This window comes from Bordetella genomosp. 13, from assembly GCF_002119665.1.
GTDB lineage: Bacteria > Pseudomonadota > Gammaproteobacteria > Burkholderiales > Burkholderiaceae_B > Bordetella.
In genome coordinates this window covers 1531238-1588908 of record NZ_CP021111.1, presented here as the reverse complement: position 1 = coordinate 1588908, position 57671 = coordinate 1531238, and the positions used below count along the sequence as shown (strand labels likewise).

Here is a 57671-nt window from a genome sequence, read left to right as displayed (position 1 = left end):
CGGGCAGGTTGACGTCCAGCAGGATGCCGCTGGGCTGCTGGCTGCGCGCCAGCGCCAGGGCTTCTTCGCCGGTGACGGCATGGATGCAGTCGAAATCGAGTTCGTGCGCGACCTCGTACAGCACCGCGGCAAAGCGTTCGTCGTCCTCGATGACCAGCACCAGGCGGGCGCGCTGGCGGCGCTCGCGGTCGTCGTCCAGGCGGCGCGGCAAGGGGATGGCGGGCTTGCCCGGCGCCGGCGGCGAGCCGGCGCCCGTGGCGCCGGCAAAGGCCGGACGGTGCGCGGCGGCGCTGGCCGCGGCGATGGCCGCCATCTCGGCCTCCGCGGCCGCCTTGGCCGCGGGCGCGGCGGCGGTCTCGCCGATGGGGTCGTCACCGCGCGCGTAGGTGCCGGTCTCGAGTTCGGTGGCGACCTCGAGCGTGAAGGTGCTGCCCTTGCCCGGCTCGCTGCTGACGCGGATCTCGCCGCCCAGCAGTCGGGCCAGCTCGCGAGAGATGGACAGGCCCAGGCCAGTGCCGCCGTACTTGCGGCTGGTGGTGCCGTCGGCCTGGCGGAAGGCCTCGAAAATGATGTCCTGCTGTTCGCGCGGGATGCCGATGCCAGTGTCCTGCACCTGGAAGGCCAGCCGTTCCGCGCCCGCGCCCAGCACGCGCAGCGTGACGCTGCCGCGCTCGGTGAACTTGAAGGCATTGGACAGCAGATTCTTCAGCACCTGCTGCAGGCGGTTGGAGTCGGTGGTGAAGGCCGCGGGCGCGTCGGCATCGACCTCGACGTTCAGCGCCACGCCGCGATCGCGCGCCACCGGCTCGAAGACCGCGCGCAGCGGACGCAGCACGCTGGCCACCGAGACGGGCTCGGCCACGATGTCCACGTGGCCCGCCTCGATCTTGGACAGATCGAGGATGTCGTTGATCAGCGTCAGCAGGTCCTGGTTGGACGCGTGGATGGTCTGGGCGTAGCGGCGCACCTCGTCGGTGCTGAGAGCGTCCGAGCCCGGGCCGGACAGGATCTGGGCCAGGATCAGCGAACTGTTCAGCGGCGTGCGCAGCTCGTGCGACATGTTCGCCAGGAATTCGGACTTGTACCGGTTGGCGCGCGCCAGTTCGTCGGCGTTCGATTCGAGCGTGCGCTGGGCGCGCAGCAGGTCTTGCTTCTGGCGCTCGAGGCGGCTGGCCTGCTCTTCCAGCCGCACATTGGTCTGCTCGAGTTCGGTCTGCTGGTTTTCCAGGCGCGACTGCGAATCGCGCAGCGCGCGGCTCTGCTCCTCGAGTTCCTCGTTGGACGCCCGCAGTTCCTCTTGCTGCGTCTGCAGCGTCTCGCGCTGGCGCTCGGTCTCTTCCAGCGCGTCCTTCAGGCGCTGGCGATACATGGCCGCGCTCAGCGCCTGGCCCATGTCTTCCGCCAGCAGGCCCAGCAATTCGGTGATCCGCTCCATGTCGGCATCGGGGCTGGTGAAGCCCAGCTCGACCACGCCCACGATACGGCCCTCGGCAGTGATCGGCGAGATCACCAGCTTGCGGGGCGGGGCGCTGACGAGACCCGTATTGACGCGCGCGTGCTCCGTCGGCACATCGTGCACCACGAGCGGCTTGCCGTCCCGCGCCACCTCGCGCGCCAGCCCCAGCGTGGCGGCGTCGCTGTTGGCGGCATCGAACGCATAGCCCGACACGAAGGCCATGCGGCCCGGTTCGTTGGTGTACAGCGCGGCCATCTGAGCGCCGACGTATCGGCTTAGCACCTGCAGCATATTGCGCCCGATGCCCGCCAGATCCATCTCGCCCAGCATGCTGGCGGCCAGGTCGGCCTGGCCGCGCTGCAGCCACAGCAGCCGGTCGGTCCGCTCGCGCGCCGTGATCACCTGGTGCGCAAGGTAGGCCGTGCTGACCACGGCGATCATGCCGATGCAGCGGTTGACGGCGCGCAGCTCCAGAAGGACATCGGACAGCGGAAAGAAACCGGCCACCATCAGGCCGGCCTGCACGATCGCCACCATCACGGGCAGGTTTCGACTGCGCTGCTTGACGCACAGCAGTTGTGCGATCACATAGAACACCCATACCGTCAGGCCTGTCAGCGCCATCAGATCGACGACGAAGATCAAGGCGGTCAATGTCCAGACGGCGGCGACGACGAAGGTTTCTTCCTGGTTGCGTGTGTTGGGCATGGGAATCTGAGGCGACGGACAGGCGGGAGCCGGCGGGCGCATGGCGTCCGCCGGCCGATGCGCGATAGTAGCCGATGCCCGGCGGAGACGGCGACGGCGTCGGCGTGGCGATGGCGGCCCGATCTACAAACAATTCTTGTGATCCCGGCCATACGCGCGCAACATACAAACTGACCCACGCGGGCCCGCGAGAGCCCGCAGCCAAGGGGAACGCGATGCCGACCGCAGACCAAGGCGCCATGGTGGTCCAGCAACTGGGCCAGACATACCGCGTGATCCAGAACGCCTTCAGCGACCGGGTCGGCCATCCGGTGCCGCGTTGGCGCATTCTGTATGCCCTGCACGAAATGGGCATCACCTCGCAGAAAGCCCTGGCCGAACGCTGCCGGCTCGATCCCGCCTCGCTGACGCGCCAGCTGCAGGCAATGGAGAAACAGGGCTGGGTCAGGCGCTCCACCGACGTCGCCGACAACCGCCTGACCAACGCGACGCTGACCGCGGGCGGGCGTTCGGTGGTCGAAGAAACCCTGCCGCGCCGATCCCTCTTCCTGGTCGGCATGCTCGATGGACTGAGCGACGAGCAGATCGCCGCATTGGGCGAACTGCTGAAGGCGCTGGAGCGCAATGTCGGCTCGGGCGCCGCCGAGGAATCCGGGCCGGTGATCGAGCCCTAGGCTTGCGCTGCGCGCATGCCCCGCCCGCGGCGCACGGTGGGACGAGACTGTAATAACTACCCTGCTCGGGCGTCTCCCGACGAGATCCGCGACGGGGGTCGTTCGCCTATGACGAAGAGTCAGGCACACAACTTGCTGAGCCATTCCCCAGTCAGGTCGCGGAGCGCTCATGCCAGAACAACACATCCCGCCGGAACCCCTCGCCGACTCCCCGCAGAGGTTGCGGGTGTTGACCGTCAACATCCACAAGGGTTTCACCTTCTTCAATCGCCGTTTCATGCTGCCCGAACTACGCGAAGCCATCAGGCAGGTCGGCGCCGACATCGTCTTTCTCCAGGAGGTCACCGGCGAGCATCAGCAGCACGCCATGCGGCTGACGGAATGGCCCAAGACCTCGCACTACGAGTTCCTGGCCGACACCATCTGGACCGCGCACGCCTACGGCCGCAACGCGGTGTATCCCGACGGCCATCACGGCAACGCCGTGCTGTCCAAGTTCCCCATCGTCTCGTTCGAGAACCACGACATCAGCGTGGGCCGCCACGAGGCGCGCGGGCTGCTGCATTGCGTGGTCCGGCCCCAGCCGGACGGGCCAGACCTGCACCTGTTGTGCGTGCACCTGGGGCTGCTGGAATCGCATCGCCAGAAACAGCTGGGCAGGCTGTGCGAGTTCATGTCGACACACCTGCCGCCGGACGAACCCGTGATCCTGGCGGGCGACTTCAATGACTGGCGCCTGCGCGCCGACGAGGTCCTGCGCCGCTGCGGCGCCCGCGAGATCCATCACGGAAACCACGCGCGGCCGGCCCGCACCTTCCCTGCCCGCTGGCCGCTGCTGCGGCTGGACCGCATCTACGTGAAGAACGTCAGGCACTGCAAGCCGGTGCCCCTGGCGGCGCAGCCCTGGTCGCGGCTGTCCGATCATGTACCCATCGCAGCGGAGGTGTCGGCATGAATCCCCAATGGCGTACGGATACGTCGTTCAACCTGCTGGAGAACGGCGAAGCCTATTTCCCGCGCGTGATCGAGGCCATCGGCCAGGCGCGCGAGGAAGTACTGATCGAGACCTTCATCCTGTTCGAGGATGAGGTGGGCAACGCGCTGCGCGAAGCGTTGATCGCCGCCGCGCGGCGCGGCGTCTCGGTGGACGTGACCGTCGACGGCTACGGCAGCGACGGCCTTTCCGCCGAGTTCCTGCAGGGCCTGGTCGACAGCGGCGTCCGTTTCCACCTGTTCGATCCCAAGCCGCGGCTGATGGGCGTGCGCACGAATCTGTTCCGGCGGCTGCATCGCAAGATCGTGGCCATCGACGACACGCTGGCCTTCATCGGCGGCATCAACTTCTCGGTGGACCACCTGCTGGACTCGGGGCCGCAGGCCAAGCAGGACTATGCCGTGGAGATCCGCGGCAAGCTGGCCTCGGACATTGCGCGCTATGCGCGCGCCGCGCTGGCCACGCCGACGCGCTGGCCGTCGGGCCGGCGCCACGTGCCGCCGGTGGGCCGCTGCCGCGTCAAGGAAGGCACGGCGGCCCTGGTGGTGCGCGACAACGACCGGCATCGGGACGACATCGAACGCCATTACCGCGCCGCGATCCGCGCGGCGCGGCGCGACATCCTGATCGCCAACGCCTACTTCTTCCCCGGCTACGGCCTGCTGCGGGAACTGAAGCAGGCCGCGCGGCGAGGCGTGCGCGTGCGCTTGATCCTGCAGGGCGAGCCTGACATGCCGGTGGCCAAGATGGCGGCCAGCATGCTGTACGACTACCTGACCGACGGCGGCGTGGAGATCCACGAATACTGCACCCGCCCGCTGCACGGCAAGGTGGCATGCATCGACGACAGCTGGGTCACGGTGGGCTCGAGCAATCTGGATCCGTTCAGCCTCGCGCTGAACCTGGAAGCCAATGTGTTCGCATGCGACACCGGGCTGAATGCCGCCCTGCGCGAGCGCCTGGACCATCTGCTGCAGCAGCACTGCCAGCTGGCCCCGCGGTCGTCCAGGCCGGCACGGAACCTGCGCCGGCTGTGGGTCGGCGTGTTCGTCTTCCACTTCCTGCGGCGCTTCCCGGCCTGGGCGGGCGCGCTGCCGGCGCACAAGCCGAAGCTGCAATCGGTGGACGCCGCCGTGATCGAGGCCCTGCCGCAACATAACGAGTCCACTACATGACCACGGCCGACGCCATGAAAGATACCATCCACCCAGGAGAAGGCCGCGCCGACGCATCCCCCAGGAAGGGACGCGAGGACCGGCGCAAACGCCGCTGGTCCAAGGTGTTCAAGGTCTTCATCTGGCTGGTGGCGGTCTTCGCCATCGTCGTGGTGTTCAACCTCGCGCGCAACGTGGACTGGCGCGCGGTGATGCAGGCGGTGCGCTCGATCCCGTCCGGGACGCTGCTGGTGGCCGCCGGCCTGGTGGTGGTCGGCTACGTGGCATATGGCAGCTTCGACCTGCTGGCGCGCCGCTACATCGCGCAGCGGCTGCCGGCGGGGCGCGTGCTGGGCATCGCGACCATCAGTTATGCGCTGAACCTGAACCTGGGCGTGCTGATCGGCGGCCTGGCGGTGCGGCTGCGGCTGTATGCCCACCTGCTGGGCCTGAGGCGGTCGGCCATCCTGCGCCTGACCGGATTCAGCGTGACGACGAACTGGGTCGGGTACTGCTGGATCGCCGGGGCGGTGTTCGCCAGCGGCGTCACCCCGATTCCCCAGTCCTGGCACATCGGCGGGATGGCGCTGCGTCTGGTCGGCGTGCTGATGCTGATGGCCGGCGTGGCGTACGTCGCGGTGTGCTGGCGCTCGCGCCGCCGCAGCTGGACCGTACGCGGCCACCGCATCGCCCTGCCCTCCGGGCGACTGGCCCTGGCCCAATGCGCAATGTCCATCGTGTCCTGGGGCACGATGGGCGCCATCATGTACGTGCTGCTGCAGCAGCGGATTCCGTATCCCGTGGTGCTGGGCGTCTTGCTGTGCACCAGCATGGCGACCATCATCGTGCGCATCCCCGGCGGGCTGGGCACGACCGAGGCGATCTTCGTGGGCGCGCTGGCGGGCCAGGTGCCGTCCGTGCAGGTGCTTGGCGCCGCCCTCGTGTACCGCGCCCTGTACGCCCTGCTGCCGCTCTGCCTGGGCGGCACGGCGTACCTGATGCTGGAGGCCAGGCGCGGTGTGCGCGCGCTCCAGCGCAGCCGTTCGACGTAGCGGCCGAACGGGCGCGGCGCATATCGGTTCACTACTACGGCAGGCGAGCATGACAACAACCATTTCCTTGAACGAGCGCGACGCGGTCCACGTCGCCGTGGCCCATCCGCGGCGTCCCACCGCCTCCGAGCACGAGATCGCAAGCCACTGCGCCCTGGCGCGCCGCCTGGCCGCTTTGCTGGATGCGGACTACGCCGATTACGACGCCGCCAGGCTGGCCGGCCGGCGCATTTACTACGTGCCGGCGCTGACGCTGGTAGGCGGCGGCCAGGCGGAGGCCCTCGGCATCACGGCGGACCACCAGCTTTACGGCGGCGTGGTGCCGCATGCCTATGTCGCGACCAAGGCGATCTCGCACGGCGTATACGGGGCCCACTCCGCTCGCCCCAAGGGGTGGGCGGACAGCCTGGGGAGCGAACTGGGCGAGGCCGTGCTGCCGGGATACACCGCATTTTCGCTGCAGGACGCGGAGGCCGCCGGCGTGGCGCTGCTGCGCGACGGGGCGATACGGCTGAAGCTGCCCGAGGCCACGGCGGGCCGCGGGCAGACCGTGGTCCGCAATGCGGCGCAGCTGCGCGCCGCGCTGGCGGGCTACGACGCGGCCGACGTGCGCGCGCACGGCCTGGTGCTCGAATCGAACCTGGAAGGCGAGGTGCGGACCTACAGCGTCGGGACGGTGAGGATTCCCGGGCTGCAGGCCGCCTACGTGGGCACGCAGGAACTGACCAGGGACAACGGCGGCGCGTCGGTGTACGGCGGCTCGACGCTGAGGGTGGTGCGCGGCGGCTACGACGATCTGCTGGCCGCGAAGCTGTCGGACGACGAACGGGAGGCGGTGCGGCTGGCCCGGCATTACGACGCCTGCGTCCAGCGGCACTACCCCGGCCTGCTGGCGTCGCGCCGCAACTACGACGTGGCACTGGGCAGCCACGCAGACAACGTCCGCCGCATGGGCGTGCTGGAGCAATCGTGGCGCGCCGGCGGCGCCAGCATCGCCGAGATCGCGGCGCTCGAGGCCTTCAAGAGCGATCCCGCCCTGCGCAGCGTCACGGCGCAGACGTGCGAACGCTATGGCTCCGAGCATCCCTGCCCGCCCGACGAGGCCCTCGTCTTCCATGGCCGCGACAGCGCCGTGGGCTTCATTTCCAAATCCGGGAGGATTACCGAGTATGGCGGCGCAGAGTGAAGAGATCCGCATCCCCGTCGACAACCAGGAACTCGACGGCACCCTGCTGGCACCGGCCGCGAAGATCCCCGGCGTGCTTTTCGTGCACGGCTGGGGCGGCAGCCAGCGCTTCGACCTGAAGCGCGCCCGCGGCGTGGCGGGGCTGGGCTGCGTGTGCCTGACGTTCGACCTGCGTGGGCACGGCGCGACCGAGGCGCAGCAGAAAGAGGTTTCGCCGGAAGACAATCTGAAGGATGTGCTGCAGGCCTACGAGCGGCTGGTCGCCTATCCGGAGGTGGACCCCTCCGCAATCGCCGTGGTGGGCAGCAGCTACGGCGGCTATCTGGCCGCCATCCTGACCGCCATGCGGCCGGTGCGCTGGCTGGCGCTGCACGTGCCGGCGCTGTACCAGGACGACACCTGGGGCCTGCCCAAGGCGGGATTCGACCGCGGCAGGCTGCAGGCTTTCCGGCAGGGGCCTGTCCTGCCTTCCGACAACCGGGCGCTGAGCGCCTGCGAGGCCTTTCGCGGCGACGTGCTCGTCGTGGAGGCCGAACACGACGACTTCATCCCGCATGCCACGATCATGAGCTACCGCAACGCCTTCATGGCCGCGCGCTCCATGACTCATCGGCGGCTGGACGGAGCCGATCATGGCCTGACCGACAAGACCGCGCAGCAGGCCTATACCTCGATTCTCAATGGCTGGATCACCGAGATGGTGATCGGCGCACGGGTGGGTGGCCATGAAAGCTGAAAACACATTGACGTCCGTCGAACTGGAAGACCTCCAGGCATTGGCGGGGTATCTCCGCGAGCACGACCTGATGCTGGCCACGGCCGAGTCGTGTACGGCCGGCATGATCGCCAGCCTGCTGGCCGACATCCCCGGCGCGGGGCAACTGCTGGACTGCGCCTTCACGACCTATTCGGTGGAAGCCAAGAAACGTTGCCTGGACGTGCCCGACGACGTGCTGGAGCAGAACAATCTGACGAGCGAACCGGTGGCGCGCGCCATGGCGGAAGGCGCCGCGCGGCACAGCCGGGCCAACGTCGTCGTGTCCAACACGGGAGTCGCCGACAGCGGCGGCACCGGCGTGGAGCCCGGGACTCAATGCTACGCATGGCTGTTCAAGCTGGGCGGCGATGGCGAGCAAGCCAGGCAGGTGCTGCATACCGAGACGCGGCGTTTTCCGGGCAACCGCGCGGCGGTGCGCCGCGCCAGTGCGCTGTACGCCCTGTCGCGCATCGCGCACTATCACGCGATGCACGCGGACGCCGAACCGCCGCCCACGACGGCGTAGCCGCGCAAGGCGCCCGCGGCTACGCTTGGGCTACCGCGGCCAGCTGCTCCAGCACGGTGGGCGGCACCACACTGCGCCGGACGAGTGCCCGCGGCAGGCCGGGCAGTATCTGCGCCAGCAATATCAGCCTGGCCCGGCCCGAATGAGCGGACAGCACCTCGCGCGTGCGCTGCCACGCCGCGCCCGCGGGCAAACGCATCCAAGCCAGCCACACCGCGTTGCGCGCCAGCAGGCTGCGGCGCCTGGGCGCGTCGCGCAGGGCCGACGGCCAATGCCAGGTAACGACGTCCGCGGCGTAGACGATGCGCCAGCCGGAACGCAGCAGGTCCAGCGCCAGCAGGCCCTCTTCGCCGCCGATGAACAGCGGCGGCCAGTAGCCGCCGGCCTGCCGGAACGCCTCGCGCCGCACTACGCACGCGCCCGCCATGAAACCGACCAGGCCCGGACCCACGCCCGGCAGCCCAGGCAGCGGGCTGGCCGCCATCAGTTCGCAGGTGGGATCGACGCGTCCAGCTTCTCCGACGCGGACCCGCCCGCTGACCAGTCCCAGCTCGGGCCATGCGTCGAAGGCCTGCTCCGCGCGCTCCAGGGCGCCGGCTTCCCAGCACGTGTCGTCGTCGCAGAACGCCACGTAGGGCGTGCGCGCCGCAAGACAGCCGCGATTGCGGCCGGCGGCGCCCTCGTTGACCGGGGCGCGCAGCACCTGCACGTCGGGGAAGCGCCGGGCCACCGCGTCCGCGGTGCCGTCCGTGCTGGCGTTGTCCACGACGATGAGGGGATGAGCCGGATAGCGGGCGCGCAGGCGCTCTAGCGTGCGCAGGACCTCGGCGCAGCGGTTGTACGTGAGCACGACGATGGAGACCCGCGGCGCGGCGGGCCGGATCGGCCCGGGTTGCTCAGGCATCACGACCGGGCTCCGTCGGCGCGCGGCAGGCGTTCCAGCAGCCAATAGCGCTCGGGCCGCGCCGGATCGCCCCCGCCGTCGGCCAGGCCCAGCGGCCGCAACTGGCTGGCGTAGGCGCGCACGGCCTCGGCCTTGCGCTCGCCCGCGCCAGGCGGGCCCGGTTGTGGCGTGGCCTGCACCCCGCTGTCGAGCAGCCGGGCCAGTCGCTTCTGCAGCAGGCCCGGCTTGCAGCGATACAGCGCTTCCTCATAGGCGTGCCACGCCGCGCCGTCCTGCTGGCCGGCATACAGATCGAGCAGCGCATCGGAGATCCGGATGTGGTCGTCGTGGAACAGGCCCAGGGGGATGTAGACCTGGCGCGGCCTCAGTTGCGCCAAGGCGCCTGCCAGCAGATGCCGCAACTCGGCGACGTCCAGCGGGCCGCCATACTGGCTGTCCAGCACGCCCAGGCGCAAGGCATGGGCGTTCAGCGCCGCGAGGGCCAGACTGTCTTCGCGCTCGCGCGCCAGCATGGCCTCGTGCGGCCGGCGGTATCCGCATTCGCGGTCCCACTGCGGCAGCGGCGCGTCCGCGGGCGGCACGCCGGAACACACCGTAAGCACCGTGGCGCCGGGCGTGGCCGCCAGCAGATCGCCGCAACCCAGCACGGCATCGTCGTAATGCGGAGAGATCACCAACAGGCGGGCGGTATGGTCCATGGCGTGAATTCGTCAGGCGGCGATGGGCGGGACCGGCAACAAGACAGGCATCGGGCATGCGGCTTGCTGCCAGGGATTGCGCCGGCAGAGCCGGCGACATGCAAAGACTAAGGAGCAGCCATGAATCCCTTCCTGGAACCCGATCTCTCGTCGCTGCGCTACGGCGCCGTCCGCCCCAACGTCGGCCCCAGCGATTCTTCCGATTCGGCCAGCGACCTTCCCCCGGACATGGATAGCGACAGCGACGCCCAGGGCACGGGCGAACGCGAAAGCGTGAACCGGCGCCACGGCGGACGCCCGGCGGACATCGCGCCGGACGACATCGTCGACGAGGAAGAGGCCGGCGTGTCCCACAGCCGGCCGGACCCGGTCCGCAATGGAGGGGACCCGGCCTGACCTGGCATTGCGCGGCGGCTCGCCACGGGCCGCCGTCCGGCACGACTTGCGCATCATCCGCGCACCGCGCCGGCATGGGGTGCGGCCAATCCATAGCGTCCGCGCCCCAGTTCTTCCGCGAAGTAGCGCACGGTGCGCGTCAAGCCTTCGGCGGGGTCGACGCGCGGCTGCCACTGCAGCAGGCGGCGCGCCAGCGCGATGTCGGGCCGCCGGCGCGTGGGGTCGTCTCCGGGCAGCGGGCGGAACACCAGTTGGGGCGGCTTGCCCACCGCGTCGCTGATGCGCTCGGCGATCTCCAGCATGGTCATCTCGTGCGGATTACCCAGGTTGACCGGTCCGGCGTCCTCGTGCGGACTTTCCATCAGGCGCACCAGCCCGTCGATCAGGTCGTCCACATAACAGAACGACCGCGTCTGGCGCCCGTCGCCATAGATGGTCAACGGCTCGCCCTGCAGCGCCTGCACGATGAAGTTGGACACGACCCGGCCGTCGTTGGGCGCCATGCGCGGGCCATAGGTATTGAAGATGCGGGCGATGCGCACCGAGACTCCCGCGCGCTGGTACAGCGTGAACAGGGTCTCCGCGCAGCGCTTGCCCTCGTCGTAGCAGGCACGCGGCCCGATCGGATTGACGTTGCCGTGGTAGGTCTCGCGCTGCGGATGTTCCAGCGGATCGCCGTACACCTCGCTGGTGGAGGCCTGCAGCACGCGGGCGCCGGTGCGCTGGGCCAGTTCCAGCACCTGCATCGCGCCCAGCACACAAGTGCGCGTGGTGCCGATCGCGTCGGCCTGGTAGTGAACGGGCGACGCCGGGCAGGCCAGGTTGTAGATGCGATCCACCTGCAGCGCCATGCCGTCGGTCACGTCCTGGCGCAGCAGCGTGAAGCCCGGCCTGCCCATCAGTCCGCGCACGTTGCGCAGCGCGCCGGTCTGCAGATTGTCCAGGCACAGCACCTCGTGGCCCTCGTCCAGCAGGCGCTCGCACAGGTGCGATCCCAGGAATCCCGCTCCGCCGGTCACCAGCACGCGCCTGCGGTCCCGCCCATTCTGTCGACTCATCGTCCGTCTCCCGTCAGATCATCGAACAGCTCGCACCAGTCGGCCGAGAATCGTTCGATGGAAAAGCGCTGCAAGGCCGTACGGCGGGCCTCCACGCCCCAGCTGCGCGCGACTTCGGGCTGCTCGATCAGCATGCGGGCCGCATCGGCGAGGCGCTTCGGACTGCTGTCGACGTAGCCATTGACGCCGCTGGAAATCACCGAGGGCAGTTCGGTCGTCGCAAAGCCGATGACCGGTATGCCGCACAACATGGCCTCCACCAACGACAGGCTCAGGCTGCCGTAGCGGATAGGGCTGAAATAGAAGCGGTAGCGCGCCATGAAGGCCGCCACCTCCATATTGGCCACCTCGCCAAGGCCGCCGCAGGCCTCGGACTCCATGCCGATCAGGTCCAGCGGCACCTCGGCCGCCATCTGCGCATACAGGTCCGCGCCCAGCCGGCGGCCGCGGCGCGCCAGATGGTTCACCACCGCGATGCCGCGGTCCAGTTCGCCGCGATACCGCACGTCGGGGGGAGGCAGCACGCCATGCTCGATGACGCGCACCGGCACGCCCGAACGGTCCCACATCTGCGCGTTGTGATGCGTAACGTGGACCAGGACTCCGCGCGGATGGCAGAACGGGTGGACGGTGTCGGTAGGATGCGGCTCGGGCGGATTGTGCTCGATGTACGCGCACGGCAGGCCCTGCTGCGCCGGGGTCAGCAGCGACCATGCGTCGCGCAGGTTCTGCCTAGACTGGTACACCACGCAGTCCAGCTGCAGTTCGCGCACGTGCTCGGCGGGTACGGGGTGTACGTTGGCGCCCCACGGTATGCGCGGACCCGGCGCGCCGTAGCCGGGACGGCCGTCCTCGCGCACCGGCACGTAGAAATCGTGCGGCGCCTGCGTCAGCGCGTACAGGTAGTTGCCGTGCACGTGCCAGGTCAGCACGCGCAGGCGTCTGCCGGAAGTCCGCAATGCCGGGGATGAAGCGCTCATGCGCCCTCCTCGCCCAGCCGCCGCCGCGCCGCTGCCAGCACCTGATCCACTTCCACCCCCAGCGCGCAGGGATGGCCGATGGGGCAGTCCTCATAGGCGCACGGCCTGCATGGCACAGCCTTCCACAGCACGTTGTGGCGGTCCGCATCCAGCGGCGCCCATCGCCGCACGTCGCTGCCCGAGGCCACCACCACGCTGGGCGCGCCCACGGCCGCACATACGTGCGACATGCCCGTGTCGTTGCAGACCACCAGCCTGCATTGCGCCGCCAGCGCGGCCAGCCCGCCCAACGATGTGCGGCTGCACAGGTCGACGGCGTCGATACCCGAGGCGGCAATGGTAGTGCGCACGATGTCGGCCTCGTCGCGCGTGCCCGTCACGGCCACCTGCCATCCCTCGTTCGCCAGTGCCGCCGCCACGGCGCCGAACCGCTCCACCGGCCAGCGGCGCGAACGCAGGCGCGCGCCGGGATGGACCAGCACGGTGCGGGCCGGCGCCAGCCGGTGCTCGCGGCACAGCGCGCGCGACTCCGCGTAGTCGTCCCCGGTCAGGGGTAGTTCGAGCGCCGGGTCGTCTGCCGGCACGCCCAGGGCCTCCACCAGCTTCAGGTACCGCAAAGGCTCCGGAAGCTCGTCGGGCCACGCGACACGCGCGCCCTCCTCGGGAATGCCGCCAGCCGGCATGAAGCCTATCCATTGCCGCGCGCCCAGCCTGCGCACCACGCCGTTGGACAGCTGCCCGCTGCCATGCATCTGCAGCGCCAGATCGAAGCGCCGCGCGCGCGCGTGCTCATAAAAGGCCGGCAGTGCGGCTTCGTCGGCGCGCTGCTCGGGAAAGGCGTCCAACCCCGGGAAGCGCATCCAGTCATCGATGTAGCGGCTGAAGCGGCGCCGGAAATCGCCGCCGTCGCCCAGCCCGATCAGCGTGATCTCGGCGTGCGGCCAGGCGTTCCTCAGCGCGCGCAGCGCGGGAACGGCGCACAGCATGTCGCCCAGCTGCAGCGCCCTGAACACCGCGATGCGGCGCACCGGCGGCTTTGCCGCTGGCGCACGCCCCGCGACGCGGACAGGTGCGGCCTTCGGCAGCCCGGCATCGGCCATCGCGCCCGTCATGGAAACCTCCTGCCGTAGCGAAACATGCCGACGATGCGCCAGCCGATGGACAAAGGAGGAATCGCCACGGACGTCAGCGCCAGTTCGGCAACGTGGGACGGCGCGCGCGACAGCCCCTCCAGACGCCGCGCGAAGAAGCTCGCGGTCAACGCGAGCCAGATCACGCCCGCCACCGCCGCCACCCACCACGCGCCCGCCGCCGCGGCGGCCAGGCACACCACCAGCGCGCCCGTCACCGACAGATAGAACCAGGGCGGCCCCTGGCGCACCCGGGCGCGGTACAGGCGCGGGTGCTTCGCATAGAGCAGCGTGTCGTACATCACCTTGCGCTGCATGCGCAGGCCCACGCCGAAGGGCGCCGGCCGGATGGGATGCACCACCACGGCGTCGGGCGCGTTCTCCACCACGAAGCCATGCTCGAGCAGCGAGAAATGCAGGTCGGAATCCTCGCGCCAAGCCATCTCGAAGCGGGTATCGAATCCGCCCACGGCCTGCAGGGCCGCGCGCCGCACGAAGCAGTTCGCCGTGGCGAACTCGGCGCGGGAGAGCCCGCTGGCATCGCGCTCGTAATCGGTGGGCCGCTGAGGCAGCGGCATCTCGATGCGGCCGGCCACGGCATGCACGCCCGGCTTCAGGGCATGCACGCCTTGCGTCAGCCAGTCCGGCGCGGGCTCGGTATCGTCGTCGGTAAAGGCGATGATCTCGCCGCGCGCCGCCTGCCAGCCCTGATTGCGCGCCGCGGCCGGGCCTTGCGTGGCGGAGATGGCCAGATAGCGCAGGGTCGGGCCGCCCTTGCGGCAGCGGCCCGCCAGGCTGGCCACCAGCGCTTCGGTGCGCGCGCCGGGCTCGTCGTCGCAGACGACGATCTCATAGGCGCCCGTGAAATCCTGCGTCAGCAGGGCCTCCAGGCACCTGGCCAGCATGTCCGGACGCCGGTAGGTCGGCACGACGACGGATACGGGGAACTCGACGAAGGCCGCGCCCAGCGAGGTGGCCAGACTCATACGGGTTTCTCCACCAGGAAAGAACCGATCACCAATGCGTCCAGCGGCGAGGTCCAGAAGGACTCGAGCGCATCGCGTGGGGTGCAGACCACCGGCTCGCCGCGGGTGTTGAACGAGGTATTCACCAGCACCGGCACCCCGGTCAGGCGCTCGAAGGCGGCCAGCGTGTCGTAGTAGCGCTCGTTCTGGTCGCGGCGCACGGTCTGCACGCGCGCCGTGCCGTCGGTGTGGCGCACGGCGGGTATGCGCGCCGCGCGCTCCGGCAGCACGTCGAACACGAACAGCATGTACGGCGCGCAGATGCCCGGCTTGCCCCTGGCGTCGAACCATTCGTGGGCGCGTTCTTCCATCACCGCGGGGGCGACCGGCCGGAAGTCCTCCCGGTCCTTCAGCGCGTTCAGCCGGGACTGCATGTCGGCATTGATCGGCGAAGCCAGGATGGAGCGCGCGCCCAGCGCCCGCGGGCCGAACTCCATGCGCCCCTGGAACCAGCCCAGGATCTTGTCCTGCGCCAGCAGCTCGGCCGCGGCCTGCGCCACGTTGTCCAGTCTGCGATACGGCACGCGCGAACTGCGCAGGAAGGCCTCGATCGTGTCGTCGTCATAGGCGGGGCCGAGATACGCGTGGTGCATGTGCCAGCGTCGGCCACGGCCCTGCCCGCCCTCGCCGTCGCGCATGTAGTCGGCATACAGCGCCGCGCCCAGGGCCGTGCCGGCGTCGCCGGCGGCCGGCTGCACCCACACGTCGTCGAAGGGCCCGTCCCTGGCCACGCGGGCATTCATCACACAGTTCAGCGCGACACCGCCCGCCATGCAGAGGTTCTTCGCGCCGGTCTTGCGGTGCAGCCATTGCGTCATGTGCAGCACGGTTTCCTCCAGCACGAACTGCAGCGACCGGGCGATCTCCTGATGCCGTTTCTCGAACGGCGCGCCGCGCTCGCGCGCCGGCCCGAAGCGCTCCACCAGGCGCGCCGGCGCCAGCGTGTAGCCGCCCTCTTCGTCCAACCGCACGATTTCGCGGAACGCGCCGCGATGCACGGGCTCGCCGAACGAGGCGAGCGCCATCACCTTGTACTCATCCGAGGAGCGCAGGAATCCGAGGTAGTCGGTCACCTCTTCGTACAGCAAGCCCAGCGAGTGCGGCAGGCTGATCTGCTTGATCCGTTCGTAGCGCCCGCCCGAGAAATGCCCGTAGCTCGTGGTCGCGGCCTCGCCGCGGCCGTCCATGGTCAGGACCGCCGTGTCGTCGAACGGACTGGCCAGGAACGCGCTGGCCTCGTGCGCCAGATGGTGCTCGACGTACTGCCAGCGTTGCAGGATGTGATCCAGCGTCAGTCCGGAGAAGCGGGCGCGCAGATGATGGGGTGCGCCGTCCAGCAGCTGCCGCGGCGCATTCACGATATAGGACAGGAACAACGGATCCCACGGCGAGCCTTCGTGCTCGGGACGCCGCGCGCCGGACGGCTCCAGCGGCAGCGTGATGACGCCATCCCGGGCGCCCGGCACATCGAGCAGTCTGGGATCGAACGCGTAGACGATGCGGTCCACGTCGCGCAGCACCAGCCCCTCCTCCCGCAGGCAGTAGTCGATGGCGTGGTAAGGCAACTGCCAGGTCGTGAACGGCACTGGCCGCTTGCCGTGCTTGATGCGGGTGAAGCGTTCTTCCTCTGCGGCGGCCAGCACCTCGCCATCTCGCACCAGGGCGGCAGCGCAATCGTGGAAGGCGGCATTGATTCCTAGCGTGTACATGCGAGTCTCCCTTACATATGCGCTGTCGCGCCGTGTGTCGCGGTCGGCATGGCCAGCAGCTCGCGCGCCGCGTCCGCCACCTGCCGGGGCGGCACGCCGGCCAGGCAGGCGTGATGCCCTTCCGGACACGTGCTGCGGTAGCAATTGCGGCACGGCACGTCCCGATACAGCACGCGGTGCGCGGTGTTCCATGGCGTGTGCTGCGGGTTGGTCAGCGCATACAGATCCACCACCGGCGTGTGCAGCGCCGCGGCGATATGGGCCGGGCCGCTGTTGTTGCAGACCAGCACGGCCGCCCGTTCGATGGCGGCGCCCAACTCCCCCAGCGTCAACTGCCCGGACAGGTCCACCAGGCCCGGCAGGTGCACGCGCCGACGCGCTAGCTCCGGAGCGAGTCCGCCATCCTCGGGACTGCCGAGCAGCAACAGGCGGCGGCCCTCGCCGCGCAGGCTGTCGATGGCCTGTGCCAGCAGCGCGCTGGGATAGCGCCTCGACGGCGCAGTCGCGCCGCCATGAATCGCGATCCAGTCCTCCTCGTCGGCCACGCCGTGGGCGCGCACCTTGGCGCGCAGCGACTCGCGGTCTTCGTCACGCACGCGAAACGACAGCGACTCGTCGCTGGCTACGGCCCCCACGGCCGCCACCAGGTCCAGCTGCCTGCGCACTTCATGGCGCATCGACGCATCGGTGTCCGTCTCGCGCTGCCAGTCGCTGATCAGCCGATAAGGGTTCTCGCGGCAATGCGCCAGCACGCGGGGCACGCCGGCCAGGTGGCAGAGCATCGCGGCGGGCAGCGGACTCTGGCTGTAGACGGTGAAGATCACCGCGGCGTCGGGGCGCCACGCCCGGATGCGCGCGATCGCGTCGAGGTCGGCCGCGTTGCCGCGCGTATCGTTGCGCACCCACCCGCAATCGTGGCGCAGCACGGTGTCGACCTCTGGCAGGAAGGGCTGCAGCGCCGCGCCGGCGGACGAGGTCAGCAAGGCCAGCGAGCGGCCCGGCGCCGACTGCTTCAACGCCCGCATGGCGGGCGTGCTCATCAGCACGTCGCCCATGCCGTCCAGCCGCACGCACAGGATGCGCCGGGCCTCGCGCCAGGCGTCCACTGCCGGGCCTTCCCGTTTCCCGTCCTGGTATTCGTCCTTGGAGCGCGCGGCCAGTCTCATGCCACCTCCAGGCAAGTGGAAGACAGTCCGGCCATCACGACGCGCGCCGCGGCCGCGAAGTCGGGCAAGCGATGGTGCGGCTCGCGGTGCGGACCATCGAGCCATTCGGTCTCGTTGCCCACGTCCAGCAGCACGGAGCGGCAGCCCGCGCGATTGCCGGCCTCCACGTCGTCGAGGATGTCGCCGATCATCCAGGACCGCTGGAGATCGACGTCGTGATCGCGCGCCGCGCGCAGCAGCATGCCGCAGCCGGGCTTGCGGCACGGGCATCCAGGCTTCGCGCCGCGCGCCGCAGGCAAGTGCGGGCAGTAGTAGAAGCCGGCGAGCTCCGCGCCCGCGGCGCGGAACATCTCGGCCAGCCGCTCCTGCACGCCGTGCAGCGCGGCCTCGGGAAAACAGCCCAGCGCCACGCCCGGCTGGTTGCTGACCACGATCAACGGCACGCCCATGGCGCCCAGGGCGCACAGTCCCGCATACGCGCCGGGGGCGAATGCCATGCGCGCCGGGTCGACGTTGTAGGGCTCGTCCACCAGCAGCGTACCGTCCTTGTCCATGAATACCGCCGGCGTCAGGGCCATGACGTTTCCCGCATGGGCAGCACCATGACCTCGGGCACCACCGTTTCGGCGGGCTGGGTCAGCACGAAGCGCACAGCGCGCGCGACGTGCCTGGGGTCCTGCAGATTCTGCACGTCGATGTCGGGGAACCGGTCCAGCAGGAACGGCGTGCGCATGCCGCCGGCGATCACCGCGCTCACCTTCAACCCGGCCGAGCGCAGTTCAGCATGCAGCGCGTGCGACAGGCCCAGCAGGCCCCACTTGCTGGCGTGGTAGGCGCTGGCATTCGGCCACGCACGGCGCGACGCCGTCGATGCGATGTTCACGATGTGGCCGCCGGGCGACAGGACATTGCGCGCCAGCTTCGCCAACAGGAACGGGCCGGTGAGATTCGTGCGCAGCACGCGCTCCCAGTCGTCGATCTCCAGTTCGTCGATCGAGGCGGTGACGTCCACGGCCGCGCTGTTGATCACGGCGTCCAGGCGGCCGAAGCGTTCGGCCGTGCGCTCCAGGCCGGCGCGCACCTCATCCGCCCTGCCCACGTCCATGACGATCGGAATGGCGTTGCCGCCGTTCTCGGCCAGTTGGCCGGCCACCTGCTCCGCGCGCTGGGCATTGAGGTCCGCGACCGCGACGCTGGCGCCCTCTTCCGCCAGCATCGTGCACAGCGCCGTACCCAGGCCGCTTGCTCCACCCGTCACCAGCACCACGCGGCCGGCCAGCGTTTCCAGATCCTGCATCGAATTCTCCTGTCAGTGTGAATGTGCGGCGATCGCGATCGCGGGCTGCGTCGTGATCGTGGGCCGCGACACGCGGCGGTAAATGCCCAGCAGCGCATGCGCGACGCGGTCCCACGTGTACAGCCGGTGCGCGCGGCGCTGCCCTGCTGCGCCCATGCGCTGGCACAGGCCCGGGTCGCGCGCCAGCGCGGCGAGCCGAACCGCCAGCACGCCCGGATCGCGCGGCGGCACCAGGAAACCGGTCTGGCCGTGAACGACCGTGCTGCGGATACCGCCGGTGTCCGATCCCACGACGGGCCGCCCGCAGGCCATGGCCTCGACCGGCGTGATGCCGAAAGGCTCGTACCAGGGCGTGGTCACGAACACGTCGCTGGCGCAGTAGTAGTCGCGCAGCGCCATGCGGTCGCGCCGACCGGTGAACTCGACCCACGGCAGCACGCCCTCGTCGCGCGCGATGCCGCGCAGACGGCCCAGTTCGGGCGTGCTCTGTTCGCAAGGTTCCACGCTGTTGCCGCCCACCACGCACAGGCGCGCGTCGATGCCATGATGGCCGCGCAGGCGGCCCAGCGCGCGTATCACGTTGTCCACCCCTTTGCGCGGCACCATGCGGCCCAGCTGCAGGATCGTGAACTCGCCTTCGCGCCAGCCCAGCGCCGCGCGCGCCGTCGCCATGTCCACGGGCTGCATCTCTGTCGGATCGAAGCCGCACGGCGCGATCGCGATGCGCCGCGGATCCGCGCCATACAGATCCAGCAGGTCCTGACGGTCCTGCGGACACTCGGCGACGATCAGGTCGGCATGGCGCACGACCTCGTCCTCGATCTCGAAGCGCAGATCCGAGAACCCATCGCTATCGCCCTGGTGCTGACGACGCACGCGGCCCAGGGCATGGAATGTGACGACCAACGGAATCCCGTGCCGGCGCGCGGCCGTCAACGACGCGAGCGCCGACATGAAGAAGTTGGCGTGGATCACGTCATACGAGGCCTCCATCGCGCCGATGCGCTGCGACAGGTACTCGCCGAAGGCGTCCATATAAGGAAGCATTTCCTCCTTGGGAAGGAAACGCGCCGGGCCCGCGGGCACGTGCACGACACGCACGCCGGGCTGCCATTGCACGGTCTCCGGAGCAAACGGGTCGTCGCGACGCGTATACACGTCCACTTCGCATCCCGTCGCCGCGAGCTGGCTGGCAACCTGCGCCACGTACACGTTCTGCCCGCCGCAGTCGACACTGCCGGGCTCCGCCAACGGCGACGCATGCTCGCTGACCAGGGCGATTCTCTTCATGGATTTCTCCGACGTAGGGGATGGGGACACGGCGATGCGCGCGCCCACTTTCATCGACGTGTGCGTCGCGCCGCCACCACTATGCGTGCGTACAGCGTCACGCAAACTGCATGCCTGTCGACGGAGAGTCGAAACATCCTTTGCCGCTTGCAACCGTGGGCGCGGTTCTTACAAGGCCCGGTAAATAGCGGACGCCGAGGCCTCGAAAATCACGGTTGTTCAGGTTCGCGTCAGACCGGCAGGGGCCGTCTCTCATTGCGGTGCGGATGCGCGCTGCCGACTCCGTCAGCGTGGCGCACCCGCATGCCTCAGGCGCCGGGCGACGCCGGACCGTCGGGGACCTGCGTCGGCACGGGAGGACGGGCCATGACGCGCACCGTCGCGGCAAGCTCGCGGGGGTCCGCGGGTTTGCCCAGGTGGCCCTGGAATCCGGCCAGCAGCGCGCGCAGGCGGTCGTCGGGCGTCGCGAGGCCGGACAGCGCGATGGCAGGCAGGCGGCGCGCCAGCGGTATGCCGCGCTCGGCTTCGACGGCGCGCACGTTTCTTATCAACTCATAGCCGTCCATCTCTCCCAAGGAGATGTCGCTTACCAGTACGCCGGGCCACGTCGCGGTCTCGCGCTGCCGCAGTTCCGCCAGCACGGTCGGCCCATCGGCATAGGCCGTCACGGCGGCGCCATACTCCTGCAGCAACTCGGCCACCAGCTCGCGCGCCTCGACCTGATCGTCCACCAGCATCACGCTGATGCCATGCAGGTCGACCGCGTTGGTCGAGCTGGCGGCCGGCAGCTCCACCACGGCGCGCAAAGGGAAGGACATGGTGTCGCTGCACTCGCCCGAGGGTTCGCGCCGGTGCTCGAAGCGCGCGCCCAGGCGCTGGGCCTCCGCGGCGACCTCCTCGGGGTCCAGCGCCGCGGCCTCGCGCAGGCCGTCGGGCACGCCGTCGATATGCGCGTACGCCACGGCCGAGGCAGTCGGCGGCCGTCCATCCGTGATGGTCAGCTGTGCATCGGGCCCGTTGCGATGCAGGCGCAGCGCGATCCGCCCGCCCGTCGGCGTCACGGCCACCGCATGCGTGCAGAGGTTCCATATGAGCTGCTGCAACGCGCTGGGGTCGCCGGTGATGCGCGCCGCCTCGCGCTCGATGGCGGTGTACACGTTCACGCCCTTCGCATCGCTGATCTCGCGCACCGAATCCAGGACCCCGGCGACCAGCGCCGCGAGGTTCACGGGCTGGCGGCTCAGCACCGCGCCCGCCTGCTCGAGCTCCTGCTGTTGCCGTTGCAGCGACCACATCTGCGCGTACATGCCGCCGGCGTCCAGCAGTTCGCGGTGTGTGCCCTGCTCCACGATGCGACCATGATCCAGGACGAGGATGCGGTCCGCGTTGACGATCGTCGACAGCCGATGCGCGATGATCATCGTCGTGCGGCCCTGCGCGATGCGGTCCAGTTCGGCCTGGATGGCCCGCTCGGTGCGTGTGTCCAGCGCCGAGGTCGCCTCGTCGAACACCATGATGGGCGGGTTCTTCAGCAAGGCCCGCGCGATCGCGATGCGCTGCCGCTCGCCGCCCGACAGCTTGACGCCGCGCTCGCCCACGGGCGTTTCGTACGCAGCAGGCAGGCTGGCGATGAACTCGTGCACCCGCGCGCCGCTGGCGGCCTCCTCCACTTGTCCCGCGTCGGCATCCGGCCGGCTGTAGGCGATGTTGTAGGCGATGGTGTCGTTGAACAGCAGCGTGTCCTGCGGCACGATGCCCAACGAGCGCCGCAGGCTGGCGCGGCCCACGTTGCGCAGGTCCTGCCCGTCGATCAGCACGCGGCCCTCGTCAGGGTCATAGAAGCGGAACAATAGCCGCGCCACGGTCGACTTCCCGGATCCGCTGCCGCCCACGATCGCCACCGTCGCGCCCGCCGGCACGGTGAAGCTGACGTCCCAGAGAATGTTGCGGCCTGGCTCGTAGCCGAAGCTGACGTGCTCGAACGTGATCTCGCCGCCCTGCACGCGCAGATCCGGCATGCGTTCGCCGTCGCCCGATTCGGCGGGCACCAGCAGCAGTTCGCAGACGCGCTCGGCGTTGATCAGCGCTTCCTTCGCCTGGCGGAAGATCAGGCCCAGCGTATTCAACGGAAGGCAGATCTGGATGATGTACGCGTTCACCAGGACCAGGTCGCCCACCGTCATGCGCATCTGCACCACCTGCTGGCCGGCCAGCAGCATCACGAGGCCGACCCCCGCCGCGATGATGGCGCTTTGCCCGATGTGCAGGCGCGACAGCGAACGCTGGTTCAGCACGCCCACGCCTATCCATTCGTCCAGCACGCCGTTCAGCCGGCGCGACTCGATCGCTTCGTTGGCATTGAGCTTGACCGCTTCATAGTTCAGCAGGCTGTCGACGATGCGGCCGCTGGCCCGCGAATCGAGTTCGTTCAACTCGCGCTGCAGGATCGCGCGGCGCTCGGTCAGCACATAGGTATAGCTGAAATAGGCAATGAAGGTCACGGCGACGATCAAGGCGAACCACAGGCTGTAGCCCAGCACCAGGATGACTACGACGGTGACGATCTCCACCAGCGTGGGCAGCAGCGTGAACAGCGCCGTGCCCAGCAGGTAGCCCACACCGGCGGTGCCGCGCTCCATGTCGCGCGCCAGCGCGCCGGTCTGGCGCGAGGAATGGAAGCGCGCGCCCAGGCGCTGCATGTGCTCGAACATGCGCACCGTGAAGTCCGCCACGGTCGACTGCGCCACGCGCGTGAAGACCAGGTCGCGCAGTTCGGTGAACAGGCTGCCCGCGAATCGCACCGCCGCATATCCCAGCAGCAGGAACACGGGAACGGTGAGCAGGGCGGCCGGCTCGCTGAGGGCGTCGACGATGCGCTTGAGCAGCGCGGGCACGGTCACCATCAAGAGCTTGGCCGCCACCAGCAGCACCATTGCCAACGCGGTGCGGCCGCGATTGCGCCACAGCGCCATGCCTATCGTACGGAATACCTCGCGGCGCGCGTGATCCGCGCTGTCCGGTTTCGCCATGGTCCTGCCTCCCCGAATGCGGTGCCACGGCCGGGCGCAACTTTCGTGCCCCGCGGGGCCGGCGCCGGGCATGCCGCTTGCGCGGCGGCCGGCAAAAGGAGAACTCGCCATGGAAGACCCGGCCGTCGGGATACTGCTCTACTTCATCATGCCGCTATGGCTGCTGGCCGGGATAGCAGACTGGGCCTGCCACCGCGCCACCGACATCGCGCGCACCGCCGGGCCCAAGGAGTCGATGCTGCACCTGCTGATGTTCGGCGAGATCGCCGTGGCGCTGCTGGCGTGCCTGTTCCTGGAAATCAACGCGCTCGTGTTCGCGGTGATGCTGGCTGCCTTCGTGCTGCACGAGGCCACGGCGCTGTGGGACGTGTCGTACGCGCACACGCGGCGCTACATCAGCCCCTTCGAACAGCACGTGCACAGCTTTCTCGAGCTGCTGCCGCTGGCCGCCGGCATCCTGGTGGCGATACTGCACTGGGACGCCTTCCTCTCGCTGTTCGGGCTGTCCGCCACGCCCGCCGACTGGACCGTGCGCTGGAAGCAGACGCCGCTGCCCGCGGGATACGTAGCCGCCCTGCTGGCCGCCGCCGTGCTGCTGGAGGCGCTGCCCTTTCTGGAAGAACTCTGGCGCGGCGTGAGAGCCAGCCGCGATGCGGAGGGCGGCCCGGGCGAGGAACTGGGGTCCGCCGCCTCGGGACGAGCGGACCTCGCGGGCAAGGTGGATTGAACTCGAACGGCGCCCGCGGCCGCGCCGCCTCAGGCGGCGGGCCGCAGCCGGTAGTCCTTCAGCACGGCCTTGAATGCATGGGCGACGGCGCCGGCGAACGCCTCGTCGTACCAGGGCTGGGCGCCGCTGACGCCCACGATGATGCCTTCATGCCAGACGCTGCCCCACAGGGCGGTGTCTTCCGGCCGCAGCAGGTGCGCGACGGTCGTGCATACGGCGTGGCTGTTCTGGCCGGTGCGCCAGCTCAACGCCGCCTTGCCGCGCGCGAAGGCCGCGTAGTCCGCGTCCCACTTCGCTCGGTCCCCCACGCTCTGTTCATATAGCACCGACTCTTCGAAGGTCGAGTTCGCCGGCGTCTTCAGCGGATGCATGACGACGACGTGCAGGCAGTGGCTCTCGCCGATACGGTCATCCTCGACCGCCGATCTCAGCATGGGCATCACGATTTCGACCGCGCGCGCGGCCGCGCCGCGATGGTAGGCGGTGGTCTCTTCCGAACCCCCCAGCACGGTCTCGTCGCGGACGGAAGACGGGAGGCTCTCTGGCGTGGTGGACATGTACATACTCCGTTGCGGGATGCCGGCGGACGCCGGCCGGCCTGCGCGTACGCAACCCCCATGCCCGCGCGTGCCGTCCGGCCGTTCCAGAAACGCAAAGTCATGGCTTTGCGGCATTCCCGGCAACAACCGACACACTTGCGTGACGGATCGTCTCCCGTCCGCCCCGCGTGGCCGTAGCGCCTTGCTTTCGGTTACCCAAGTGCGCGCGCGCGGCATTCCAAAATTACAAGCGCCTGCAACAACGACGCATGCGGCGGTTTCCGGTTCGCAACGAGGCAGCCGTGCCGCGTCTGCCGGCTGTGGGCCTGCCTCATGCGATACGCGTCGCGGCGTCCGGCCGGAGAGCGGCCGCCGCGGCACCGCGAAACTCGTGTTTTCCGGCGAATTCAGCCAAATGTCGGCGGCCGAATATGCCGTTGTCGCAGTGCATCACGATAGCTGGACGCATATACAGCGAATACAAAGGTTGCCCAGTCGTCGATCTAAAACGAAATGCGCATTCTTGTATCCGGGCAAAGTCGATATAAACGTGTCTCCCGCAAAGGCGGTACGGGCGCAGCCCGACCGGGGTTCGCTCCATCACCGCCCTCAGGCACGCTGCTTGCTCTGGGTGGGCTCCGGCTTCTTTATGCCTCGGCCCTTTTTCTCGAGGCTCCCTCTCAAGGATGACACGCATGGTGACGCTGAACACGCTGATGGTGGCTTCGGAGGCCTATCCCCTCGCCAAGTCTGGCGGCCTGGGGGATGCGGTCACCGGTATGACTTGCGCTTTGCGCGATGCAGGAACGGCAGTGGAGTTGCTGCTGCCTGCCTACCGTGGCGTGCTGGACAATCTTCGGGAAACGCACCCGCCCGAACGCCTCTCCGGCCTGCCGGGCGGCGAAGCCACTCTGTACCGCGGCTACTGCCGCAGCACCGGGATGGCCGTGCATGCGCTGCGCAACGATATGCTGTATGACCGCCCCGGCCTGTACGCGGACGACCAGGGCCGCGACCATCCCGACAATGCGCTGCGCTACGCCGCCCTGGCGCATGCGGCCGTGCGCCTGTGCCTGGGGCTGCCGGGCCGCCGCCGGCCGGACGTGGTGCACGCCCACGACTGGCACGCGGGACTGGCGCCGCTGCTGGTGCGCGCAGTGGGGCTGCGCTACGTCAAGACGGTCTTCACGATCCACAACATGGCCTTCCAGGGGCTGTTCCCGCTGGATCACGCGCACGACCTAGGCGTGCCGCCCGACTACTGCGGCGCCGACGGCCTGGAGTTCTGGGGCAAGATGAGCTTCCTCAAGGCGGGCATCCGTTACGCCGACCGCGTCACCACGGTCAGCCACACGTATGCCCGCGAGATCCTCACGCCGGAATTCGGCTGCGGCCTGGACGAGCTGCTGCGTGCGCGCAGCGCCGACCTGCTGGCCGTGCCCAACGGCATCGACGACATGCTGTGGAACCCCGCTGAAGACCCCGCGCTGGGCCGCTGCCGCTACAGCGCCGACAACCTGCGCAACAAACGCCGCTGCAAGACCGCGCTGCGACTGGCCTTCAACCTGCCGGACGACACCGAAGGCCCGCTGCTGGCCATGGGCAGCCGCCTGACGGACCAGAAGATGGCCGACGTGGCCGCCAGGTCGCTGCCGCAGGTGTTGAAGGCCAACCCCGATCTGCAGGTCGTGATCCTGGGCCAGGGCGATCCGCGCCTCGAGCGCGAACTGCTGGCGCTGCAGGCGCAGTATCCGACCCGCTGCGCCGTGCGCATCGGCTATGACGAACACACCGCGCACCGGCTGCATGCCGGCGCCGACATCCTGCTGCACGGCAGCCGTTTCGAACCGTTCGGCCTGACCCCCCTCTATGCGATGCGCTATGGCACGGTGCCGATCGGATCGCGGGTCGGGGGCATGGCGGACACGATCCACGATCCGGCGGACGGCGAACGCCGCGCCAACGGCATCCTGTTCGATGGCGACTCGCCCCAGGCGATGTCCGAGGCCATCACGCGCGCGCTGGGCCTCTACGCCAGGCCGGAACTGTGGCGCAGCATGCAGTACAACGGCATGACGGCCGACTTCGGCTGGCGCAAGCCGGTCCAGCAGTACGCCGATCTGTACGCCCGACTGGCGGCGTGGCCGACCGCCACCCGCGTGCCGGCCGCGCGCCTGCGCCACGCTCCGGCCATGCCGATGCCGCAACCGGCCACCGAGCTGCGCCCTGCCCCGCTGCAAGCGGCTGCGTGACGGAGGCAGCGCGATGATCGCCGTGGACCGGCCCGGTACCGCCCGCCCCTCGTACGCCGCGCCCGGTGCGTGGCGTATCTGCTATGTGCACCCGACAGACGTCGGCCCGCTGGCCGACGAAGCCGCCTGGGACGCCCTGTGCCAGCGCGCGCGCGACGCCGGCTTCGACACCCTGATGTGCGCGCCGCTGTGGCGCCTGCCCGAAGGCGCGCGGTCGTTCGCGCCACAGGACGCCGACCAGTGCGACCCCGCATTGCGGGACGGGCTGTCCATGGACGAAGCGGTGCGCATCCTGGCGGACACGGCGGGCCGTCATGGGCTGGACCTGGCGCTGGACCTGCTGGTCGACCGCGTGGCCGCCAACGCCGCGCCCGGCACGCTGGACCCGTCCTGGTTCCTCACCACGCCGGGCGACAGGGAACGCGACCCGCGGCAGCCGCCGTCCGACTGGGACGTGGTGCGCCTGCGCGACGGGCCGCCGCCCGCGGCGTTCATCGAACATTGGCAGCGGCGCCTGGCGGGATGGATCCGCAACGGCGTGAAGGCGTTCCGCTGCCTCGAGCCGCAGCGCCTGGGCGGCGCGGGCTGGCAACGGCTGTTCGAGCCGCTGCGCGGCGAGTATCCGGATGTGCGCTTCTTCGCGTGGACGCCGGGACGAGGTCCGTGGGAACTCCAGGACCTGCGCGAGGCCGCCTTCGACGCCGTGTATTCCTCGCTGCCATGGTGGGACCTGCGCGCGCCCTGGCTGATGCAGGAAGACCTGCGGCTGCGCGCCGTCGCGCCGGTAATCGCCATGCCCGAACCTCCCTCCGAGCCGGGCAGGCCCGAACGCTTCGAACGCGCATTGTGGGCCGCGGCCATGACGGGCGACGGCATCATGGTCATGCCGCGCGATGACACGCAGTGGGACGCCGCCACGCGCGCGGTGCGCTGGCGCGCCGAGACGCCTCTGCGCGGGGCGCCGCGCCTGGCCGTGGGCGACCGCGGGTACTGCACCCTGCTCGTGCGCGACGGCGTGCGCACCACGGCCTCGCCCGGCAGCGCCGCGCACGCCTTGCTGCTGAATCCCGACGACGCGCACCCCGCGCGCACTGGCTGGAGCGGCGTGGCCCACCTGCTGCCGCCCGCGCTGCTGCGCTCGCTGCAGGAACCCGACAACGCCCTGCTGCCGCCCGGGGGCCACCGCCTGGACAGCACCGACGAGCGCACCGACCCGGCCGCCCCGACGCGCGCCGCCGCCACCCGTCCCGACCCGCGCCAGACGCCGCGCATCGCAGTGGAAGCGGTCAGCCCGGTACTCGAGAACGGCCGCCACATGCCCAAGTGCGTGGTCGGCGAAGCCGTGCGCGTGCAGGCCGACATCTTCATGGACGGCCACGATGAACTGGCCGCCGAACTGCAATGGCGGGCCTGCGACGAGCAGCATTGGGAAACCGAACCGATGCGCCTCCTGGACAACGATCGCTGGCAGGCGGAGATGCGGCCGCGGCGCACCGGCCCGCACGAATTCCGCATCGTCGCGTGGCTGGACGACTGGGAGACCTATCGCACTGAGCTGCGCAAGAAGCACGCGGCCGGGCTGCGGCTGGAGCTGGAGCTGCGCGAAGGCACGATCCGGCTGCGCGAGTCCCTGGCGGCCAGCCGCCAGGACCATCCCGAGGCGCGCGAGCGCATCGAGGCCGCGCTGGCCATGGTGGCCGAGGTCGCCCGGGCCGCCAGCGCGACGCAGGACGACGGCGAGGCCATCGTCGAGATCTCGAACGAGACGCAGGACACCATGGTGGCCGTGATGCTGGACCGCGAGGTGGCCGCGGCGATGGAGGCCGTGGCGCCGCGTTCATTCCTGTACGAAAGCCCCACGCCCTACCCGCTGTGGGTGGACCGGCGCGCCGCGGCGTTCTCGAGCTGGTACGAACTGTTCCCCCGCTCGATGTCGCCGGTTCCCGGCCGCCACGGCACCTTCGACGACGTTCATGCGCGCCTGCCCGACATCCGCGCCATGGGCTTCGACGTCCTGTATTTCCCGCCCATCCATCCCATCGGCAAGGCGCATCGCAAGGGCCCGAACAACAGCCTCTCGGCCGGTGAGAACGATCCGGGCAGCCCCTACGCCATCGGCTCGCCCGAGGGCGGCCACGACGCCATCCATCCCGAGCTGGGCACGCTGGACGACTTCCTGCGCCTGGTGCAGGCTTCGCACGCGCACGGATTGGAGATCGCGCTGGACTTCGCCATCCAGTGCTCGCCGGACCATCCCTGGCTGACCCAGCGTCCCGAATGGTTCACGCGGCGCCCCGACGGCACGATCCGCTATGCGGAGAACCCGCCCAAGAAATACCAGGACATCGTCAACGTCAGCTTCTACCGCAACACGGGCAAGCGCGCCCGCGTGCTGCCGCTGTGGCGCGCGCTGCGCGACGTGGTGCTGTTCTGGGCCGACCACGGCGTGCGCATTTTCCGCGTGGACAATCCGCATACCAAGCCGCTGCCGTTCTGGGAGTGGATGATCGCGGACGTGCACATGCGCCACCCCGACGTGATCTTCCTGTCCGAGGCGTTCACGCGGCCCAAGATGATGTACCGCCTTGCCAAGATCGGCTTCACGCAGTCGTACACGTACTTCACCTGGCGCAACGACAAGCACGAGATCGCGGCCTACCTGGAAGAACTGGCCAGCGAACCGGTGGCGGACTTCTTCCGCGCCAATTTCTTCGTGAACACGCCGGACATCAACCCGTATTACCTGCAGTGCGGCGCGCGCTCGGCCTTCCTGGCCCGCGCCGCGCTTGCCACGCTGGGCGCCGGCAACTGGGGCCTGTACAGCGGCTTCGAGTTGTGCGAATGGCAGCCGGTGCCGGGCAAGGAAGAGTACCTGGACTCTGAAAAATACGAACTGCGCCAGCGCGACTGGGATGCGCCCGGCAACATCAAGACCGAGATCGCGCAGCTCAACGCCATCCGCCACACGACTCCCGCGCTGTGGTCGCAGCGAGGCTACCGCACGGTGGCCAACGGCAATCCGCAGATCATCAGCTTCATGAAGTCCACGGCCGACGGCGGCAGCACCATCCTGGCCGCCATCAACCTGGACCCCTACAACGTGCAGCACACCGGGCTGCAGGTCCCCTCGGACCACCCTGTGCGCAGCGGCCGCAGCGAGATCCAGGCAGAGGACCTGCTGGATGGCGGCAGCGCCACCTGGCACGACGGCCGCGCCGACTTCGCGCTGCATCCGGGCAGGCCGTATCGCGTGTGGCGCCTGACGGCGCCCGACTGAACCCGGAGACCGCCAGATGACGACCCGCAAGACCGCGAAGCCCGCCGCCAAGCCGCACGAGGCGCCCGAGGACCTCTGGTACAAGGACGCGATCATCTACCAGTTGCACGTCAAGTCGTTCTTCGACGCGGACAACAACGGTATCGGCGACTTCCAGGGCCTGATCGACAAGCTGGACTACATTGCCGAGCTGGGGGTGACGGCCGTATGGCTGCTGCCCTTCTATCCGTCGCCGCGCCGCGACGACGGCTACGACATCGCCGAGTACCGCGGCGTGCATCCCGACTATGGCTCGCTGTCCGACGTGCGCCGCTTCATCCGCGCGGCGCACGCGCGCGGGCTGCGCGTGATCACCGAACTGGTGGTGAACCACACCTCGGACCAGCACGCGTGGTTCCAGCGCGCCCGCACGGCGCGGCCGGGCTCGGCGGCGCGCAAGTTCTATGTGTGGTCGGACGATGACAAGGCCTATTCCGGCACGCGCATCATCTTCCTGGACACCGAGAAATCCAACTGGACCTGGGATCCCGTGGCGGGCGCGTACTACTGGCACCGCTTCTATTCGCACCAGCCGGACCTGAACTACGACAATCCGCAGGTGCTGAAGGAGGTGCTGTCGGTGATGCGCTTCTGGCTGGACATGGGCGTGGACGGCCTGCGGCTGGACGCGGTCCCCTACCTGGTCGAGCGCGAGGGCACCAACAACGAGAACCTGCCCGAGACCCACGCGGTGCTCAAGCAGATCCGGTCGGTGATCCAGGCCGAGTACCCCGGCCGCATGCTGCTGGCCGAGGCCAACCAGTGGCCGGAGGACGCCAAGGAGTACTTCGGCGACGGCGACGAATGCCACATGTCGTTCCACTTCCCGCTGATGCCGCGCATGTACATGGCCATCGCGCAGGAAGACCGCTTCCCGATCACCGACATCATCCGCCAGACGCCCGACATCCCCGCCAACTGCCAGTGGGCGATATTCCTGCGCAACCATGACGAGCTGACGCTCGAGATGGTGACCAGCGAAGAGCGCGACTACTTGTGGAACATCTACGCCGCGGACTCGCGCGCGCGCATCAACCTGGGCATACGCCGCCGCCTGGCGCCGCTGCTGGAGCGCGACCGGCGCCGCGTCGAGCTGATGAACAGCCTGCTGCTGTCCATGCCGGGCACGCCGGTGCTGTACTACGGCGATGAGCTGGGCATGGGCGACAACATCCACCTGGGCGACCGCGACGGCGTGCGCACGCCCATGCAGTGGTCGTCCGACCGCAACGGCGGCTTTTCGCGCGCCGACCCCGAACGGCTGACGCTGCCGCTGCTGATGGGTCCGCTGTACGGCTACGAGTCGGTCAACGTCGAGGCGCAGCAGCGCGACCCGCACTCGCTGCTGAACTGGACGCGCCGCATGCTGGCCACGCGGCGGCAGACGCATGCGTTCGGCCGCGGCACGCTGCGTTTCCTGTTCCCCGGCAACCGCAAGATCCTGGCGTACCTGCGATTGTGGGAAGACACCTCGATCCTGTGCGTGGCCAACCTGTCGAACACGGCGCAGCCGCTGGAGCTGTCCCTGCCCGAGTACGTGGGCCGCACCCCACTGGAGATGCTGGGGAATACGCCCTTCCCCGTGATCACCGACCAGCCGTACCGCCTGACGCTGCCGCCATACGCCTTCTTCTGGATGGACCTGCGCCAGGACGTGTCGCCGCCGTCGTGGCAGACCCTGCCGCCCGAGCATGCGCCCACCGAATATCCGACCCTGGTGCTGCGCGGCAAGGGCCTGGCCTTCACCGAACCGTCGCGCCGCGTGCTGGAAACCGAGATTCTTCCCGCCTACCTGGCGCGCCAGCGCTGGTCCAGTCTGCAGACGCCCAAGGCCGTCGTGCGCCTGACGCACGCCCAACCGGTGGCCACGGACAGCGACCTCTATCTGGCCGAGGTGTCGCACGAAGGCGGCAAGAGCTATCTGCTGCCCCTGGGCATTTACTGGACGGCAGAACACACGCCCCAACAGGCCCTGGCCAAGGTGCGTCGTGTCGCCCAGATGGGCACGCTGTGCGACGCGATGTACGAGCCCGCGTTCGTGCACCGCCTGATCGCCCTGCTGCGCGCGGGCGAGACGCTGCCCCTGGATGGCGGCGCCCACGGCGCGCTGGAGTTCCTGCCGGAGGAAGGGCTGGACCTGCCCGACGACGCGGAGCTGAAGTGGGTGAAGGCCGAGCAGTCGAACAGTTCGGTGGTGGTGGGCGGCCAGGCCGTGCTGAAGTTGCTGCGCGCGGTGCAGACGGCGGCCACGCCCGAGGCCGAGATGACCCGTCACCTGACGCGCAGCGGCTACGCCAATACGCCGCCGCTGCTGGGCGAGATCCGGCGCACCGGCTCGGGAGAGCCGCAGACCATCGCCCTGATGCATGGCTACATCTTGAACGAAGGCGATGCCTGGGGCTGGAGCCTGGAGTTCCTGAAGCGCGCGCTGGACAACGCCACGCTGTCCGGCGACGACCCCGACGAGTTCGAGCAGAGCCTGAGCGGCTACGCCACCATTGCCTGCACCATCGGCAAGCGCCTGGGCGAGCTGCATGCCGTGCTGGCGCGCGAAGACGCGCCGCCGGAGTTCCGTCCGGCCAAGGCCGGCGCCGCCAATGTGCGGCGCGCCGGCGAAGAAGCCGTGGCCGAACTGGATCGCGCCCTGGAAGCCCTGAAGCAAGCGCAAGCCGAGCTGGAGCCGGGCTCGCGCGCCTGCGTGCAGTGGCTGAGCGAGCACCGCGACCGCATCGCCGCCATGCTGCGGCGCCTGGCCGAGGCCGAAACCGGCCTGCTGCGCCTGCGCATCCATGGCGACTTCCACCTGGGGCAGGTGCTGATCGCGCAGACCGATGCCTACATCATCGACTTCGAAGGCGAACCCGCTGCCGCGCCGGAGGACCGCCATGGACGCGCCAGCCCGTATCGCGACGTGGCGGGCATGCTGCGTTCGTTCGACTATGCCGCGGCGACGGTCAGCCGTGCGGATCCGCTGGCCAGCACGCCGACCGACGTCATCGCGGGCGCGACCGACGCCGACGGCCATGCCACCGCCGCGCGCGAGCGCCGCGAAGCACTGCTGGAGCGCTTCCGCCATCGCGCGGGCCAGGCGTTCCTGAACGGCTATCGCGACGCGACGGCATTCATGCAGGTCCCGGCCGGCATCGAACACGACCTGCTGCGCCTCGCGCAGATCCAGAAGGCCGCCTACGAAGTCCGCTACGAGGTCCTGCACCGCCCATCCTGGATATCCATTCCGCTGTGCGCGCTGGCCGAGCTGTCCCGCTCCGCCCTGCTCGACGCGGCGATCGACGAGGAAAAGAAGCCATGACATCGCACGACCTTCCGAAGGCCGCACCTCCCTTCGGAGCCCAATCATGATCAGCCGTATGCCGGTCGACGTGCCCGACAACGGCGGAGCCTCTCCTGGCGGACGCCCCCCGCGCGGGACTGCGCCGGCCTTGCCGCCCGCCGAGGTGCAGGCGCTGCAGGCAGCGACCCATGCCAATCCCTTTGCCGTGCTGGGACCGCACCACGTCGAGGGCCAGGGCATTCTGCGGGTGCTGGCGCCCGGGGCGACTTCGGTGCATGCACTGCTGGAGGACGGCTCGGAGGTCGAGCTGGCGCAGCAGGCGGAAGGCCTGTATGGCGCGCGCATCGACGCGCTGCGGCCCGGCCACCCGCGCGCCTACCGGCTGCGCGTGGCGCACGGCGGGCACGAGGAGGTGCACGCCGACCCCTATGCCTTCGGTCCTTCCATTCCCGAGGCCGACCTGCAGCTGCTGGCCGGCGGCTCCTGGCTGCACCTGGCCGATTCGCTGGGCGCTCACCCGATGCGGCAGGACGAGGTGGACGGCGTGCGCTTCTCGGTGTGGGCGCCCAATGCGCGGCGCGTCGCCGTGGTGGGCGACTTCAACGGCTGGGATGCGCGCCGGCACGGCATGCGGCTGCGCCATCATGCCGGCGTGTGGGAAATCTTCATTCCGGACGTGCCGGCGGGCAGCCGCTACAAGTACGCGATCATCGGCGCCGACGGCAGCCACCAGATGAAGGCCGACCCCATGGCCCGCGCCACCGAGGCGCCGCCCGCGACGGCCTCGGTCGTGCCCGACGCCGCGCCGCTGCGCTGGACCGACGAACAATGGATGCGCGAGCGCGCCGCGCGCCACGCGCCCGACGCGCCCATGTCGGTGTACGAACTGCACGTGGGTTCGTGGGCCGACGAGCCCAGCCCCGGCAGCCTGTGGAGCAAGTTGGCGGCCAAGCTTCCCGGCTATGCCCGCGCCATGGGCTTCACCCACATCGAACTGCTGCCGGTGATGGAGCATCCCTTCGGCGGCTCGTGGGGCTATCAGCCCCTGGGCATGTTCGCGCCGTCGGCGCGCTTCGGCACGCCGGCCGAGTTCGCCACGTTCGTGGACCGCTGCCACGAGGCCGGCGTGGGCGTGATCCTGGACTGGGTGCCGGCGCACTTCCCCAACGACGCCCACGGCCTGGTGTCGTTCGACGGCACGGCGCTGTACGAGCACGCCGATCCGCGCGAGGGCTACCACCCCGACTGGCACACCATGGTCTACAACCTGGGCCGCAACGAGGTCAGGGCATTCCTGGTGGCCAGCGCGCTGCACTGGCTGCGGCACTATCACATCGACGGCCTGCGCGTGGACGCGGTGGCATCCATGCTGTATCGCGACTACAGCCGCGCGCCCGGCGAGTGGGTGCCCAACCAGTACGGCGGCCGCGAGAACCTGGAGTCCGTCGCCTTCCTGCGCGACCTCAACCTGGCCGTGGCGCGCGAGTGTCCGGGCGCCATGACGATCGCCGAGGAATCGACGGCCTGGCCCGGCGTCACCGCGCCGGTGTCCGAGGGCGGCCTGGGCTTCGACTACAAGTGGAACATGGGCTGGATGCACGACACGCTGCGCTACATGTCGCACGATCCCATCCATCGCCAGTACCACCACAGCGACATGACGTTCGGAATGATCTATGCGTTCTCCGAGCGCTTCATCCTGCCGCTGTCGCACGACGAGGTCGTGCACGGCAAGGGGTCGCTGATCGGCAAGATGCCGGGCGATGCCGCCATGCGGCTGGCCAATCTGCGCGCCTACTACGGCTTCATGTGGGCGCACCCGGGCAAGAAGCTGCTGTTCATGGGCGGCGAACTGGGCCAGGAGACCGAATGGAACCACGACGGCTTCGTGCAGTGGCATCTGCTGGATCGTCCCGAGCATCGCGGCCTGCAGCGCGCGGTGGCCGACCTGAACCTGCTCTACCGTGACCTGCCGGAACTGCACAAGCGCGACGCCGACCCCGCCGGCTTCGCCTGGATGGTCGGCGACGACACGGCCAACAGCGTGCTGGCGTTCGTGCGCACCGACGGCCGGAATCACGTGCTGGCCATCAGCAACTTCACGCCGGTGGCGCGCCACGGCTATCGCGTCGGCGTGCCGCTGGCGGGCAGCTGGGCCGAACGCTTCAACAGCGACGCCGAACCCTACGGCGGCAGCGGCATGGGCAACGCCGGCCGCGCGCGCACCGAGGACGTGCCGGCGCACGGACAGGCGCAATCCCTTTCCCTCACTCTTCCTCCGATGTCCACATTGCTGTTGCGCCACGAAGGATAAAAATAATGCCGACCAATGCCACGCTGACGGCCGGACGGCCGTTTCCGCTGGGCGCCAGCAGCGACGGGCTGGGCGTCAATTTCGCGGTGTTTTCCGGCAACGCCACGCGCATGCAGTTGTGCCTGTTCGATCCGTCCGGCCGCAAAGAGCTGCAGCGCCTGGATTTCCCGGAATGCACCGACGAGATCTGGCACGGCTACCTGCCTGGCGCGCGGCACGGCCTGGTGTATGGCCTGCGCGCCTATGGTCCCTACGAACCCGCGGCGGGCCACCGCTTCAATCCCCACAAGCTGTTGCTGGACCCGTACGCGCGCCAGCTCAAGGGCGGGCTGCGCTGGAACGACGCGCTGTTCGGCTATCGCATGGGCCATACGCGCGCCGACCTGGCGATGGACCGGCGCGACAGCGCTGCCGCCATGCCCAAGGCGGTGGTGGTGGACGAGGGATTCAACTGGGGGCCCACGTCGCGACCCGACACGCCCTGGGAAAACACCGTGATCTACGAGATGCACGTGCGCGGCGCCTCGATGCAGCGCGCGGACCTGGAACCGCCGCTGCGCGGGACCTGCGAGGCATTGTCGGATCCCTGGTTCATCGAGCACCTGCACCGCATCGGCGTGACGGCCGTCGAGCTGATGCCCGTCCACGCCTATCTGCAGGACCGCTTCCTGCTAGAACGCGGACTGAGCAACTACTGGGGCTACAGCACGCTGTCGTACTTCGCGCCCGAACCCCGCTATACCCCGGGCGGCGGCGACGACCTGCGGCGCGCCGTGCGGCGCCTGCATGCGGCGGGCATCGAGGTGATCCTGGACGTGGTCTACAACCACACCTGCGAAGGCAACGAGATGGGGCCCACGCTGTCGTGGCGCGGCCTGGACAATGCCAGCTACTACCGCCTGATTCCGGGCGAGGAACGCTACTACATCAACGACACCGGCTGCGGCAACACGCTGAACCTGTCGCATCCGCGCGTGCTGCAGATGGTGATGGACTCGCTGCGGCACTGGGCCGAGTCGTACCAGGTGGACGGCTTCCGCTTCGACCTGGGCACCACGCTGGGCCGCGAAGGCACGGGCTTCGACCCCGGCTCGGGCTTCTTCGACGCCATCCTGCAGGACCCCGTGCTGTCGCGGCTGAAGCTGATCTCCGAACCGTGGGACATCGGTCCGGACGGCTACCAGCTCGGCCAGCATCCCCCCGGCTTCGCGGAATGGAACGACCGCTATCGCGACGGCGTGCGCCGCTTCTGGCGCGGCGACGACAACATGCGGGGCGAGCTGGCAGGGCGCCTGACCGCATCGGCAGACCTGTTCGACCGGCGGCATCGACGCCCCTGGGCCACCATCAACTTCGTGGCCTCGCACGATGGCTACACGCTGCACGACATCACCGCCTACGAGAAGCGCCACAACGAGGCCAACGGCGAAGAGAACCGCGACGGCCACGGCGAGAATTACAGCCGCAACTGGGGCAAGGAAGGCCCCACTGACGACCCCGCCATCCTGGAAGTGCGCGGCCGGGTGCAGCGGTCGCTGCTCGCCACCCTGTTCGTGTCCGGCGGCACGCCCATGCTGCTGGCGGGCGACGAGTTCGGCAACAGCCAGAACGGCAACAACAACGCCTATTGCCAGGACAGCGCCATCGGCTGGCTGGACTGGAAACAGGCGGATTCGCCGCGAGGCAGGGAACTGACCCGGCTCGTCGCGCGGCTGACCGCGCTGCGCCGAGCCCATCCCAGCCTGCGCACACGCCGCTACGGCGCCGGACCGGCGGGCGGACTGCCGGCCACGGAATGGTTCGACCTGGCGGGCGCCCACATGGAAAGCGACGCCTGGTCCAACGGCGGAGCGCGCACGCTGGCCGTCCGGCGCGCCGCCCCGGCCGAGGACGGCTCGGGGCGGGTCGACGTGACCATGGTGCTGTTCAACGGCGGCGGCGAAGACGCGGTCTTCACCCTGGCAGGCCCGGCACTTGCTTGGCGACTGGAACTGGACACGCGGGGCGGCGTCGAGCCCCCGCGCGACTGGACCGACCCCGCCTATACCGTTGCGGCCCATACCCTGGCCGTCCTTTCGGCCACCACCGACGCCGTGGCCCCACCCTGACCGACACGACATTACGGGCGCCGCGGAAGCGATCCGCGGCGCGCCGCACGGAGAGATACCAATGAGCGAACCCGCCTCGCTATTGACCACGCCCGGCAGCCTAGGCGCCCAGCGCGTCGGGGCCTGGGTGCTGCCCGACGGGCAGACCCGCTTTCGCATCTGGGCGCCCTCGGCGCCGCCCGGCTTCGCGCTGGAGATCGAGGGCATGGACCCCATTCCCATGAAGCCCGGCCCGGACGGCTACGCCCAGGTCACCGTGCGCTGCGCCCCGTCGGCGCGCTATCGCTACCGCCTGAACGACGGCCTGGCCGTTCCCGACCCCGCCTCGCACATGCAGGACGACGACGTGCACGGCCACAGCATCGTCCTGCCCGGCGGCGGATACCCCTGGCGCCACCCCGACTGGCTGGGCCGGCCCTGGGAAGAGTCCGTCATCTACGAAGTCCACGTTGGCCTGGCGGGGGGCTTCGTCGCGCTGGCCGAACGCCTGCCCGAACTGGCGGAACTGGGCTTCACGACCATCGAGCTGATGCCCATCGCCGACTTCCCCGGCGAGCGCAACTGGGGCTATGACGGCGTGCTGCCGTACGCGCCCGACCGCGCCTATGGCACGCCGGAAGACCTGAAGTACCTCGTGGACACCGCCCACGGCCTGCGCATGAGCGTGCTGCTGGACGTGGTCTACAACCACTTCGGCCCGGACGGCAACTACCTGCCTCTTTATGCGCCGGAGTTCTTCCGCGACGACCTGAAGACCCCGTGGGGTTCGGCCATCGATTTCCGCCGGCCGCAGGTGCGGCGCTTCTTCCAGGACAACGCACTCTACTGGCTGACGGAGTTCCGCTTCGACGGCCTGCGCCTGGACGCCGTGCACGCCATCGAGGACGAGGGCTGGCTGCCCGAACTGGCGCGCAATATCCGCCGCGTGGTGCCGCCGCCGCGCCACGTGCACCTGGTGGTGGAGAACGAGGACAACGACGCAGACCTGCTGCATGCGGGCTACGACGCCCAGTGGAACGACGACGCGCACCACGTGCTGCACCACATGCTGACCGGCGAACGCCACGGGTATTACCAGGACTATGCCGACGATGCCGCCGGCAAGCTGGCGCGCAGCCTCGGCAGCGGCTTCGTCTACCAGGGCGAAGTGTCGCCGCGGCGCGGCGAGCCGCGCGGTCAGGACAGCAGCGGCCTGCCGCCCACCTCCTTCGTCAACTTCCTGCAGAACCACGACCAGATCGGCAACCGCGGGTGGGGCGAACGGTTGACCGCGCTGGACAGCGTGGATCCGGCTGCCCTGCGCGCCGCCGTGGCCGCCCTGCTGCTGGCGCCGCAGATTCCGCTGGTGTTCATGGGAGAGGAATGCGGCACGCGCGCGCCTTTCCTGTACTTCACCAGCCATTCCGATCCGGAGCTGGCCCGCGCGGTGCGCGAAGGCCGGCGCGCCGAGTTCCCGGCGTTCGCCGGCAGCGACGCGAACCCGGTGCCGGATCCCAACGATCCGGAAACCTATCGGTCGAGCCAGCCCTGGTTCGTCGATGAGCAGGACGCCAGTCATGCCGCGGCGTGGCGCGACTACTACCGTTCGCTGCTGCAGGTGCGGTCGCGGCTGGTGACGCCGCGGCTGCTGGGCGCGCGCACCCAGGGCGCGGCCGCCCTGGGCCACTGCGCCGTGCGCGCCACCTGGCGCATGAACGACGCCGCCATGCTGACGCTCTACGTGAACCTGGACGCCCGCGACAGCCAGACGCTGCTGGCCGCGCAGCGCCCCTCCCCTGGCGCCACCCTGGTGTTCGAGAACACGCCTGGCGCCGCCGACGCGCTGCAGGCAGGCGACCTGCGGCCGGCCACCACCGTATGCATGATCGAGGAAAGCGATGGCTGAATCCGCGCGCGCAGGCCAGGCGCTGTCCCAACTGGCCGAACTGGCCGGCATCCAGGAGCACTGGACCGACGCCGGCGGCACGCGGCGACGGGTGTCGCCGGACACGTTGCGCGTCATGCTGGAAGCGCTGGGGCTGCCGGCCGGCAGTCCCGAGCAGCTGCGCGACAGCACGACCCGCATGCAGAAACAGGCGCCGCGCGGCCGCGGCGGGCGCGATGGCGAGAGCACGGGAACCGGCGCTCCGGTGCAACTGGATTGCCTGCGCAGCGGCGCAGCGGACGACGCCCTGCTGATCTGCGAGGCCGGCGGCACCGTGCGGGTGGCGGCCGGCGGAGCGCTGCCCTACCGCATCGACTGCGAGGACGGCACGGTCCAGCATGGCCGCCTGGACGGCCCGCCCGACGATTACCGGCTGACCGTCCCGGGCAAGCCCGGCTATCACAAGCTGCTGGTGGGAGAACGCCGCGCCACGCTGGCCGTGTGCCCGTCCGCCTGCCCGTCCGTGGCCGACCTGGTGCCGGACCGCCCGCATCGCGCCTGGGGCATCGCCGCGCAGATCGGCAGCCTGCGCCAGCGCGATGCCGCCTGCCCCACGTCGGGCTATGGCGACTTCGGCGCGCTCGCCGCGCTGGCTCGCACCGCGGGCCGGCTGGGCGCCGACGCGCTGGCCATCAGCCCTGCGCACGCCATGTTCAGCGCGATGCCGCAGCGCTACAGCCCCTATTCGCCTTCCAGCCGGCTGTTCCTGAACGCGGTATATGCCGCGCCCGGCGCGGTGCTGGGCCCGGACGCCGTGCGCAACGCCACGCGCGACCTGGCCGGCCAGATCGCCCGACTGGAAGCATCCGACCTGATCGACTGGGCGCAGGCCGCCGCCCTGCGCCTGCGCGTGCTGCGCCGTCTGCACGACCAGCTTGGCGCCGCGCCGCGCGCGGTGCAATCGCGCTACGCGGCCTATCGCCAGGCCGCCAGCCCGGCGCTGCTGGCGCATGCCGTGTTCGAGGCCATGCAGGCCGAGGCCGCCGCGCGCGACGAGCCGGAAGGCACCGTGCCGCCCTATCCCGGCGCCGAGGGCGTGCGGGCCTACGCGCAAGCCCATGCGCGCGAAGTCGATTTCCACATCTACGCGCAATGGCTGGCCGAGGAAAGCCTGCGCCAGGCGCATGAGGCCGGACGCCACAGCGGCATGGGCATCGGCCTGATCGCCGACATGGCGGTGGGCACCGCCACGGACGGCAGCCAGGTATGGGCCGACGCGCAGGCCTACCTGGCCGGCATGACGGTGGGCGCGCCCCCCGACATCTACAACCCCAAAGGGCAATCGTGGGGCGTCACGTCCTTCGCGCCGCACATGCTGCGCGCCACTGGTTACCGCGCCTTCCTGGACACCATGCAAGCCGGCCTGCGACATGCGGGCGGGCTGCGCATCGACCACATCCTGGGACTGACGCGCCTGTGGGCCGTGCCGCCCGGCGCCGATCCCGCCGACGGGGCCTATCTGCGCTATCCGCTGGACGACCTGCTGCTGCTGACCGCGCTGGAGGCGCATCGGCATCGCGCGCTGATCGTCGGCGAGAACCTGGGCACGGTGCCCGAGGGCCTGAACGAACGGCTGGAGCAGCGCGGCCTGCTGGGCACGGAGGTGCTGTGGTTCCAGCGCGAACAGCCGTCCGCGCGGCAGCGCAACAAGCAGGCGGTATTCATGCCGCCGGGACGCTGGTCCGCGCATGCGCTGGCCATGCCCACCACGCACGACCTGCCGACGCTGTGCGGATGGTGGCATGAACGCGACATCGACTGGCGCGCGCGGCTGCATGGCCTGCAGGGCGAAGAGGAAACGGCCGCCCGCGCGCAGCGCGCCGACGACCGCGCATTGCTGTGGAAGGCGCTGCAGGAGGCGCACGTCGTCGAAGCCGGCGATGTGCCGGCCCAGGCTCCGGTCGCCGCGATGCTGCAGTTCGTCGGCCAGTCGCCCGGCGCGCTGATGCTGGCGCCGCTGGAAGACCTGTATGGCATGCAGGAGCAGCCCAACGTGCCGGGCACCATAGACGAACATCCCAACTGGCGCCGCCGCATGCGCGAAGACCCGGCGCGGCTGCCCGAGCATCCGGGCGCGATGAAGCGCGTCGAGGCAATACGGCTAGGGAGGAAGCATTCATGAGCCGCCCGCATCGGGAAGGCGCGCCGCGCGCCACGGTCAGGCTGCAGCTGCACCGCGATTTCACCCTGGACGACGCGCGCGCGCAGGTGGACTACTACGCCGCGATGGGCATCAGCCACTTCTATCTGTCGCCGGTGACGCGCGCGCGGCCCGGTTCCACGCACGGCTACGACGTCGTCGACCACAACGAGGTCAATCCCGAGCTGGGCGGCGAACCCGCGCTGCGCGCCCTGGCCGATGCGCTGCATGCGCGCGGCATGGGCATCCTGCTGGACATCGTGCCCAATCACATGGCCACGCACTGGGACAACCCCTGGTGGCGCGACGTGCTGATGAACGGCAGGCACAGCGCCTACGCCGACTGGTTCGACATCGACTGGCACGACCCCGACCCGTGGCTGGCCGGCCGCGTGCTGGCGCCCACGCTGGGCCGTCCCTACCTGTCGGCCCTGGAACAGGGCGAGATCCGGCTGGTATGGGACGAGACCGCCCAGATCTATGCCATCGAGGCCGGCGGCAAGTACCCCGTGGCGCCCCATACCCTGGACACGCGCGGCGGCGCCGAGCAGGTGCTGGCGGCCCATGACGCCGGCACGGAGGCGGGCCGCGCGGCGCTGCACGCGCTGCTGGACCGCCAGCACTATCGCCTGGCATGGTGGCCCACGGCCGCCGACCAGATCAACTGGCGCCGGTTCTTCGAAATCAGCGACCTGGTTGGCGTGCGCGTGGACCGGCCGGAAGTGCATGCCGCGGTGCATGCCATGGTGTTCAGGCTGTACGCCGAAGGCGTGATCGACGGCGTGCGCATCGATCACGTCGATGGCCTGGCCTCGCCCGGCGTGTACTGCCGGCGCCTGCGCGCCGACCTGCGACGCGCGGGCGCCCAAGGCGGCCGCGCCAACCCCGACCCCTACCTCGTGGTCGAGAAGATCCTGGCCGAGGACGAGGCATTGCCCGCGGGCTGGCAGACCGACGGCACCACCGGCTACGACTTCATGGAGGAAGCGGGCGCGGTGCTGCACGACGGCGCCGGCGGACCCGCGCTGGAGCGCGGCTGGCAGGAGATCAGCGGCGACGATCGCGCGCCGCGCGAACAGCTCGAAGCCGCGCGGCGCCTGATGCTGGCGCGCCACTTCTCGGCGGAGAACGCCGCGCTGGTGCGCGTGCTGAGCCGACTGGCCCGCCTGGATCCGGCCACTTGCGACTGTCCGCCGCAGGCCATTTCGCGCGCGCTGGTTCCCTGGCTGGTGGCCTTTCCGGTGTATCGCACCTACGGCGAGGGCGGCAGCGCCACGCGGGCCGACCTGCTGTACTGCCAGGCGGCTTCCGAGCGCGGCCAGCAGATCATGCAGGAAACCCGCCAGGAGCCCGACGAGGCCGCCGACCGCATCGCCGCCCGGCTGATGGGCTGGCTGGCGCTGCCGCCGGGTCCGGACGACACGCCCGAAGCCGCCCGTCTGCGCCGTCGCGCCCAGAACCGCCTGCGCCACCTGACTCCGCCTTTGGCGGCCAAGGCGCTGGAGGACACCTATTTCTATCGGCGCGGCACGCTGCTGTCGCGCAACGAGGTGGGCTCTTCGCCGTATGTGCAGGCCCTGGACGTGCCTGCACTGCACCAGCGGCTGCTACGCCGCGCGCAGGCGCATCCACAGGCCCTGCTGGCCACGGCGACGCACGACCACAAGCGTGGCGAAGACGTGCGCGCGCGACTGGCCGTGATCAGCGAGATGCCGCAGGAGTGGCTGGATTTCGCCACCCGATGGATCGCGCGGGCCGCAGGCCCCGAGTTGCACGGTGACGGCGGTGCAGATCGGCCGACTCCCCAGCCCGCCGATCTCTACATGCTGCTGCAGACCCTGGTGGGCGCTTGGCCGCCCGAGCTGGAACCCGACGACGCGGATGGCGTGGCCGCGTACTGCGAACGCGTGGGCCAATGGCAGATCAAGGCCTTGCGCGAGGCCAAGCTGGGCAGCAACTGGTACGTGCCCGACGAAGCCTACGAGGCGGCGTGCGGCGCGGTATTGCGGGCGCTGGCCGACGCGGCGCGCCAGCCCGAAGCCGATGGCGCCGCGCCGGAGCTGCTGCGCGGCGTGGTCGACTGGGCGCGGCGCCTGTGCCTGCCCGGCATGCTGAACGGCCTGGTGCAGGCCACGCTGCGCCTGACGGCCCCCGGCGTGCCGGACCTGTACCAGGGCACCGACCGCTGGGACTTCAGCCTGGTCGACCCCGACAACCGTCGGCCGGTGGACTACGCCGCGCGCCGCGCCGCATTGGACGCGATCGCCGACATCGGCGCGCTGCCGCTGGGCGACTTCGCGCAGTGGCGCGACGGACTGGTGAAGCAGGCGCTGGTGCGGCGACTGCTGGCCTTGCGCGAGGAACGCGCGGAACTTCGACGCGGCGCCTATCTGCCCTTGACCGTGGAAGGTCCGGGCGCGAAACGCGTCATCGCCTATGCACGCCGCGGCACGCAAGGCACGACCATCGTGATGGCGGCGCGCGCCTGCGCGGCCCGGCTGGCGCAAACGCATCCGGCCGTGGGTGCTAGCGCCGCCGCATCGGCAAGCACGGACGCGAGCCCTGCAGACCTGTGGCAAGGCACGCAACTGGTGCTGCCAGCGCAGTTGTCCGGCCTGCGGCTTCGCAATGCCCTGACCGGCGCCGCGGCCGCGGCGGCCACGCGTCGCCTGTCGGTGGCGCAATGCCTCGGACAGTGGCCGATGGCCGTACTGGTCTCGACCTGAAGCGCCGGCGCGCTGCGCGCGCGCACGAAACAGGGCTCCGGCGCCGCGACGCGCCGGAGCCTGTTTTACGAGTACGTCGGCGTCAGGCGCCCGCGGCGTGCCGAGGCTCGGCCGCGCCGCCGCCCATCAGGTCGTGCAGCGACTGCGCCGCGCTGCGCATAGGCGGCAACAGCCGCGCGGCGTCGAAGCGGCTGGCCGGAGTGACCAGCGACAGCGCCGCCACGCACTGGCCGCGAGCGTTGAACACCGGCACCGCGATGGCCAGAATGCCCGGGATTTCGAGCCCGCTGGATACGGCATAGCCCTGTCCCACCACGTCGGCCATCATGCCGGGATCGGGAAGCACGGCGCCCCGCGCGCGCAACTGCTCGCGCGTGGCCTCGTCGGCATAGGCCGACAACACGCGCCCCGAGGCGCTGACCTCGAGCGAGAACATCGTGCCCACATGCACGTCGGCGCGCAGCACGCCCTTGGCCTCGACCCGCTTGGCCAGCGCCACGTGCGTGCCGCTGATCACCGCCAGCGAAGCCGTCTCGCCCGATTCATGCACCAGGGTCTGCAGCACGGCCGTCGCGCGCTCGCCCAGGCTTGCCTGGTCGAAGGCCGCATCCCCCACCCGCGCCGCGTGCAGCGTCAGGCGGTAGGCGCCCGTATCGTCCGCCTCGATCCAGCCCGCTTCCACCAGGGTCAGCACGCGCTGGTACACCGTGGCGCGATTGCCGCCGATGCGGCTGGTGATCTCCGACAACTTCATGGGCTCGGGCGACGTGCCCAGCAGATCCAGCACGGCCAAGGTCTTTAGAACGGAAGTCAGCGGGCGTACGCCTTGATGGGCTGGTGCGGTCATCGGTCCGGTAAGCGGAAGAGGAGCGGCCATCCTAACAGGCCGCAGGATAGGTGCAGACGCGCGCATTCTACGGATTTGACGGGACTAGGGATATCCCGCAAATGGGGACTTCCACCATTTACTTGATCCAGCACAAAACATATTCTATTGAAATACTGTGTCTTTTATACGAATACAAACTCGTTGATGTCGCCCACCACCGTATCCCTTCCCGCACCCGTTACCCCGCATGCGATGACGCCAGCCAGCCTTTCCATGCTGCAGCCCAGCCGCATGAGCATCTCCCGCCTGCTGATGGCGCGCATCCTGCGCGAGCGGTGGCGCATCCGGGCGGCGTCATGGAGCATCGACGATCGGGCTGCGGGCCGCGCCGTGTACCACATCGATACGGGCGAACGGGTATTCAGCTTCGCGGTGCTGTCGTTCACGCCCAGCAACGAAGGCAAGACCGGCCGCATCATCGGGCGCTCGTGGGACATGATGGGCGCGCTCACCGAAGGCGAAATCAGCGCCGCCGACCTGGATACGCTGGCAGTCGAGCTGCCCAAGCTGTACGAAGGCCGCGCCACGCCGGGCTCGCTGATCTGGGCGCGCGCCAACCGCAGCTCGCGCGCCTTCGACCACACGGTCGACGCCCTGGCGCAGGGCCGCCAGCCCGACATCGCGGTGCTGGCAGACGTGTGCTATCTCATGCGCAACACCGGGCTGGACGGCAATGGCACGTTCGGCACGCGCAGCTTCCTGGCGCTCGAGCCCGATCATCCGCTGCGCCATCCGCTGGATGCGCAGATGCTCAGCGCCTACATGATGCGGGTGTTCTCCATCGACCTGGCGCAGCACCTGGCGCGGGCGCGCAACCCCCAGGCGCCCGCACTCGATCCGGCCATCCAGCGCTATCTGGGCGTGGGCAACGGCTCGGCGCTGGGGCTCATCCTGTTCGTCAACAACCATCCGCAGTTCATGCACAACTGGCTGGCGGCGCGCGAGCAGGCCATCGCCGCGGCCTGCGACCTGCCGGCGCAGCCGGACGGCGCCGCGGTGCCGCGCCTGCTGGCCCTCATCGACCGCGCCCGCGTGTTCCGCCAGCAGGACCGCATGGAATACGAGCGCTACGCCGACAGCGCGATGGTGGCCAGCGAACTGGGGGCGCTGCGCGACCACATCGTGCAGACCGGCGCGCAGGCGTCGACCCTGGGACAGTACGCCGACTGGGCTCGCTCACACCTGCACGGCGAGACCGTCGAGTGCCTGCTGGGCCTCTATACCGAACTGGTGCCCGACGTATGCGCCGCGCTGGGCGAGCACTTGGCCGCCGAAGAAGACTACGGCACACGTCCCGACGCACTGGCCAGCGAACTGCGCGATCTGCTGCGCGCCGAGTATGCCTGGGCGTTCGAGCTCGACCTGGACAGCGACATGGCGCGCCGCCACGTCTGGTACAAGTCGGTGTCCGCCGAAGAGCCGCGCCGGGGTCCTGCCGACGAGGTGGGTTTCGCGTTCAACCTGGGTCTGGACCTGCCGCGCCTGGTACGCGACCTGGACGCGCTGCTGGCGGACTGCCCTGCCGACCGCAGCGTGGCCGAGTTCCTGTGCGCGCATCCGCAGTACCGCATGATCGTCGCGCGCGTGCAGACGCTGGCGGGCCTGCATGCCCATTCTCCGCACATGAACATCATGGACGACCGCTTCGTGCCGGTCGACATCGTGCGCCTGATGAACGTCGGCCTGCACGGCGTGGACAAGGCCCGCGACTACCTGGGGCGCAACCTGCGCGGCGTGCTGTTCCATGGCGCGCCCACGCCCGCCGATATCGAAGCCGGCGCGTCGACCGACTGGTTTTTCCCCCAGGAACCCCGCTGATGTCCCACCCCGCTACCCTTTCCGCCGCCGACGGCGGCCGAGTCCTCACGCTGTCCGTGCGCGAGGTACGCCTCATCGTCGACCGCATCCTGCTCACGCTCGACGTTCCCTCCGGGCTGGTCCCCTCTTTGCGCGACACCATTCTGGCCTCGCAGCATCTGGGCAAGGCGGGCTTTCTCGGCCTGCACGACGAAAGCCGCCTGGCGGCGCTGCGCGACAGCGTCGGCCGGCTGGGCCAGGTCCGCTGCCGCGATGAGCACGAGGTGCTGCACCTCGATGCGGCCGGCATGCACGCATGGTTGGTGCTGCCGACGTGGTGCGACCTGCTGGTCGACGCGGCGCGACGCAGGCGCGTATTGCGCAGCCGCCTGACCAACGTGCAGGAGGCATCCGAACTGGCGGTGCTGGCCGTGCTGGCCGCGCGCCATGGCGTCGCGGTGGACCTCAGCGTCGAAGACGGCGCGGCCGGCGCGCGCGTCACCGCCGACACGCCGCCGGCGGACTCGCTCGCGCAGCGCGACCCGCTGCTGTGGCAGGCCATCAAGCAAGGCTATGCCGTGCACGAGTCGGCCTGGTGGCCGCTGTACCACGCCTCCAAGCGCGCGCTCTCGCCCGATTCCGTGGCCTCGCGGCGGCATGCCGGTCCCACGCTGGTGCTGGACGACGGCACGATCGTGGGGCGCGCGCCGGCCGACGACGACACCGACATCGCCCTGTTGCGCCGCGTCGACTAGCGCGACACCGGCTTCCATTTCAACCAAGGACATCCATGATCATCGACGGATTGCAGTGCGGCTATTTCGACCGCGACGTCTTCGAGCGCCTGAAGCAGGGCAACGTGCACTGCGTCACGCCCACCCTGGGCTTCTGGGAGGGCACGGTTCCTTCCCTCGAGTCCATCGTCCGCTGGCGCGACCTGGCCCGCGAGAACGCCGACCTGGTCGGCATCGCCACCAGTGCGGCGCAGATCGAATCGCTGGCCGCGCAAGGCAAGGTCGCCATCGTGCTGGGATTCCAGAACGCCACGCTGCTCGAGGGCCACATCGGTTTCGTCGAACTGTTCGCCGACTTGGGCGTGCGGGTCATCCAGCTGACCTACAACAACCAGAACGACCTGGGCGGCAGCTGCTACGAGGCCGAGGACAGCGGCCTGGCGCGCTACGGCAAGGAAGTCATCCGCGAGATGAACCGCTGCGGCGTGCTGGTGGACCTGTCGCACGTGGGCAACCGCACCTCGCGCGAGGCCATCGAATGGTCCGAGCGGCCGGTGGCGATCACCCATGCCAATCCCGACGAGGTCTATCCCCACCGGCGCAACAAGACCACCGACGTGCTGCACGCATTGCGCGACCATGGCGGCATCATCGGCTGCGCGGCCTATCGCAACATCGCCGGCGACGAGTTCTGCAAGACGGTCGACAAGTGGTGCGAGCTGGTGGCGCGCACGGTGGACATCGTCGGCATCGACCACGTCGGCATCGGCACGGACAAAAGCCACAACACCACGCAGCGCGACCTGGACTGGATGCGCAAGGGCCATTGGACGCGCGGCACCGACTTCGGCGCCGGCTCGGCCGCCCGCCCCGGCAAGGCGCCTCCGCCCGACTGGTTCAAGTCGGTGGAAGACCTGGGCGCGGTCGAACCCGCGCTGGCCCGCGCCGGGTTCTCGCCCGCCGAGGTCGACCAGATCACGCACGGCAACTGGCTGCGCGTCTATCGCGCCGTCATGGGCTGAGGAGCCGCCCCCCATGACCGCCCTGGCTGGCGCCCCCCTCGCCGACCCCCGGCACGTCCGCGCGGACGCACTGCCGCTGGTCGTCGCGCGCGCCGAGCATGCCTGGGTCTGGGACGAGGCCGGCACACGTTACCTGGACCTGTCCGGCGCATGGCACGCCCAGGTGGCCGGCCATCGTCCCCATGCGGTCTGCCAGGTGCTGGCGCGGCAGGCCGACATGCCGTTCTCGGCGCTGGGGCCGGGCCATACCGTCGCCATGGCGCCGGCGCTGGCGGGCATGCTGGCTGAACTCGCGCCCTGGCGCGCCGGCACCTGCGCGCGCTTCCTGCCCGACACCTCCGCCGCGGTCGAGGCAGCGGTGCGCATGGCCCGGCTGCGCAGCGGACGGCGCCACGTCGTGTCCTTCGCCGGCGCCCAGCACGGCAGCTACGGCACCGCGCTGGCGTTAAGCGGCCGCCGTCCGCCGTTCGTGGACAGCGACGATGCCTTCGCCCTGCACACGCATATCCTGCCCTACCCCCATACGGTGGGCGGCGTCACCCGCGACGAAACGCAGCGCGCCTTCGTGCGGCTGTTCGCCAGCCGCACCGCGCCCGAGGGCATCGCGGCCATCGTCGTCGAACCGATCCAGCCGCGCACCGGCATCGTGGCCGCGGGCGCCTTCATGGACGACCTGCGCCGGCTGTGCGACGACCACGGCATCGCCCTGATCGCGGACGAGACCGCCACGGCCCCGGCCTGCACGGGCAAGACGTTCGCCATCCAGCACTTCGACATCGAGCCGGACATGATCGTGCTCGGCCCGGCCCTGGCGGCGGGCCTGCCCGGCGCCGCACTGATCGCCCGCGCGGGCCCTGCGCAGCCGGCGGGCGTCGACGGCGAGTCCGCCTGCTCCACCGCTTTTCTGCTGGGCGCACAGGCCATGCTGGAACTCGGCGAGGGCGCCGGACTGGCCTCGGCCGCGCTGGCCCTGGGCCGCGACTGGCTGTCCCACATGCAGCAGGCCCGCGCCCGCGGGCTGGGCCTGGCGGACCCGCGCGGACTGGGCGCGGTACGCGCGATCACGGTATGCGACCGCGCCGGCCGCCCCGATCCCGTCCTGGCCGGCCGCGTCCATGCCGCCGCGCGCGCGCGCGGCGTTCTCACGCGGCTGGGCGACGGTGGCGCACTGGTGTTCCACTTGCCCGCGACCTTGTCCACGCACGACCTGCATGCCGGCCTGGACGTCTTCTTCACCGCCATGCAGGAGGCCGGGGCATGAACCTGCCCGCCACCCAACCCACCCGAACACAGGAGCCGTCATGACGCAATCCGACAGCACATTCTCTCCGGCACGCCGGCGCACGCTCAAGCTCGCCGCCGGCGCGGCGCTGGCCGGCCCGTTCCTGCACCTGACCGCCCGCGCCAGCGAACCGCTGCTGGTCAACACCTGGGGCGGCAGTTGGGAAACCGCGGCGGCCGAACACCTGTTCAAGCCCTATACCGACGCGACCGGCGTGCCCGTCCGCACGGTCTCTCCCGTGTCGTTCGCCAAGCTGGCCGCCCAGGCGCGCACCGGCGTCTACGAGTTCGACGTCACCACGCTGGGCGGGGCCGATCTCGTGCGCGCCAACGAAGCCGGCCTCATCGAACCCATCGATACCCGCATCGTCGACGTCTCCACGCTGGCTCCGGCCCAGGCCCTGTACAACGGCGTGGGTTCGCACGCCTTTGCGACGGTGCTCGCCTATCGCAAGGACCGCTACGAGAACGGCGGGCCGCGCGACTGGCGGCAGTTCTTCGACGTGCAGCAGTTCGCCGGCCCGCGCACCCTGCAGCGCCATGCGCCGCGCGTCCTGCCGCTGGGACTGGTGGCCGACGGCGTCGCGGTGGACAAGCTTTATCCGCTGGACCTGGACCGTGCCATGGGCGCCATGGACCGCGTCAAGCCCGCCGTGCGGGTGTGGTGGACGCAGGGCCAGCAATCGCTGCAGCTGCTGCGCGACGGAGAGGTCAGCGCGGCGGCCATCTGGCACGGCCGCGTCGTCGAACTGCTGCGCGCCAAGGCCCCGGTGGAGCTCGTCTGGAACCAGGCGCAGATCGACCGCGCCTACTGGGTCGTGTCAAAGGGATCGCCGCGCGCCGAGGCGGCATGGAAGTTCATCGCCTCGGCCGTGGCCCCCGAAAGGCTCGCGGGCTTCTGCCGCGCGGCCGACTACGGCCCGCTCGATCCCAGGGCCTTCGAGCATATTCCCAGCGCCGACGCCGCCATGATGCCCACCTTTCCGGACAACTATCGCCATGCCTTCGAGCAGGACGTCGCCGCGCTGGCGCCGCAGTTGAACGAGATCGCCCGCCGCTTCGACCGATGGGTAGTGCGTTGATGCCGTCGAGAATGATCCCCCGGGGCGCCCGGCCATGGCTGCTCCTGCTGCCGGCCGCCGCCTTCCTCGCCGCCTTCTTCGTCATGCCCCTGCTGCAGGTGCTGCTGCTCAGCATCAGCGACCCGGACTGGGGCCTCGAGAACTACGCCGTCCTGTTCTCCGATGGCTTCTTCCTCGAAACGCTGGCCACGACTTTCCTGACGGCGCTGACCGTCACGGTCATCTGCCTGTTGCTGGCCTATCCGCTGGCCTACGCCGTCGCCAATCGGCCCGGGCCGTTCGCCTCGTCGGCCCTGCTGCTGGTCGGCCTGAGCCTGTGGCTCAGCTTCCTGGTGCGCACCTACGCCTGGATGGTCATTCTGGGCAACCGCGGCCCGGTCATGGCGCTGCTGCACGGCCTGGGCATCGACGCGGGCGAGCTGCTGTTCACGCGCTTCGCGTCCACGCTGGGCATGGTGCACGCGCTGCTGCCCATCATGGTCATGACGCTCTACACCGTCATGAGCAAGATCGACCCCGCCTACGTGCGCGCCGCGCGCGGCCTGGGGGCCAGCCCGCTGGCGGCCTTCGCCAAGGTGTACCTGCCGCTCAGCGCGCCGGCCATCGTCAATGGCAGCACGCTGGTGTTCATCACCTGCCTGGGGTTCTACGTGATGCCCGTGCTGCTGGGCGGTCCGCGCGAGCAGATGATCGCCGGGCTCATCGGCCAGCAGATCGAAGAGTTGCTCAACTTCGGCGAGGCGGCCGCCATGTCGGTGGTGCTGCTGGCGGCGTCACTGGCCATCTACGCCCTGTACAACCGTTACTTCGGCCTGGACCGCCTGTGGGGAGATGCGCGATGAGCCCCGTCCGTCTGATCGCCTGGATCGTGCTGGTCTTCATCTTCGCACCGGTGCTCGTCGTGGTGCCGATGGCCTTCAACGCCGAGTCCTCGTTCGACTTCCCGCCAACCTCGTACGGGCTCACGTACGTCAGGGCGTATTTCGCCGATCCGCGCTGGACCGGACCGACCATCAACAGCCTGTTGATCGGAGCCGGCACCGCCGTACTGACGCTGGCGCTCGTAGTGCCCGCGGCCTTCGCCCTCACGCGCGATACGTTCCGCGGCCGCTCGTGGATGAACCTGTTCATGATCATGCCGCTCACCGTGCCGCACATTGTGATCGCGCTGGGCTACTACTACTACTTCGGCTCGCTGGGCCTGGTGCAGAGCAAGCTGGGCGTGGTGCTGGCCCATACGTGCCTGGCGGTGCCGGTGGCCTACCTGATCGTGTCGGCCACGCTGAAAGGCTTCGACAGAAACTTGGAACTGGCGGCTCGCAACCTGGGCGCCACGCCGCTGGGCGCATTCCGGCACGTCACGCTGCCGGTGCTGCGGCCCGGCTTCATCGCGGCGGCGCTGTTCAGCTTCATCCATTCGTTCGACGAGGCCGTGGTCGCGATCTTCATCTCGGGCAGCGCTTCGCCCACCCTGCCCCGCCAGATGTTCGACAGCCTGCGCATGCAGGCCGACCCGGTCATCAGCGTCGTGTCCACACTCATCCTGGCAGCCCTGACTGTCGCGGCGGTGATGCCGCGCTGGCTCAAGCGCCGTCGTGAACGCCGCCTCGGCGTCCCGTCCTGAAGGTATCGCCATGACACAAGCTACACAGCCTTCCCGTTCCGCCGGCTATCTGGTGGTGGACCATGTATACAAGTCCTTCGACGGCCGCACCAACGCCGTGGACGGCGTGACCCTGGACGTCCGCCAGGGCGAGTTCGTGACCTTCCTGGGGCCGAGCGGGTCGGGCAAGACCACTACCCTCTCCATGCTGGCCGGCTTCACCGACATCACGCGGGGCGACATCCGGCTGCGCGGCGCCTCGCTCGCGGGTGTGGCGCCCGAGAAGCGCAACATGGGCATGGTGTTCCAGAACTACGCGCTGTTCCCGCACATGAGCGCGGCCGACAACGTGGCCTTTCCGCTGCGCATGCGCAAGGTGCATACCGCCGAGGCGGGCCGCCGCGCGCGCGCCATGCTCGAGGCGGTCGGCCTGGGCAGCCACGCCGACCGCCTGCCGCGCCAGTTGTCCGGCGGACAGCAGCAGCGCGTGGCGCTGGCCCGCGCGCTGGTCTTCGAACCGGACGTGCTGCTGCTGGACGAACCGCTCAGCGCGCTGGACAAGAACCTGCGCGAGCAGATGCAGCTGGAGATCAAGCGGCTGCACCGGAAGTTCGGCATGACGACGGTGTTCGTGACGCACGACCAGTCCGAGGCGATGACGATGTCCGACCGTATCGCCGTGTTCAACGCGGGCAAGGTGGAACAGTTCGCGCCCGCCCTCGAGGTCTACAGTTCTCCCGCCACCCGCTTCGTGGGCGGCTTCGTGGGCGACAGCAATTTCTTCGACGTGCAAGCCGAGGACGCCCCCAACGGCCGTTACGCGGCGCCCGTGTTGGGCGGCACCGTGGCGGCACGCAGCAGCGGGCACGCCGCCGGAGCACAGCTGGCCATGATGATCCGGCCCGAGGCTTTCACGCTGGCGCCGCTGGAACCGCAGGCCGCCGAGGGCCACCAGGGCGCGGCGCAACCATTTACATGCGAAGGCATCGTCGACTACGGCGCCAGCCTGCTGCTCGAGGGCCGATGCGGCGCCGCGCCGGTGCGCGTGCGCGTGCAGCGCGGCGCGAGCCCCGGCGCCGCGTGGCGCGAAGGCGCGCGCTACCGGTTGGTCTGGCGGCCGGACGACGCGCACATCGTGCCGCGCGCTTGAGTTCCGCCAACCGGCGGCGCCCAAGGGGGCGACCGCGGGTGGCGCGCCGGCCCTTGCAGCCGCGAGGAGCCGAAATCCTAGGGGAAGTCCACATGCAGGCTCGATACAAGAAGCTTGGCCTCGTCACGTCCATGCATTGCGCGCTCGCCGGCGCGGCACTGGCAATGCCGGACCGTGCGACGGCCGCCGACATCGTCACGCTGTACGGCATCGTCGACTCATACGTCGGCGCGATCCACAGCAATGGCGACACCACCAAGAGTCTGGACAGCGGCGGGTTGCAAGTGTCGCGGTTCGGAATGCAAGGATCGGAATCGCTGGGCGACGGCTGGCGTACGGTATTCAGGTTGGAAGGAGGTTTCAACACCAGCAACGGCACGGCCTCCGTCAACGGCCAGATCTTCGGCCGCGAGACCTATGTCGGGTTCAGCCACGCCGAGTATGGCGAGTTGCGCCTGGGCAAGCAGAACAGCGTGTTCTTCAACATGCTCGGCCGTACCGCCGCCTTCTACGGCGGCACCTTCGCGGCGGGCCTCGGCACCGAGTCGGGCTACAACTTCCGCAACAACAACGAGGTCAGCTACATGACGCCGCGTTGGGCGGGACTGCGGCTGCACACGCGCTATGCTTTCGGCGACCGCATGGACACCTCGCGCGCCGGCCGGGTATGGCAGCTGGCGGTGGACTATGAGAAGGGCCCGTGGTACTTCCTGGTGGCGCACGTGAACAACACGCTGGCGCCGGTCGGGGATGCGCCCTTCATGAACGTGAAGAATCGTCAGACCACGGTGGGCGGCGCGTATACGTTGAACCCTTTCACGTTCTATCTCAGCTATTTCAAGAACGAGCAGACCGACGGCGCCATCGACAAGGACCTGTATTCGGTCAGCGTGGCATGGCACCTCAGCTCGGCCGACCAATTGAGCGTGGGTTACACCTACATCGACGCGCAGGCGGACACCGGCAACGTGGCGGCCGGCCATCGCGGCGGCACGCACGCCAACCATTACGGCGTCATGTACCTGCACCGGCTGTCCAAGCGCACCACGCTGTATGCGGCCGGAGCCTGGATCGACAATGCGGCGGGCGGCCAGTACGCCATCGGCGCGGCGCAGGCGCCGCGCGTTGACTGGCGCAACCGTCCCGACCCAGGCACCGACACGCGCGGCGTGCAGGTGGGCATCCGCCATACGTTCTGACAATCGCGGCGACCGCACGGCCCGCCCGGCCGATGGAACCTACAGCGCGTGCGCGCGCCCTCGCAGCAGGCGCATGCGATAAAGCCCCGAGCCGCGGCGCCCATTCTGGTGACCCGGCGCCCCGTCGGGGCCATGGCCGTGCTGCGGGCTGTTCGGCTCATCGGGAGGCGGCAGGTCTATGTCCGGCTGGTCGGTGTCGGGATCGACCGGGATGTCCCCAGGCGTGCGCTCGGGCACATCCGGCTCGGGCTTCGGCGGGACGTGACTACGCATGTGCTTGTGCATTATTCACCTCGTGATCTGACCGTAGGAGAAGGCAGCGCGTCGATTCGGCCTGCGCGCCGGCCTGGCCCGTTGCGGGCGCAAGCAGCATGCCTGCGGCGGGCCGCTGGCGGGCCGCCCGCGGCATGGCATTTGCGGCGCGAACGGCTCCGGGGCCTCGCGCCCCGCCAGCAAGGAGTACGCGCAATGAAGCACACGCAGACAACCAAGCAGGCCGACCGTCGCGACGACCTCGACCGCCAGGACCAGGCCAGCCACAACGACACGCAGAACCGGACGAAAAAGGACGGCCACGCGACCAACCTGGGCACTGGCCAGGATCAGCAGAGCGCGCGGCAGCGCGGCCAAGGCGCTCGCCGGTCCTGACCAGCCCTTCTGCCCGGCGGGTCCTCGCGGTCCGCCGGGGGCCGGGCGCTGCGGAACGCGCCCACGACCGGCCCATCCGAGTCACTTGCACGTGAAGCCGCCGCCGACAGACGGCTCGCCGCCTAGAACAGGTGCGTGCGCGCGTTCTTGGCGCGCGGCTGGGGCTTGGATCCATCGGCCCAGTTGGACTCCGTGTCGGTGTCGGCCTTTTGATTACCTTGCGCCGCCGCCTCGTCGGGGTCATTCTTGCCTGCGGGGCGAGGCTGGTTCGGCACGTCGACCGGGCTGCCGGGCGGCAGCACCTTGCCGGCGTCGGGCGGCAGATCGCGGCTGCCCGCCGCGGCGGCAGAGGCGGTAGAACCAGCGGGAGAAGACTCGGACGTCCGCTTCTTATCCGCGTCGGCGTCGGGTTGCGTGGATTCGCGGGATTCCGGTTTGGACGTCATGGCCTGGCTCCTGTAACGGGCCCCGGCCGGACCGGGGCGACGCCCGCGTGCCGCACATTGCGTACCCGCGGGCCCGCCGCTTGCTCTATAGGCACAGCCGGGGCGGAGATATCTGCGCGCCTGGTCGGGGGCCGGCCGCGGCGGTGTGCGCCATGTGCCGGCATTTTCTACAGATCCGTGCAATTTCCGCACAGATGGCCTGCTTTTATCCAGGAGTACTCATGGAACCACAAGATCGACCGACGACGTTTTCCGACGACGGCATGCGCACGCTGCGCAACCGGGCAAGCCGGCAGCAGGAATGGCTGGACGATTTGGACGCGATCCTGAACGACACCTCGCACACGGACGTGGAAACCCTGCGCGCCCGCATGCAGGCCAAGCTGGGCGAAACCCGTGCGGCATTCGATGCGCTGTCGTCCAGCGCCGGGGACCTGGCTCAGGAGGCACGCCAGTGCGCCGAAAGCTACATGCACGAGGCGCGCGAGTGCGCGGAGAACTATGTGCACGAGCGTCCGATGCAAGCCCTGGCGGCCGCCGCCGGCGTGGGCATGGTAGTGGGCCTGCTTCTGGCCCGCCGCTGACGCGACATGGCCGGGTAACCGTCCCGCGACCGTGCCCGCGCGGCGAGGACGCAACTTGCTCGCGGGACCTGCCGCCCGGCCGCTTCATTTCATCGCGCTGCCCCGGCGCTCGGCGCCGTCCGCCGCATCGCCGCGGGCAGCGCGCGACGATGCACGGAGGGCGCCATGACGGATTCCCTGCTCACTTATCGCGGCAAACGCGACTTCGCCGCCACGCCGGAGCCATCCGGGCGCGGCGGCGCCAGGCGGCGCCGCCAGGCGGCTCACGCGTTGACGTACGTGGTGCAGCGCCATGACGCCAGCACCCTGCACTATGACTTCCGCCTGGAATGGGACGGCGTGCTGGTGAGCTGGGCGGTGCCCAAGGGCCCGTCCGAAGACACGGACGTGAAGCGCCTTGCGGTGAAGGTCGAGGACCACCCCCTGGATTACGCCGGATTCGAGGGAGACATCCCGGCCGGGCATTACGGCGCGGGCCACGTGGACATCTGGGATCGCGGCACATGGCAGCCCGACGAAGACCCGGCCCACGCGCTGGAGCGCGGCAGTCTGCGCTTCACCCTTCAAGGCGAACGGCTGCGTGGCGCCTGGTCGCTGGTGCGCATGGGTTCGGAGGGCAAGCAATGGCTGCTGCGCAAACTGCGCGAGGACGCGCCGGCGAAGGAAGCAGGACCCATGTCCGGCAAGCGCCGCGCGCACGAGGCGGCGC

General features: G+C 69.8%; 46 protein-coding genes (2 of these 46 running past the window's edge). 29 read left to right on the top strand and 17 right to left on the bottom strand.

Annotated features, from left to right (window positions below):
- Window positions 1–2164: the 5' portion of a response regulator gene (locus CAL15_RS07035; protein WP_086077924.1), read on the bottom strand. Its footprint begins 1004 nt before the window's first position; only the first 2164 of its 3168 coding nucleotides appear in the window; the start codon lies at window positions 2162–2164; its stop codon lies off the left edge, out of view.
- Window positions 2165–2379: 215 nt separating this feature from the next.
- Here CAL15_RS07035 and CAL15_RS07030 point away from each other — a divergent pair, with 215 nt between their 5' ends.
- The 7 genes from CAL15_RS07030 to CAL15_RS07000 all read left to right on the top strand — a co-directional run bounded on the left by CAL15_RS07030 (window position 2380) and on the right by CAL15_RS07000 (window position 8507).
- Window positions 2380–2838, top strand: coding sequence for a MarR family winged helix-turn-helix transcriptional regulator (locus tag CAL15_RS07030; RefSeq protein WP_086077923.1), 459 nt, complete (start codon window positions 2380–2382; stop codon window positions 2836–2838).
- A 184-nt stretch (window positions 2839–3022) separates the two neighbouring features.
- Window positions 3023–3793 (top strand): endonuclease/exonuclease/phosphatase family protein, encoded by a 771-nt coding sequence (locus CAL15_RS07025; protein ID WP_198299240.1) that lies wholly within the window; start codon window positions 3023–3025, stop codon window positions 3791–3793.
- The gene (gene clsB, locus CAL15_RS07020) at window positions 3790–5007 is read left to right on the top strand and encodes a cardiolipin synthase ClsB (protein ID WP_086077921.1); all 1218 of its coding nucleotides are present in this window, start codon (window positions 3790–3792) and stop codon (window positions 5005–5007) included. Before CAL15_RS07025 ends, clsB begins: the two co-directional genes overlap by 4 nt.
- A complete protein-coding gene (locus CAL15_RS07015; protein WP_086077920.1) occupies window positions 5004–6038 on the top strand; it encodes a lysylphosphatidylglycerol synthase domain-containing protein in 1035 nt (344 codons plus the stop codon). Before clsB ends, CAL15_RS07015 begins: the two co-directional genes overlap by 4 nt.
- A 49-nt stretch (window positions 6039–6087) precedes the next feature.
- Complete coding sequence (locus CAL15_RS07010) at window positions 6088–7224, top strand: DUF3182 family protein (protein WP_086077919.1); 1137 nt, start codon at window positions 6088–6090, stop codon at window positions 7222–7224.
- Window positions 7208–7960, top strand: coding sequence for an alpha/beta hydrolase family protein (locus CAL15_RS07005; protein ID WP_086077918.1), 753 nt, complete (start codon window positions 7208–7210; stop codon window positions 7958–7960). The genes CAL15_RS07010 and CAL15_RS07005 overlap by 17 nt, the downstream gene beginning before the upstream one ends.
- A complete protein-coding gene (locus CAL15_RS07000) occupies window positions 7950–8507 on the top strand; it encodes a CinA family protein (protein WP_232468148.1) in 558 nt (185 codons plus the stop codon). Before CAL15_RS07005 ends, CAL15_RS07000 begins: the two co-directional genes overlap by 11 nt.
- Window positions 8508–8526: 19 nt before the next feature.
- Here the strand turns inward: CAL15_RS07000 and CAL15_RS06995 are convergent, their stop codons facing one another.
- Both CAL15_RS06995 and CAL15_RS06990 read right to left on the bottom strand, forming a co-directional pair.
- Window positions 8527–9411 (bottom strand): glycosyltransferase family 2 protein, encoded by an 885-nt coding sequence (locus tag CAL15_RS06995; RefSeq protein ID WP_232468147.1) that lies wholly within the window; start codon window positions 9409–9411, stop codon window positions 8527–8529.
- A complete protein-coding gene (locus CAL15_RS06990) occupies window positions 9411–10109 on the bottom strand; it encodes a PIG-L deacetylase family protein (protein WP_086077917.1) in 699 nt (232 codons plus the stop codon). The genes CAL15_RS06995 and CAL15_RS06990 overlap by 1 nt, the downstream gene beginning before the upstream one ends.
- 120 nt (window positions 10110–10229) lie before the next feature.
- Between CAL15_RS06990 and CAL15_RS06985 the strand changes: the two genes are divergently transcribed.
- Entirely contained in the window at window positions 10230–10505 is a 276-nt protein-coding gene (locus tag CAL15_RS06985; RefSeq protein WP_086077916.1) for a hypothetical protein, read from the top strand.
- A 53-nt stretch (window positions 10506–10558) separates the two neighbouring features.
- On the opposite strand, the gene CAL15_RS06980 is transcribed toward CAL15_RS06985, so the two are convergent.
- The 10 genes from CAL15_RS06980 to CAL15_RS06935 all read right to left on the bottom strand — a co-directional run bounded on the left by CAL15_RS06980 (window position 10559) and on the right by CAL15_RS06935 (window position 23189).
- Window positions 10559–11563, bottom strand: a complete 1005-nt coding sequence (locus CAL15_RS06980) for a UDP-glucuronic acid decarboxylase family protein (RefSeq protein WP_086077915.1) — start codon at window positions 11561–11563, stop codon at window positions 10559–10561.
- On the bottom strand, window positions 11560–12543 hold the full coding sequence (locus CAL15_RS06975; protein WP_086077914.1) for a glycosyltransferase: 984 nt from the start codon (window positions 12541–12543) through the stop codon (window positions 11560–11562). Before CAL15_RS06975 ends, CAL15_RS06980 begins: the two co-directional genes overlap by 4 nt.
- Complete coding sequence (locus CAL15_RS06970) at window positions 12540–13655, bottom strand: glycosyltransferase family 9 protein (protein WP_232468146.1); 1116 nt, start codon at window positions 13653–13655, stop codon at window positions 12540–12542. The genes CAL15_RS06975 and CAL15_RS06970 overlap by 4 nt, the downstream gene beginning before the upstream one ends.
- On the bottom strand, window positions 13652–14659 hold the full coding sequence (locus CAL15_RS06965; RefSeq protein ID WP_086077913.1) for a glycosyltransferase family 2 protein: 1008 nt from the start codon (window positions 14657–14659) through the stop codon (window positions 13652–13654). The genes CAL15_RS06970 and CAL15_RS06965 overlap by 4 nt, the downstream gene beginning before the upstream one ends.
- Window positions 14656–16407, bottom strand: coding sequence for a carbamoyltransferase family protein (locus CAL15_RS06960; protein ID WP_086077912.1), 1752 nt, complete (start codon window positions 16405–16407; stop codon window positions 14656–14658). The genes CAL15_RS06965 and CAL15_RS06960 overlap by 4 nt, the downstream gene beginning before the upstream one ends.
- An 11-nt stretch (window positions 16408–16418) precedes the next feature.
- The gene (locus tag CAL15_RS06955) at window positions 16419–17573 is read right to left on the bottom strand and encodes a glycosyltransferase family 9 protein (RefSeq protein ID WP_086077911.1); all 1155 of its coding nucleotides are present in this window, start codon (window positions 17571–17573) and stop codon (window positions 16419–16421) included.
- On the bottom strand, window positions 17570–18151 hold the full coding sequence (locus CAL15_RS06950; RefSeq protein WP_086077910.1) for a D-glycero-alpha-D-manno-heptose-1,7-bisphosphate 7-phosphatase: 582 nt from the start codon (window positions 18149–18151) through the stop codon (window positions 17570–17572). The genes CAL15_RS06955 and CAL15_RS06950 overlap by 4 nt, the downstream gene beginning before the upstream one ends.
- The gene (locus tag CAL15_RS06945) at window positions 18142–18870 is read right to left on the bottom strand and encodes an SDR family oxidoreductase (RefSeq protein WP_086077909.1); all 729 of its coding nucleotides are present in this window, start codon (window positions 18868–18870) and stop codon (window positions 18142–18144) included. Before CAL15_RS06945 ends, CAL15_RS06950 begins: the two co-directional genes overlap by 10 nt.
- A 12-nt stretch (window positions 18871–18882) precedes the next feature.
- Window positions 18883–20160, bottom strand: coding sequence for a glycosyltransferase family 4 protein (locus tag CAL15_RS06940; protein WP_086077908.1), 1278 nt, complete (start codon window positions 20158–20160; stop codon window positions 18883–18885).
- Between the two features lie 308 nt (window positions 20161–20468).
- Window positions 20469–23189 carry an ATP-binding cassette domain-containing protein gene (locus tag CAL15_RS06935; RefSeq protein WP_086077907.1) on the bottom strand — a complete coding sequence of 907 codons (2721 nt, stop codon included), beginning with the start codon at window positions 23187–23189 and terminating at the stop codon, window positions 20469–20471.
- Between the two features lie 109 nt (window positions 23190–23298).
- Between CAL15_RS06935 and CAL15_RS06930 the strand changes: the two genes are divergently transcribed.
- Complete coding sequence (locus tag CAL15_RS06930) at window positions 23299–23916, top strand: diguanylate cyclase (protein WP_198299166.1); 618 nt, start codon at window positions 23299–23301, stop codon at window positions 23914–23916.
- A gap of 29 nt (window positions 23917–23945) precedes the next feature.
- Here the strand turns inward: CAL15_RS06930 and CAL15_RS06925 are convergent, their stop codons facing one another.
- Window positions 23946–24473 carry a hypothetical protein gene (locus CAL15_RS06925; protein ID WP_232468145.1) on the bottom strand — a complete coding sequence of 176 codons (528 nt, stop codon included), beginning with the start codon at window positions 24471–24473 and terminating at the stop codon, window positions 23946–23948.
- Window positions 24474–25150: 677 nt separating this feature from the next.
- On the opposite strand from CAL15_RS06925, the gene glgA reads away from it, so the two are divergent.
- The 8 genes from glgA (at window position 25151) to treY (ending at window position 44527) form a co-directional block, all read left to right on the top strand.
- On the top strand, window positions 25151–26707 hold the full coding sequence (glgA, locus tag CAL15_RS06920; protein ID WP_086077906.1) for a glycogen synthase GlgA: 1557 nt from the start codon (window positions 25151–25153) through the stop codon (window positions 26705–26707).
- A gap of 13 nt (window positions 26708–26720) precedes the next feature.
- Window positions 26721–29984 carry an alpha-1,4-glucan--maltose-1-phosphate maltosyltransferase gene (locus CAL15_RS06915; protein ID WP_232468144.1) on the top strand — a complete coding sequence of 1088 codons (3264 nt, stop codon included), beginning with the start codon at window positions 26721–26723 and terminating at the stop codon, window positions 29982–29984.
- Window positions 29985–30000: 16 nt separating this feature from the next.
- Window positions 30001–33333 (top strand): maltose alpha-D-glucosyltransferase, encoded by a 3333-nt coding sequence (gene treS / locus CAL15_RS06910; protein WP_086077905.1) that lies wholly within the window; start codon window positions 30001–30003, stop codon window positions 33331–33333.
- 46 nt (window positions 33334–33379) lie between these two features.
- Window positions 33380–35629 (top strand): 1,4-alpha-glucan branching protein GlgB, encoded by a 2250-nt coding sequence (glgB, locus tag CAL15_RS06905; protein WP_232468143.1) that lies wholly within the window; start codon window positions 33380–33382, stop codon window positions 35627–35629.
- A 5-nt stretch (window positions 35630–35634) separates the two neighbouring features.
- The gene (gene glgX / locus CAL15_RS06900; RefSeq protein ID WP_086077904.1) at window positions 35635–37737 is read left to right on the top strand and encodes a glycogen debranching protein GlgX; all 2103 of its coding nucleotides are present in this window, start codon (window positions 35635–35637) and stop codon (window positions 37735–37737) included.
- 61 nt (window positions 37738–37798) lie between these two features.
- The gene (gene treZ, locus CAL15_RS06895; protein ID WP_086077903.1) at window positions 37799–39622 is read left to right on the top strand and encodes a malto-oligosyltrehalose trehalohydrolase; all 1824 of its coding nucleotides are present in this window, start codon (window positions 37799–37801) and stop codon (window positions 39620–39622) included.
- The gene (malQ, locus tag CAL15_RS06890; RefSeq protein ID WP_086077902.1) at window positions 39615–41783 is read left to right on the top strand and encodes a 4-alpha-glucanotransferase; all 2169 of its coding nucleotides are present in this window, start codon (window positions 39615–39617) and stop codon (window positions 41781–41783) included. The genes treZ and malQ overlap by 8 nt, the downstream gene beginning before the upstream one ends.
- Window positions 41780–44527 (top strand): malto-oligosyltrehalose synthase, encoded by a 2748-nt coding sequence (gene treY, locus CAL15_RS06885; protein ID WP_086077901.1) that lies wholly within the window; start codon window positions 41780–41782, stop codon window positions 44525–44527. The genes malQ and treY overlap by 4 nt, the downstream gene beginning before the upstream one ends.
- 82 nt (window positions 44528–44609) lie before the next feature.
- Here treY and CAL15_RS06880 read toward each other — a convergent pair whose 3' ends face one another.
- Complete coding sequence (locus CAL15_RS06880; RefSeq protein WP_198299165.1) at window positions 44610–45374, bottom strand: IclR family transcriptional regulator; 765 nt, start codon at window positions 45372–45374, stop codon at window positions 44610–44612.
- 273 nt (window positions 45375–45647) lie between these two features.
- Between CAL15_RS06880 and CAL15_RS06875 the strand changes: the two genes are divergently transcribed.
- The 9 genes from CAL15_RS06875 to CAL15_RS06835 all read left to right on the top strand — a co-directional run bounded on the left by CAL15_RS06875 (window position 45648) and on the right by CAL15_RS06835 (window position 55284).
- The gene (locus CAL15_RS06875) at window positions 45648–47234 is read left to right on the top strand and encodes a hypothetical protein (RefSeq protein ID WP_157666619.1); all 1587 of its coding nucleotides are present in this window, start codon (window positions 45648–45650) and stop codon (window positions 47232–47234) included.
- A complete protein-coding gene (locus CAL15_RS06870) occupies window positions 47234–47968 on the top strand; it encodes a hypothetical protein (RefSeq protein ID WP_086077898.1) in 735 nt (244 codons plus the stop codon). Before CAL15_RS06875 ends, CAL15_RS06870 begins: the two co-directional genes overlap by 1 nt.
- Before the next feature lie 35 nt (window positions 47969–48003).
- Window positions 48004–48969, top strand: coding sequence for a dipeptidase (locus CAL15_RS06865; protein ID WP_086077897.1), 966 nt, complete (start codon window positions 48004–48006; stop codon window positions 48967–48969).
- 13 nt (window positions 48970–48982) lie between these two features.
- Window positions 48983–50230 (top strand): aminotransferase class III-fold pyridoxal phosphate-dependent enzyme, encoded by a 1248-nt coding sequence (locus tag CAL15_RS06860; protein WP_086077896.1) that lies wholly within the window; start codon window positions 48983–48985, stop codon window positions 50228–50230.
- Between the two features lie 40 nt (window positions 50231–50270).
- Window positions 50271–51332, top strand: a complete 1062-nt coding sequence (locus CAL15_RS06855) for an ABC transporter substrate-binding protein (RefSeq protein ID WP_157666618.1) — start codon at window positions 50271–50273, stop codon at window positions 51330–51332.
- A gap of 11 nt (window positions 51333–51343) precedes the next feature.
- The gene (locus tag CAL15_RS06850) at window positions 51344–52174 is read left to right on the top strand and encodes an ABC transporter permease (protein ID WP_198299164.1); all 831 of its coding nucleotides are present in this window, start codon (window positions 51344–51346) and stop codon (window positions 52172–52174) included.
- Window positions 52171–52956 carry an ABC transporter permease gene (locus CAL15_RS06845; RefSeq protein ID WP_086077893.1) on the top strand — a complete coding sequence of 262 codons (786 nt, stop codon included), beginning with the start codon at window positions 52171–52173 and terminating at the stop codon, window positions 52954–52956. Before CAL15_RS06850 ends, CAL15_RS06845 begins: the two co-directional genes overlap by 4 nt.
- Window positions 52957–52966: 10 nt before the next feature.
- Entirely contained in the window at window positions 52967–54085 is a 1119-nt protein-coding gene (locus tag CAL15_RS06840) for an ABC transporter ATP-binding protein (protein ID WP_086077892.1), read from the top strand.
- Between the two features lie 92 nt (window positions 54086–54177).
- Window positions 54178–55284 carry a porin gene (locus tag CAL15_RS06835; RefSeq protein ID WP_157666617.1) on the top strand — a complete coding sequence of 369 codons (1107 nt, stop codon included), beginning with the start codon at window positions 54178–54180 and terminating at the stop codon, window positions 55282–55284.
- 39 nt (window positions 55285–55323) lie between these two features.
- Here the strand turns inward: CAL15_RS06835 and CAL15_RS24370 are convergent, their stop codons facing one another.
- The gene (locus CAL15_RS24370) at window positions 55324–55557 is read right to left on the bottom strand and encodes a hypothetical protein (RefSeq protein WP_198299276.1); all 234 of its coding nucleotides are present in this window, start codon (window positions 55555–55557) and stop codon (window positions 55324–55326) included.
- Between the two features lie 195 nt (window positions 55558–55752).
- Between CAL15_RS24370 and CAL15_RS06825 the strand changes: the two genes are divergently transcribed.
- Entirely contained in the window at window positions 55753–55932 is a 180-nt protein-coding gene (locus tag CAL15_RS06825) for a hypothetical protein (RefSeq protein ID WP_086077890.1), read from the top strand.
- Window positions 55933–56054: 122 nt separating this feature from the next.
- Here the strand turns inward: CAL15_RS06825 and CAL15_RS24610 are convergent, their stop codons facing one another.
- Window positions 56055–56378, bottom strand: coding sequence for a hypothetical protein (locus tag CAL15_RS24610; RefSeq protein ID WP_232468142.1), 324 nt, complete (start codon window positions 56376–56378; stop codon window positions 56055–56057).
- A 221-nt stretch (window positions 56379–56599) separates the two neighbouring features.
- Between CAL15_RS24610 and CAL15_RS06815 the strand changes: the two genes are divergently transcribed.
- Window positions 56600–56962 (top strand): DUF883 family protein, encoded by a 363-nt coding sequence (locus CAL15_RS06815; protein ID WP_157666615.1) that lies wholly within the window; start codon window positions 56600–56602, stop codon window positions 56960–56962.
- Between the two features lie 165 nt (window positions 56963–57127).
- On the top strand, window positions 57128–57671 hold the start of the coding sequence (gene ligD / locus CAL15_RS06810; protein WP_086077888.1) for a DNA ligase D. It continues 2111 nt past the right edge of the window; only the first 544 of its 2655 coding nucleotides appear in the window; its start codon is at window positions 57128–57130; the stop codon falls past the right edge of the window.

Bases quoted from the DNA above. Each gene is read 5' to 3' on its own strand.
- CAL15_RS07030 (WP_086077923.1), top strand. From the start codon at position 2,380: ATGCCGACCGCAGACCAAGGCGCCATGGTGGTCCAGCAACTGGGCCAG.
- clsB (WP_086077921.1), top strand. From the start codon at position 3,790: ATGAATCCCCAATGGCGTACGGATACGTCGTTCAACCTGCTGGAGAAC.
- CAL15_RS07015 (WP_086077920.1), top strand. From the start codon at position 5,004: ATGACCACGGCCGACGCCATGAAAGATACCATCCACCCAGGAGAAGGC.
- CAL15_RS07010 (WP_086077919.1), top strand. From the start codon at position 6,088: ATGACAACAACCATTTCCTTGAACGAGCGCGACGCGGTCCACGTCGCC.
- CAL15_RS07005 (WP_086077918.1), top strand. From the start codon at position 7,208: ATGGCGGCGCAGAGTGAAGAGATCCGCATCCCCGTCGACAACCAGGAA.
- CAL15_RS07000 (WP_232468148.1), top strand. From the start codon at position 7,950: ATGAAAGCTGAAAACACATTGACGTCCGTCGAACTGGAAGACCTCCAG.
- CAL15_RS06995 (WP_232468147.1), bottom strand. From the start codon at position 9,411: ATGCCTGAGCAACCCGGGCCGATCCGGCCCGCCGCGCCGCGGGTCTCC.
- CAL15_RS06990 (WP_086077917.1), bottom strand. From the start codon at position 10,109: ATGGACCATACCGCCCGCCTGTTGGTGATCTCTCCGCATTACGACGAT.
- CAL15_RS06985 (WP_086077916.1), top strand. From the start codon at position 10,230: ATGAATCCCTTCCTGGAACCCGATCTCTCGTCGCTGCGCTACGGCGCC.
- CAL15_RS06980 (WP_086077915.1), bottom strand. From the start codon at position 11,563: ATGAGTCGACAGAATGGGCGGGACCGCAGGCGCGTGCTGGTGACCGGC.
- CAL15_RS06975 (WP_086077914.1), bottom strand. From the start codon at position 12,543: ATGAGCGCTTCATCCCCGGCATTGCGGACTTCCGGCAGACGCCTGCGC.
- CAL15_RS06970 (WP_232468146.1), bottom strand. From the start codon at position 13,655: ATGACGGGCGCGATGGCCGATGCCGGGCTGCCGAAGGCCGCACCTGTC.
- CAL15_RS06965 (WP_086077913.1), bottom strand. From the start codon at position 14,659: ATGAGTCTGGCCACCTCGCTGGGCGCGGCCTTCGTCGAGTTCCCCGTA.
- CAL15_RS06960 (WP_086077912.1), bottom strand. From the start codon at position 16,407: ATGTACACGCTAGGAATCAATGCCGCCTTCCACGATTGCGCTGCCGCC.
- CAL15_RS06955 (WP_086077911.1), bottom strand. From the start codon at position 17,573: ATGAGACTGGCCGCGCGCTCCAAGGACGAATACCAGGACGGGAAACGG.
- CAL15_RS06950 (WP_086077910.1), bottom strand. From the start codon at position 18,151: ATGGCCCTGACGCCGGCGGTATTCATGGACAAGGACGGTACGCTGCTG.
- CAL15_RS06945 (WP_086077909.1), bottom strand. From the start codon at position 18,870: ATGCAGGATCTGGAAACGCTGGCCGGCCGCGTGGTGCTGGTGACGGGT.
- CAL15_RS06940 (WP_086077908.1), bottom strand. From the start codon at position 20,160: ATGAAGAGAATCGCCCTGGTCAGCGAGCATGCGTCGCCGTTGGCGGAG.
- CAL15_RS06935 (WP_086077907.1), bottom strand. From the start codon at position 23,189: ATGGCGAAACCGGACAGCGCGGATCACGCGCGCCGCGAGGTATTCCGT.
- CAL15_RS06930 (WP_198299166.1), top strand. From the start codon at position 23,299: ATGGAAGACCCGGCCGTCGGGATACTGCTCTACTTCATCATGCCGCTA.
- CAL15_RS06925 (WP_232468145.1), bottom strand. From the start codon at position 24,473: ATGTCCACCACGCCAGAGAGCCTCCCGTCTTCCGTCCGCGACGAGACC.
- glgA (WP_086077906.1), top strand. From the start codon at position 25,151: ATGGTGACGCTGAACACGCTGATGGTGGCTTCGGAGGCCTATCCCCTC.
- CAL15_RS06915 (WP_232468144.1), top strand. From the start codon at position 26,721: ATGATCGCCGTGGACCGGCCCGGTACCGCCCGCCCCTCGTACGCCGCG.
- treS (WP_086077905.1), top strand. From the start codon at position 30,001: ATGACGACCCGCAAGACCGCGAAGCCCGCCGCCAAGCCGCACGAGGCG.
- glgB (WP_232468143.1), top strand. From the start codon at position 33,380: ATGATCAGCCGTATGCCGGTCGACGTGCCCGACAACGGCGGAGCCTCT.
- glgX (WP_086077904.1), top strand. From the start codon at position 35,635: ATGCCGACCAATGCCACGCTGACGGCCGGACGGCCGTTTCCGCTGGGC.
- treZ (WP_086077903.1), top strand. From the start codon at position 37,799: ATGAGCGAACCCGCCTCGCTATTGACCACGCCCGGCAGCCTAGGCGCC.
- malQ (WP_086077902.1), top strand. From the start codon at position 39,615: ATGGCTGAATCCGCGCGCGCAGGCCAGGCGCTGTCCCAACTGGCCGAA.
- treY (WP_086077901.1), top strand. From the start codon at position 41,780: ATGAGCCGCCCGCATCGGGAAGGCGCGCCGCGCGCCACGGTCAGGCTG.
- CAL15_RS06880 (WP_198299165.1), bottom strand. From the start codon at position 45,374: ATGACCGCACCAGCCCATCAAGGCGTACGCCCGCTGACTTCCGTTCTA.
- CAL15_RS06875 (WP_157666619.1), top strand. From the start codon at position 45,648: ATGAGCATCTCCCGCCTGCTGATGGCGCGCATCCTGCGCGAGCGGTGG.
- CAL15_RS06870 (WP_086077898.1), top strand. From the start codon at position 47,234: ATGTCCCACCCCGCTACCCTTTCCGCCGCCGACGGCGGCCGAGTCCTC.
- CAL15_RS06865 (WP_086077897.1), top strand. From the start codon at position 48,004: ATGATCATCGACGGATTGCAGTGCGGCTATTTCGACCGCGACGTCTTC.
- CAL15_RS06860 (WP_086077896.1), top strand. From the start codon at position 48,983: ATGACCGCCCTGGCTGGCGCCCCCCTCGCCGACCCCCGGCACGTCCGC.
- CAL15_RS06855 (WP_157666618.1), top strand. From the start codon at position 50,271: ATGACGCAATCCGACAGCACATTCTCTCCGGCACGCCGGCGCACGCTC.
- CAL15_RS06850 (WP_198299164.1), top strand. From the start codon at position 51,344: ATGATCCCCCGGGGCGCCCGGCCATGGCTGCTCCTGCTGCCGGCCGCC.
- CAL15_RS06845 (WP_086077893.1), top strand. From the start codon at position 52,171: ATGAGCCCCGTCCGTCTGATCGCCTGGATCGTGCTGGTCTTCATCTTC.
- CAL15_RS06840 (WP_086077892.1), top strand. From the start codon at position 52,967: ATGACACAAGCTACACAGCCTTCCCGTTCCGCCGGCTATCTGGTGGTG.
- CAL15_RS06835 (WP_157666617.1), top strand. From the start codon at position 54,178: ATGCAGGCTCGATACAAGAAGCTTGGCCTCGTCACGTCCATGCATTGC.
- CAL15_RS24370 (WP_198299276.1), bottom strand. From the start codon at position 55,557: ATGCGTAGTCACGTCCCGCCGAAGCCCGAGCCGGATGTGCCCGAGCGC.
- CAL15_RS06825 (WP_086077890.1), top strand. From the start codon at position 55,753: ATGAAGCACACGCAGACAACCAAGCAGGCCGACCGTCGCGACGACCTC.
- CAL15_RS24610 (WP_232468142.1), bottom strand. From the start codon at position 56,378: ATGACGTCCAAACCGGAATCCCGCGAATCCACGCAACCCGACGCCGAC.
- CAL15_RS06815 (WP_157666615.1), top strand. From the start codon at position 56,600: ATGGAACCACAAGATCGACCGACGACGTTTTCCGACGACGGCATGCGC.